The sequence below is a fragment of the uncultured Shimia sp. genome (assembly GCF_947493595.1).
GTDB lineage: Bacteria > Pseudomonadota > Alphaproteobacteria > Rhodobacterales > Rhodobacteraceae > Shimia.
Genome location: NZ_CANLRL010000008.1, coordinates 171,293 through 225,940 on the forward strand (window position 1 = coordinate 171,293; position 54,648 = coordinate 225,940).

Consider the following 54,648-nt stretch of genomic DNA (forward strand, 5'->3'; position numbering starts at 1 on the left):
CACGCACCGCCCAGATCAGCAAACCAATGATGAAGAACGCCGAGGGTGGCAGCAGCAGCATACCATTTGGCACGTACCAGCCACCGTTGTTCACGGTAGGCAAGATGGTGATGCCAAACAGGCTGCCTGCGCCAAACAGCTCTCGAATGAAGCCCACAACCAGCAGCAGCGCGCCGTAGCCAAGGCCGTTGCCGACACCATCAATGAAGCTGTCGATTGGTGGGTTTTTCATTGCAAACGCTTCCGCGCGGCCCATCACGATACAGTTGGTGATGATCAGGCCCACAAACACCGACAACGTCTTGGAGACGTCATAGGCATAAGCTTTCAAAACCTGATCCACGATGATCACCAAAGACGCGATGATCACCATCTGCACGATAATCCGGATCGAGCCCGGGATTTGGTTGCGCAGCACCGAAATGAACATCGAACTGAAGCCAGTAACCGCCGTCACTGCGAGTGCCATAACAAAGGCAACTTGAAGCGAGGAGGTCACCGCCAGCGCAGAACAAATGCCCAACACTTGCAGCGTAATCGGGTTGTTGTCGACAAGCGGGTCGACCAGAAGGTCTCTTTTTGTCTGAGCCATCAGATCTCTCCTGCTTTGAGGTTTTCAAGGAACGGGCCAAAGCCAGCTTCGCCCATCCAGAACCGCACAAGGTTGTCGACCCCAACAGACGTCAGCGTCGCACCAGCAAGCGCATCAACATGATAATCAGCACCGGCAGGCGGCACAGACTTGGCAACAGTGATCTGTAAGCTGCCGTCTTCATCAGCCAGTTTTTTACCACCCCACAGCGTTTTCCAACGCGGGTTGTCCACTTCGGCACCGAGGCCGGGCGTCTCACCGTGGTCGTAAAACTGTAGACCAAAGATGTCGTTGCCGTTTTCTTCAAGCGCGATGAAGCCGTAAAGCGTAGACCAAAGGCCATAACCATGGATCGGCAGGATCACCTTATCCAGAGATCCGTCATCATTGCGCAGCAAGTAGACCGTTGCGAATTTTGTCTGACGGCCAATGCCTGCCGGGTCGTCACTCAGACGCACGGATAGTTCAGGGTCAGCCGCCGCTGCGCGGTCATCAAAGGTTGCCGCGTCAAACGCGTCGGTGAAGGTGCCAGTTTCCAGCTCAACCACCTGAGGTTCAAACACGCTGAACCCTTCCAGCACGTCCATGCCCGGCTCAAAAAGACCAGCCACCTGAAGAACGTTGGCCTGTTTATCCTTGAGCTTATTTTGCTCCTGCAACGGGCGTAGCGCCACAGACACAGCAGACACAATCATCGAGGCCACAAGGCACAGGCTGACGGCGATGAAGACCGTCTTACCAACGCTATCTGGCGGAGCCGACAGAAAGCGCGCAATAGGCCCTTTGTTTTGATTGGAAGCGTCAGACATTACGACGGGCCCTCCGTTTGATATTTGCTTGCACAACAAAGTAATCGATCAGCGGTGCAAAGACGTTACCGAAGAGGATCGCGAGCATCATGCCTTCCGGGAAAGCTGGATTGATGACGCGGATCATGACAACCATGAACCCAATCAACGCCCCGTAGATGTAGCGGCCCATATTGGTGTGGGAGGCCGACACCGGCTCGGTGACCATGAACACCATGCCAAAGGCAAAGCCACCCACAACAAAATGCCAATACCATGGCATTGCGAACATTGGGTTGGTGTCGGAACCAATCACGTTAAGCAGCAAAGAGAAACCGATCATGCCAGCCATACAGCCGACCACAAGGCGCCAGTTGGCAATCTTGGTGATCAGTAGGAATGCGAGACCAATCAGACAAGCCAGTGCGGATACTTCGCCGATAGATCCTTGGACAGTCCCCACAAAGGAGTTCATCCAATTCATGCCGTTTGCGGCCAGTTCCTGGTAGCCCTGAGATGCGCCAATCGACAGCGCTGTCGCACCTGAGAAGCCATCAACAGGTGTCCAGATCGTGTCACCAGACATGTTTGCCGGGTATGCGAAATAGAGGAAGGCACGCCCTGTCAAAGCTGGGTTGAGGAAGTTTTTGCCGGTACCGCCAAAAACTTCTTTGCCAATCACAACACCAAAGCTGATGCCCAGCGCCACCTGCCACAATGGTGCAGCGGGGGGCATGATCAGTGCGAAGAGCATAGAGGTTACAAGGAAACCTTCGTTGACTTCGTGGCCACGTACTGTGGCAAACAGCACCTCCCAAATACCGCCAACAACCAGTGTGGTGATGTAGATGGGCAAGAAATACAGCAACCCATGTGCAAAGTTTGCCAGCGGGTTTGAGGCGTCAAAGCCTATGCCCAGCATGGAGATGATCCACGCACGCCAACCGGATGGGTCGATTGTCTCGTAAGCCGAGTTGACCTGAAGACCGACGTTATACAGCCCCATGATGATACAGGGGATGGTCGCGATCACGACGTAGGTCATGATCCGTTTCATGTCGACGTAAGACCGCGCGTGTGGCGCAGCCTTGGTCACGGTCTTTGGCGTATAGATGAAGCTCTCGACCATTTCATAGATCGGGAATAGTTTCTCGTATTTGCCGCCTTTTACAAAATGCGGCTCAATACGATCAAAGAAGTTGCGCAACCCCATGGTTAACCCTCCCTCTCAATCTTGGTCAGGCTATCGCGGAGTGCTTCGCCATATTCATATTTTGCAGGACAGGAGAAACCAACAAGACCAAGGTCTTCTTCGTCCAGTTCCAGTACACCCAGCTTTTGCGCTTCGTCGGTGTCCATCACCAACAACGCCCGCAGCAGTTGTGTCGGCAGGAAGTCCTGTGGCATCAGCTCTTCGAAGGTCCCCAGTGGTACCATCGCACGACGGCCACCGTTCAAATTGGTGCTCAGGGGGTAAAGCTTCTTGGAAAAGGCGGAACCCAGAACCGGCAAAAGGCTGTATTTCGACGGCATCGGCCGGATCCACCCCATTGGGATCTGTTTGTGATCCTCTTCCATGATGGTCACTTGACGCGCATAACGCCCCAGGAACGTCACCACGTCTTCGCCAGCCTGACCGCTCAAAACCGAACCAGAAACCAAACGTACCGGAAGGTCAGAGGAAATCTCCCCATTGGTCAGTTCAAGCAGCGAAGCCCCTTCCACGGTACGCACCAAACGCGGATTATCGCAGAGAGGGCCGCTCAGAGCGATCACCCGGCTGGCGTCAATCTTGCCAGTCTCCAACAAGCGGCCAATGGCGATCACGTCTTGGTATCCAACGGTCCATACGGTTTTGGACGCCGACGGTGGCTCCAGGAAATGCATGTGCGTACCAGCCAAGCCCGCGGGATGCGGACCAGAGAAGGTCGCCACGGTCACGCCATCCGCGCTTGGCACATTGGCCCCCTGCGCATGGCAAAGATACGTCGCGCCGTCGGTCAACTTAGTAATTGCAGCCAAGCCTTGAGCGAAGGCATCTCCTGCATCAGCAATCACAACCGCAGGATCACCAGCCAAAGGCTCGGTATCCATCGCGTTCACATAGATCGCTGCCGCAGTTTCGTCTGGAGCAGGCACCTTCGAATAAGGCCGCGTGCGAAACGAAGTCCACAGACCTGCGGCACAAAGCCGCTCCACCAGACCCGCGCGGGTGGACACGTCGCCCACAGCCGCAAAGTCTTTTGGTTCAGCCGCCGAAGAATCAACTTCGATTTCCACACTGAGCAAAACCCGCCGTGCGCCGCGATTGATCGCCTTCACACGGCCAGACACGGGAGAGACGACTTTCACGTCCATTGTGTCCTTATGCGCAAGAAGTGGATCCCCTGCGGCCACCACATCTCCTTCTGATACGGAGATACGCGGCTTCAGTCCTATATAGTCGCCTCCCAACACGGCCACGGTTTTCACCGGGGCAGCGTCGTGTATCTCTCCCGAAGCCGGCGCACCGGTGATCGGAAGATTCAGGCCTTTTTTGAGCGCAAAATGCTGCACGTCAATCACATCCCGTCGTTTCTGGTTCGTCTTCGATTTTCTGATCTGTCGCGCATGCCTATACGCGTTCCACGCGTGCGCAACCAGCCCTTAAACTGCCACTTTTCTATTGTTTCTCCCCTTTGAGAGCAATAAAGATCGTCAGCAACAGCGCGGATGCTCCGCAGCCCTGATGATCTGGGCCGCGGCCCAGTTTTGTTGCCACAACTCACTGAGAATTTCCTAAAATGACCCGGCTCTCTCGACGCAGCTTTATCTTCATGACGTTGGCGCTTGCTGCCTGCAAACGTGGCGCAGCGGACCTGTTGTTGAGCGGTCAAACAATGGGCACGACATACACCATTGTGGCGGTCGAGCCGCATAGCGGTCTGAAAAAAGACGCTCTGAAAGTCGCAATTGATGCGGCGTTACAGGACGTCGACCAGAAAATGTCGAACTGGAACCCGACTTCTGAGATCTCCCAGATCAATGCGCTCAAGGCCAATACGCCCTTCTCAATGAGCGCTGACATGTTCACGCTCATGCAAGCTGCTCAAGCAGTGCATCATGCCAGCGACGAACAGTTTGATCTCACCCTTGGCCCCTTGATTGATCTCTGGGGGTTTGGCGCACAGAAACCGACTGGCCGCGTTCCAGACGCTGCTGCTGTTACATCCGGAATGCAGTCTGTGGGTCAGTCTGACGCTCTCACGCTCGACGGCAACACACTTACAAAATCCCACGACGACACCCAAATTTACCTCTCGGCTATCGGCAAGGGGTTCGGGGTTGATCGACTCGGCGACATCGTCAGAAGCTTTGGCGTCACCGACTTTATGGTAGAGATCGGCGGCGATATCATCACGTCCGGCCAAAATGCCGAAGGACTGCCCTGGCAAATCGCCATAGAAACGCCAGACGCACGTCAGCGCAGCTTTCTTAAGGTTCTCAGCGTGTCCGACTTGGGCATGGCCACATCAGGCGACTACCGAAACTACTTCGAACAAGATGGCGTCCGCTACAGCCACATCCTTAATGCGACAACCGGCCGCCCCGTAACCCACGCTACAGCCTCGGTCACGGTTTTGACCCAAAACGCCATGCTCTCAGACGCCTGGGCAACCGCCCTGTTGGTGCTTGGCCGACAGCGCGGCATGGAAATTGCAGAGCGGCAAAATCTCGCGGCCTTGTTTATCGACCGTGAGGTCACATCTGGTAAGATGCACTTCAAAACCTACGCCACCGATCAATTCGCCAGCATTCAACACAGCTAACCTCTTCAAAGGACACCAAGCGATGGAAACCTTTATGCTCACTTTTGTACTGTTGCTTCTGGTGACGCTTGGAATGGCCGTTGGCGTGATGTTTCGCGGACGCACCATCAAGGGGTCCTGTGGCGGCTTGAATGCCATCAGCGGCTCAGACAAATGTGTCGTGTGCAGCAAGGACATTGATCCGGACAGCCCGCTACGCGAACGGCTGCAATGCCCACGCGCCAAGAAGATGTTAGAACAAATGCAAGAAGACGAACGCACCTAACCCGCGAACACGTCTCAATGATTAGAAAAGGGCGCCTTATCCATTTGTGGCGAGCGGCACCAAACCAACAATCAATAGGCAAAGAGCCGCGATCAGCCCAAATACCCACAGCTGCCAACGTGGCCCCTCTTCTTTCCAAGCACGACGGTAGCGATGGCCTGCAAGGCAAGCCAAAACAAAAAGCACAGTGGCAAGCCACGGCGAAAGCACAACGTCAGGCAAAAGAAAATTCCCCAAAAGCAGTTTCAGCAGTTAGGCTGGACACATAAAGACAGAGAATTTTCTACGCAAGGAGCCCTCAATGCCCAGTTCCTACCAAGCCCCAAACCGCAAGGCTGAGGAAAAAAACAAAACCATGAGCCAATCCACGAACACAAATACGTCTTCTGACGTGGCAACTGTGCAAAAGGTTCTGGATCAAAAAGGCGGAAGTGTTTTTTCGATTCGCCCCCAAGACACGCTGGGAGACGCGGTCAAAGTCCTGAAAGAGCGTGGCATTGGTGCCCTTCTGGTCACAGACGCAAATGGCGAATTGAAAGGGATCCTGTCAGAACGCGATATCGTCCGAAAGCTTGCTGACACACCCGGCCAAACCCTGCCGCAACAAGTGTCTGACGTCATGACCACAGCCGTACAAACGTGCACGCCTGACGAACCCATGGTGTCCGTTCTGCGACGCATGAATGAAGGGCGTTTCCGCCACATGCCAATTGCTGACGGCTCCGGCCTCATTGGCATGGTAACGATTGGCGATTTGGTGAATTACCGTCTTACAGAGCTTGAGCATGAAGCGTTGCAGCTCAAACAGCTCATTGTAGGCTAAAGAAAAATCTGCTCTCAAATAGAAAAGGGCCGAGTGATCGGCCCTTGAAAATCAAATCTTTTGAGAGATTTGGTGCGGTCGAGAAGACTCGAACTTCCACTCCGGTTAAAGAACAGCGACCTCAACGCTGCGCGTCTACCAATTCCGCCACGACCGCACTTGCCCTGGTGGGTGTGGGGCTAATACCGCTGCTGATTGGGGATGTGAAGCAAAAAATGACGATGATCCAGAATTTTTCGGGATCCCGCCTACTTCCTTCAAACTTGCCTTGAATTCAAAGCTAAAACCCGGAGAAAGATTGCACCAGCGGCGAGGGGCGCTTAGGTCACCGGTAAACCGACAGCGGGATGAGGCTCACAAATGGTGGAATGGATTCAATCCGACACTCTAGTCGACTATGACGAAGCGCTCACGTTTATGGAACAGCGAGCGGAGGCGATCGCGAAAGGAGAGGCAGAAGAATGCGTTTGGTTTCTGGAGCACCCTCCCCTCTATACAGCAGGCACATCCGCTAAGCGCGAAGATTTGACTGATCCAGATCGGTTTCCTGTGTTTGAAGCCAAGCGCGGTGGTCAATATACCTACCACGGACCAGGGCAACGGGTTGTCTATGTGATGCTGGACCTGAACAAGCGCGGTAAAGACATTCGCGTCTTTGTGAAACAGCTTGAAACCTGGGTCATTGCAACACTGGCAGAGTTTAACCTGACCGGCGAAATTCGCGACGGGCGAGTCGGTGTTTGGGTTTCACGTGATGACAAGCCTCTTCAGGCGAACGGTGAAAGAGCAGAAGATAAGATCGCTGCTATTGGTATTCGTCTCAAAAAGTGGGTGAGCTTTCATGGCATTTCACTCAACGTGGAGCCAGACCTCAGGCACTTTGACGGCATTGTGCCTTGCGGGATTACGGAGCACGGTGTGACATCTTTGGTCGACTTGGGCCTCCCAGTCACAATGGACGACGTAGACGTGGCGCTAAGGCGGCAGTTTGAACAGACTTTTGGCGGCTGACCAACCTTTTCTCAAGGGCGTCACCATCCCCTCGGATGCCGAAATGAAAACGAATTGTTAACCACCTCAACGATAGTGTGAGGCTAAGGAACCTCGCCTGTGAAGCTGCCAACTTTGCGTGATCCTCACGTGACACAGCGCGCCCTTGGGGAACACGTTTTATGCTGCTGAGAATTGCATTCACCTGCGCATTCATTGCCTTTGCTCCGCTGTCGGGTGCTATATTGGCAGAAGAATCTGTTGCGAAAATGGATACGTCTCTTCTGCAAGGGTTGGGGAACTTCGACAACGGTCTCGCTGGCACTTTGGCACTGACCAACACCGACGAGGCATCCGCTGAAGACGCCCCTCGCCGTCTCGGTCTCTCTCGCTTTGCCAACACAGGCCACACCTCGGAACACGCTGCCAAGCGCACCGTCAAAGACCGTATCCGCATTCAACTGGAAGACACCGCTATCTATGGCGTGTTCTCCGGCGGCAACCAGCCCGGTGCAACGGATGGTGTTGTCGGCCTAGGTTTGGAGCGCCCGCTCGACCGGGGGCTTGCGCTGAACCTGGAGCTGTTTCAACCAACCAATCGCGCAAAACACTCCGGTGCTGACAAAGACAACACCAAAGCTGCGCTGAAACTTCTCTTTCGCTTCTAAGTCGACCAGAGCCAAAGCCGCGCCCGATCGTCGCGGATGGCGTCCAATGGTCCTATTCCAATGGAAATTGATTTGCACATCGCGCCCCTATGGCTGAAACTCCAGCCGAGGAAATACGCGTCAATTTTTTGAACATCTAACGAGGAATCTCTCATGAAGTTTGTTGTTGCAGCAGCCACGGCGGCCCTACTTGTCGCTTCGCCCGCCACTGCCGAAGGCGACGTTGAGGCCGGTGAAAAAGGCTTCAAGAAGTGCAAGGCATGCCACTCTGTTGTAAATCCGGATGGCGAAGTCTTGTACAAAGGCGGCAAAACCGGCCCCAACCTGTACGGCATTGTTGGTCGCGGCGTTGCCGCTGAAGACTTCAAATACGGCGCAGGCCTTCTGGAAGCCAAAGACGCTGGTGCCGTTTGGACCGAAGAGATGTTGGTTGCCTACGTGACCGATCCAAAAGCATGGCTGGGTGACAACGGCTACGCCACAAAGTCCAAGATGTCTTTCAAGCTGAAAAAAGGTGGCGCAGACGTCTTCGCATACCTGGCATCTCTCGCGCCTGCGGTTGAAGCAGAAGCTGAAGCTGAAGAAAAGTCTGAGTAAGGCTTTCCTTTTCACAAAAAAGAGCCCCATGCAGTTGTCACTGCATGGGGCTTTTCTTTTTAGGATACACCTTTTGCACACAGGTGCATGCCAGTCACTCTAGTTCGATCAACAAATCTTTGGCATCGATCTGTCCACCGGCTGCGGAGTGTACAGCTTTGATTGTAGCATCACGTTCCGCATGGATGCCCGTTTCCATTTTCATGGCTTCGATTGTGAGCAGCAAGTCGCCTTCTTTGACCTGTGCACCAGCAGCCACCGCCACAGAAGCGACAACCCCTGGCATGGGCGCACCGATATGATTGGCGTTGCCAACTTCGGCTTTCGGCCTTGCAGCGGTGGACGCCTTGACCAGACGGTTGGGCACACGGATCACACGGGGCTGGCCATTGAGTTCGAAGAAGACTTTGACTTCACCGTTTTCGTCAGTTTCACCAATGGCTTGCAGACGAATTTCCAGCGTCTTGCCTGGATCAATCTCAGCGGTGATCTCGTCGCCGGGATCCATACCGTAGAAAAAGGTTTTGGTGGGCAGCGCGCGCACCGGACCATATTGGCGGTGACGGCCCATGTAATCGAGGAAGACTTTTGGATACATCAGGTATCCGTTCAGATCTTCATCATCGACTTCAAACCCTTCTAGCAGACCAGAAAGCTCTGCACGCGATTCTTCGAGGTCAATTGGCTTGAGATGTTTGCCTGGACGCTCGGTGTTTGGTTTCTCACCTTTGAGCACCTTGTCGATGATCGCGGAAGGGAAGCCACCGTGCGGCTGACCAAGATTGCCGCGCATCATGTCCACAACCGAATCCGGAAAGGCCAGATCGGTCTTGGGATCTTCAACCTCGTCACGTGTCAGACCTTGAGAGACCATCATCAACGCCATGTCGCCCACAACTTTGGAGGACGGCGTGACTTTCACAATGTCACCAAACATCTGGTTCACATCTGCATAGGTCTGCGCGACCTCGTGCCAGCGCTCTTCCAGGCCAAGGCTGCGCGCCTGTGCCTTTAGATTGGTGAACTGACCGCCAGGCATCTCGTGCAGGTAGACCTCAGAAGCAGGCGCTGCGAGACCACTTTCAAACGCTGCGTATTGCGCGCGCACACCTTCCCAATAGTCGCTGACTTCACGCACAGCCTTGATATCAAGGCCTGTGTCGCGATCCGTATTACGTGTAGCCTCTACAATCGACCCCAAGCATGGTTGGGATGTGCCGCCAGAAAAGGCGTCCATAGCCGCGTCCACAGCATCTACGCCAGCATCCGTCGCGGCCAGAATAGTGGCGCCTGCGATGCCAGATGTGTCATGTGTGTGGAAGTGAATTGGCAGACCAACCTCTTCCTTCAGCGCTTTGATCAGAACCCGCGCGGAGGCTGGCTTCAACAAGCCCGCCATATCCTTAAGCCCCAACACATGCGCGCCCGCGGCTTCAAGCTCTTTGGCCATGGACACGTAGTAGTTCACGTCATACTTGGCGCGGTTTGGATCGAGAATGTCACCGGTGTAGCAGATAGTGCCTTCGCAGACCTTGCCGCTCTCAACCACCGCATCCATTGCGACACGCATGTTTTCCACCCAGTTGAGGCTGTCAAACACGCGGAACACATCCACACCGGTATCTGCGGCCTGTTTCACAAAGGCCTGAACCACGTTGTCAGGGTAGTTGGTGTAACCCACGCCATTGGAGGCGCGCAGCAGCATTTGGGTCATCACGTTCGGCATGGCGGCGCGCAGATCGCGCAGACGCTGCCACGGACATTCCTGCAAGAAGCGATACGCCACATCAAATGTCGCGCCACCCCAACATTCGACCGAAAACAAATCAGACAGGTTCGCAGCATAAGACGGCGCAACCTTAATCATGTCGATCGAACGCATGCGGGTCGCGAGCAACGATTGGTGTCCGTCGCGCATGGTGGTGTCGGTCAAAAGAAGTTTTTTCTGCGCCTTCATCCAATCCGCGACCGCTTGCGCCCCCTGCTCTTCCAAGAGATTACGCGTGCCCGGCTTGACCGTGCCATGCTTCGCTGGTGGCACAGGCTCTCTCAAATCAGCGGGCGGCAGAGGGCGGTCGGCTGTTTCAGGATGCCCATTCACAGAAATATCTGCGATATAGGTCAGCACCTTAGTGCCCCGATCGCGACGTTTCTCGAAGTTAAACAACTCCTCGGTCTCATCAATAAACTTGGTAGTGTATTGATTGTTGAGGAAGGTTGGGTGCTTCAACAGGTTTTCCACAAACGCAATGTTGGTGGACACACCGCGCACACGGAATTCACGCAATGCGCGGTCCATGCGGGCAATCGCCTTTTCCGGCGTCGGAGCCCAGGCCGTCACTTTGGTCAGCAGAGAATCGTAGTAACGGGTGATCACGCCACCTGCGTAAGCCGTCCCCCCATCCAAACGGATACCCATACCTGTCGCAGAACGATACGCCGTGATGCGGCCGTAATCCGGGATGAAGTTATTTTGCGGATCTTCCGTGGTCACACGGGTTTGCAGAGCGTGGCCATTCAGGCGGATGTCGTACTGGCTGGATTTACCCGTGGCCTCGGCCAGAGATTTACCTTCTGCGATCAGGATTTGCGCCTGAACGATATCGATACCGGTGACTTCCTCAGTCACAGTGTGCTCCACCTGCACCCGCGGGTTAACTTCGATGAAGTAGAACTTGCCGCTTTCCATATCCATCAGGAACTCAACGGTGCCAGCGCATTCGTAGTTCACATGGGCACAGATCTTGCGACCCAGTTCACAGATTTCCTCACGCTGCGCTTCGGAGAGATACGGCGCCGGCGCGCGTTCTACCACTTTCTGGTTACGGCGCTGAACAGAACAATCGCGCTCATAGAGATGGTAGATGTTGCCTTTGGTGTCCCCGAGGATTTGCACCTCAACGTGACGTGCACGGGTGATCATCTTTTCGAGATAACCTTCGCCGTTGCCAAAGGCAGCTTCCGCCTCACGACGGCCTTCAAGCACCTTCTCTTCCAGCTCGTCTTCGCCAAAAATCGGGCGCATACCCCGACCGCCGCCGCCCCAGGATGCTTTTAACATCAGGGGATAGCCAACTGCAGCGGCCTCTTTCTTGATGGCGTCCATGTCGTCACCAAGCACCTCGGTGGCAGGAATAACCGGCACGCCCGCGTCAATGGCGACGTTTCGCGCCGACGCCTTGTCGCCCAGTGCGCGCATGGTTTCGGCTTTAGGGCCAATAAAGGTGATGCCGTTTGCCGCACAAGCATCCACAAAGTCCGGGTTCTCGGACAGCAGCCCGTAGCCCGGGTGGATCGCATCTGCGCCGCACTCTTTGGCCACGCGGATGATCTCATCAATGCTCAGATAGGCAGCAACCGGGCCCATTCCTTCGCCAATGCGATAGGCTTCGTCCGCTTTGAAACGGTGAAGACCCAATTTGTCTTCCTCCGCAAAGACCGCCACGGTCTTCTTACCCATCTCGTTTGCAGCCCGCATCACACGGATCGCAATCTCGCCACGGTTGGCTATCAGGATTTTGGAAAATTCAGGCATCGGCAGGTGTCCCCTCTTTGGCACTGTCGGTGTTTGGACGAATTGCTACAAGCATGCCGCGTCGCAGCGCAATACCCACTGACCCTGATTCTGAAATATTTCTGTTACATTTTGTACTCGAGTTGTTTCCGAACGGAATAAAACTACCGTGAACGGCGGTTTTGCGCAGTTGAATTGCGCAAAGTCTCACGCCATCTGCGTAACAATCAAAATATGGAATGTAAAAATGCTGACCCGTCGTCGCTTCTCTTTTTCCCTTGCCGCACTTTCTTTGATCCCAGTCGACGCACTGGCAAACCCCAAAACACTCACAGCGGAGGAGGCTTTCTCCCGCATGCGATCTGGCGAGTTGATCCTGATTGACGTGCGCACACCACAAGAATGGCAAGACAGCGGCGTGGCCGAAGGCGCCTGGCCACTCGACATGCGCGAGCCCGACTTTGGCCGTTGGATCATGGCGGTTCTGGAGCGTAATCCCAACCACCAGGTCGCCGTGATTTGTCGAAGCGGCAACCGCAGCGGCCGGTTGATGGGCGTTTTTGCGCAAAACGGCATTGATGGGACGTTGGACGTAACCGAAGGCATGTTGGGAGGCCCGCGCGGCAAGGGGTGGATTCCATCCGGCCTACCAACGGTAAACGCTCAAACCGCGTTTGAGGCCATGCCAAAGGATCTGACCGCCAAATAGTAAACTAGAAGGGACGCAGCTTGCTTGGTACTTCTGTCAGGTCTTCCAAACCAAGCTGCCCCATATTTGCTCGCAAGTCCTGCTTGAGGATATCCACGAGATGCGCGGGACCCTTGGTTCCCAACGCCGCTAGGGCATAGTGAAACGGCCGCCCCATCATCACAAAATTTGCACCCAAGGCCAGCGCCCGCAGGATATCAAGGCCGGTTTCAAAACCGCTGTCCACTATCAATGGGAGCGCAGTGGCTCCGCGTATTTTTGGCAAAACTTCAATGGGGGCTGGCGCTGCATCAAACTGGCGGCCTGCGTGATTGGACAACCACAGCGCATCGACGCCCATGGCCTCAAGCCTCGCACAGTTCTCGCTGCGGAGCACGCCTTTGACAACAAAAGCCCCCTCCCAATTGTCCCGCAGCCATAGCACATAGTCCCAATCCGGGGAGGTGCGCAGCAAGTATCCTGCGTGGGCAGTGGAGCTTAACCCGGACACCTGTCCGGCATAATCATCGATCAGCTTCATGCGCGGCATACCTGACCGCGCCGTTGCCAAAGCCCAAGCTGGCCGCAAAGCCACCTGCGCCAAAAGACGCGGTGTGAGTTTCGGCGGCGTCGTGAGGCCGGACCGCACCTGCCGCTCTCTGCGGCTGGCTGTTGGGACATCAACCGTCAGCACCAATGTGGTAAACCCAGCAGATTTCACGCGCTTCAAAAGGTCCTTGCGGATACCTTCATCACGCGGCGGATAGAGCTGAAACCATCCGTTTTGTCCAATTTGAGGTGCAACGTCTTCTGGAGTCTGCGTTGCGACTGTGCTGAGCGTGTAAGGCATGTTGGCGGATATCGCCGTCCGCGCCAAGGTCTGTTCCGCGGCTGGCCAGATCAGCCCGGACATGCCCACCGGCGCAATTCCAACTGGAACATCATAGGCTTGCCCCAGGAAAGATGTCGCAACATCCGGTGACAGTTCACCATGTAAAATGGACGGTTCAAACAAGATCTCATCAAGTTTTTGCCTGTTGCGGGCTTTGCTCCGCTCTTCCCCGGTCGCGCTGTCCAAATATTCCCAGACAAATTTGGGAATCCGTTTTTGCGCGCGAGATCGCAGATCACTTAAGGCGGGGTATTGGGTATGCAAATCCATGAGATAACCGTCTTATGCCTCCCAAAAAATGTCCAGCGCGACTTGCCTTTTTACCGCGCAACCATCACTGGAACATAAGAAGAACAGGCTTTTGCCTCAGCTAGCTTTGCGATAGGGTAACGTCCATGAGCAGTTTTGACGAATTTGACGCCTTCGAAGGCGCGTCCTTGTCGGCGCGGGCCATGGCCCCACGCCCGATGCCTTACCTCGACCAGCTCAACCCGGCACAGCGCGAAGCGGTTGAGAAACTGGACGGTCCAGTTTTGATGTTGGCTGGCGCCGGCACCGGCAAAACCAAAGCCCTGACCGCGCGGATTGTGCACCTGCTCAACACCAATCGCGCACGACCAAACGAGATTTTGGCGGTGACCTTCACCAACAAAGCAGCCCGCGAGATGAAAGACCGCGTCGGCAATATGTTGGGACAGCAGATTGAAGGCGTGCCTTGGCTGGGCACCTTCCATGCGATCTGTGTGAAGCTGCTGCGCCGCCACGCGGAGTTGGTTGGTCTGAAAAGCAATTTTACGATTCTGGACACTGACGACCAATTGCGCCTGCTCAAGCAATTGGTCGCAGCGGCCAATATCGATGACAAACGCTGGCCCGCTCGGCAACTGGCCTCTCTGATTGATGGCTGGAAGAACCGCGCACTGACACCGGAGAAACTGCCTGCCGCTGATGCAGGAGCTTATAACCACATGGGTGGTCAGCTCTATGCGCAGTATCAAAACCGTCTGAAAGAACTCAACGCAGTGGATTTTGGCGACCTGCTTTTGCATATGGTCACAATTTTCCAAGATCACCCGGATGTGCTGTCCAACTATCAGCGCTGGTTCCGTTATATCCTTGTGGACGAATATCAGGATACCAACGTCGCACAGTATCTATGGCTTCGGCTTCTGGCCTCGGCGCATAAAAACATCTGTTGTGTTGGCGACGACGACCAGTCGATCTACGGCTGGCGTGGCGCAGAAGTGGGCAACATTCTGCGGTTTGAGAAGGACTTTCCCGGTGCGCATGTGGTGCGGCTGGAACAAAACTACCGCTCCACCGGCAATATTCTGGCTGCGGCCTCCAATGTTATTCGCGGCAATGAAAACCGCCTTGGCAAGGAGCTTTGGACCGAGGCTGACATGGGCGAGAAAGTACGTCTGATTGGTCATTGGGACGGAGATGAAGAAGCCCGCTGGGTTGGCGAAGAAGTAGAGGCCATGCAGCGCGGCACGCGTGGCAGTGACCCCAAGTCGCTGGAAGACATGGCAATCCTTGTCCGCGCCTCCCACCAGATGCGCGCGTTTGAGGATCGGTTCCTCACCATCGGACTGCCCTATCGCGTGATTGGCGGGCCACGTTTTTATGAGCGTTTGGAAATCCGCGACGCGATGGCCTACTTCCGCGTGGTGGTCAGCCCGGACGACGATCTGGCGTTTGAGCGCATTGTGAACACACCCAAGCGCGGGTTAGGCAATGTGGCGCAACAGAAAATCCAGACCTGTGCGCGCGCCAACGGCGTGAGCCTTGTGGAAGGCGCCCGTATCCTGCTGGAAGAAAAGGGCATTGGCGGCAAAGGCGCTAAAGAGCTGGGCATCTTGATAGACGGAATAGACCGTTGGCGCAAGCAAGGCACCGCGCCGGTTATCGAGGTGCCGTTGGATGACGACGACGTCATTGATGATGGCACCACGCAGACCGCCATGCGCTTTCAGGAAGGCCATGCCGAACTGAGCCATGTGGAATTGGCGCAGGTGATTCTGGACGAGGCCGGTTACACGGCCATGTGGCAGAACGACAAAACACCGGAAGCACCGGGGCGGCTTGAGAACCTGAAAGAACTGGTCAAAGCCTTGGAAGGGTTCGACAATCTGCAAGGCTTCCTTGAGCACGTCAGCCTGATCATGGACAATGAAAGCGAAGACGCGGAGCAGAAGATTTCGATCATGACGCTGCACGCTGCCAAAGGGTTGGAGTTCCCGGCTGTGTTCCTGCCGGGGTGGGAAGATGGGTTGTTCCCGTCCCAACGCAGCATGGACGAGACCGGCCTTAAGGGCCTCGAAGAAGAGCGGCGTTTGGCTTACGTGGGCATCACGCGAGCCGAAGAGATTTGCACAATTTCCTTTGCTGGAAATCGACGTGTTTTTGGCCAATGGCAGAATCAAATGCCAAGTCGGTTTATTGATGAACTCTCTGACGAAAATGTCGAAGTCCTCACCCCGCCCGGCCTGTATGGCCACAGCGGAGGGGCGCGTGATTCTGGCGGTGGCTTTGGCCGGTCAGGGTTGGAAAGCTCTGCCATGAAAGCAGATGGGTACAATTCTCCAGGCTGGAAACGCCTGCAATCCCGTGCAGGGCAATATGGCACCAGCCAGCCCAAAGAAAGCAAAGCTGCCGCGATTGATCTGACCGCTGTGAGCAGCTTCACCGTTGGCGACCGCGTATTCCATCAAAAGTTTGGCTATGGCGCTGTGACCGGAATTGAGGGTGACAAGCTGACCATCAACTTCGAAAAAGCTGGGGAAAAGAAGGTCGTCGCTCGTTTTGTCAGTGCATCAGATGACATTCCGTTTTGACCCGACGTCGATGTCCCGCGGAGATATTGACAGCACGCGCCGCCATGCGTTGAGGTGAACTCCAGACTGGAGAGCCTCATGATTTTCTACGATTGCGCGACAGCGCCCAGCCCGCGGCGGGCACGGATGTTTATTACAGAGAAAGGGCTGGAGATTGAAACCCGCCAAGTGGACCTGCGCAATGACGGCCACCGCGCCCCAGAATTTCTGGCGCTGAATCAACACGGTACCGTTCCCGTACTGACGACGGACGAAGGGCTGAACCTGACCGAAAACATCGCGATTGCAGGCTACCTTGAGGCGATGCATCCGGAACCACCTTTGATGGGCACTACGCCGGACGAAAAGGGTTCAGTGCTTATGTGGAACGCGATTTGCGAGTTCCATGGCGGCATGTCGATTGCCGAAACGCTGCGCAATGCTTCCCCTGCCCTCAAAGGCCGCGCACTGCCAGGAGCTGTCAACTACGAGCAAATTCCAGAGCTGGCTGAAAGGGGCGCCAAACGCCTGCAATTGTTCTACGCCACATTGGAACAGAGGCTACAGGACAGCCCCTGGCTGGCGGGCGACACGTTCACCATGGCAGACATCACCGGTTATGTGTTCTGCGACTTTGCACGGATCGTGAAGATGACACCGCCGGAGGACAACACAGCGACGCAAGCCTGGCTTGCCAAGATAGCCAGCCGCCCCAGCGTGCAGGCGTAAGGCAAGAAACCCCAAAAACAGGCGCTCTTCGGAGCGTCTTTTTTGTTGTGCATCAGGGATTTGGAGAGAGAAGGCAGCGGCGACATCAGGGAGGAGGAGAGATGTCGCCGCGCTTCACACAAAACGCTCAGGGAGGAGGAGAGAGCGTCTTGATACCGGTGACCCCGCGACGGGATCGAATTTTGAGTGCGACGGTGCCAGGGAGGAGGAGAGGCACCGTCGCTCTAGTTTCAAGCGCCCTCAGGGAGGAGGAGAGAGGGCTCTTGATACCGTTGGGCTTTTGGGCCCGAATTCGATGCGGCGACACCAGGGAGGAGGAGAGGTGTCGCCGCTTAGATCAAGTCACTCCAGGGAGGAGGAGAGGAGCAACTTGAGCTCGGTGGACCGTTCTGGTCCTGTGTTCGCTACGACGACACCAGGGAGGAGGAGAGGTATCGTCGCAGTAGTGGAAGGCCTGAGGGAGGAGCGGCCTTCCGAATTCTTATGCCTCGCGGCTTGCTTCGATCGCCAAGCGGCGGATCATGGAGCGGCTCAGACCCAGGTCGGCCAGTTCGCGGTCAGAAAGCTGGTTCAGCTCGTTGTACGTCGCGCGGTAAACGCGGTACTGACGGAAGCGTTCTGCTGCGTTTGCGAAAAGGACCGAAAGGCCAGAGGCTTTAGGTGCGGTCACAGAAGATGTGCTTGCTACATATGCCATTGTCATTTCTCTCAGTCTGCTAGAGTGTCTGTTCGCTGTTGTGATGGTGATATAGGGTGATGCTGCATCTGCACAATAGCCGCCTTCGCAAAGCAGTTATGCGTCGAGCGAATACCAGACGTTACGTAAAGGTAAACCGCCGAAAAATTAACCAACGTGCGGAATTGGTTGAAGAAATGTAAACGGATTCTTACATGGAATCTCAAACGGTGCCTTTATTGTGCACTTGCAGCATAGGAGTTGTGCATGTCCGTCAACAAAGAACAGGTGCAGGCCGTTTTGCAAAAAATTGCTCTGCCCGACGGGGGCGATTTAATCTCACGGGACTTTGTCCGCGCATTGAGCATTCGCGAAAAAAATGTGCAGTTTGTTATTGAAGCACCCACCCCCGATATAGCACGACTCATGGAGCCGTTGCGCAAAATGGCGGAAGCGGCCGTTGCACAGATGGACGGAGTCGACTCAGTTCAGGTTGCATTGACGGCCCATGACAGCGCCCCTGCCCCCAAATCCGCACCGCCTAGCCTGAAAATTGGCGGACACCCCAAACCGCAGGCTGGTCCGATGAAAGTGGCGGGTGTGGATCGCATTCTGGCGGTTGGGTCCGGCAAAGGGGGCGTGGGCAAATCGACCGTGTCCTCTAACTTGGCTGTGGCTCTGGCAAAACAAGGCCGCAAAGTGGGCTTGCTGGATGCGGACATCTACGGCCCAAGCCAACCGCGCATGATGGGCGTCAACAAACGCCCGGCAAGTCCTGACGGCAAAACCATTATTCCGCTTGAGGCGCATGGCGTCACAATCATGTCGCTGGGCTTCATGCTGGAAGAGGACAAGCCGGTTGTTTGGCGCGGCCCGATGTTGATGGGCGCGTTGCAGCAGATGCTGACGCAAGTGCAGTGGGGCGATTTGGATGTGTTGATTGTCGACTTGCCACCCGGCACAGGGGACGTGCAGCTGACGCTGTGTCAGAAGACAGAACTGACCGGGGCCATTGTCGTGAGCACGCCGCAGGACGTGGCTTTACTCGACGCGCGCAAGGCGCTTGGCATGTTTGATCAACTCAAGACACCGGTTCTGGGACTCATTGAAAACATGAGCCTTTTCCATTGTCCGAAGTGTGGACATGAAGCGCATATCTTTGGCCACGGCGGCGTGGCGGCGGAGGCTGAAAAGCTTGGCGTGCCACTGCTTGGCGCACTGCCCATTGATCTGGACACGCGTCTGGCGGGCGATGGCGGCACGCCGATTGCTGCCGGTGACAGCGACATGGCGCAAGCCTATGCGCAGATTGCCAATGGGCTGGTGCGGGGTGGGATGGCGTAAGCTTTGCCAAAATGCAGATCTATTATAGGGTTCCGACATTGGCGGAGCCCTTTTTAAATGGATTTTCATGGAGATAGTTGAATTCACACGCAATCGCTGCCCCGAACTGGCGAACTTTTTGAGGGAGTGCCAAGAGACAGATTTGCGCTTTGTAGGAGATCTCCCGATCATGCATTCCGCAGACAATCACATTCACCTTTGGGCGTTGGAATACTGGGCGGATCATCACAAGTGGATCACCACCGCCTATCGCGTCGCCTTTGTGGGGGCAATTCTCGCGGTGTGGCGCAAGCGTTTGACGGGCTTCCAGCCTTATCAAGAGCGTGGCTATCGGCTGTATGTCTACGAAGATTTGGCGCCAACGGTGTCGGTTGTGGCAGAAACAGACACCGGATGCCCCTATGGCCTGGCGCAAATTGTGCCTTCCATGGAGACTGTTTTGGCGGCGTATAAAAACCAGAGCTGGATTGAGAATTTTTCCAATGATGCAAACGCCTTAGATCCAGCCTCTCTGTTGCGCGCCATCGAGAAACACAAAGGCTCCATAGGCAAGCCAACGGCCCAAACGCTTGGGCTGCAGGTGGGACATGTGCGGCGCATGATCGAATGGTTTGAAATCGGCGACAAGGTGAATGCGGTGCGCAAGCGCTTCAAACGGAGACCGGCGCAGTTTCGATCTGAATTTGCTGCGCCGGTGAAGGTTTGGGAACAGTGTCTGCCCGCGCGATTTGCGCCGTAATCGACGCCCTGTCTCAGTCGTAAATCTCGCCAATCAAGATCTGTGGCTGCACGTTGGTGAAGTTGGGAATATCCGCCATAACCGGCCCTGCGGCTTTCATGGCGGCGCCCATAGCGTCTTGATCTGCAAAGGTAATTGTCGCAATGGCGTGGAATGGTGCCGGGGTGTCCGGACCACCGGCCAGTCCTTTGGAAGCCTGCGCGCTGCTAATATGTGCGCCCATGTGTTCGCCGACCAACCCCATGTGGGTGGTGGCGTAATAATCGTGGTCAAAGGTGGTGCCGTCGCCCACCGGATACAGCACTTGCAAAGTAACAGCCATGGAATCCTCCCCAATTCTGGCGGTGATAAAGCAGCCTAGCAGGAGACGGCATTTGGCGCAAAAATCCCTGTTGTTAACCTGCTGCAGTGCAGCGCAACCCTGCCAAAAATCACGTCGGTAAAGCATCGGTATCCCGACTGTTTTGCGGAGGTGCGCTTTTTGACGTTCACGTCACCCGCCGATTCGCTCTGAAAATGACCGCAGCGCCCGCGCAACGGCGCATTCTCGCGACACGCTCAGGGTTGCCGCGTGGCCTTTGCCCTCAGAAAATCGTCCAGTTCGACGTAGAGCTGTTTGCGCTCGTCTTCGCTCAGAAAACTTCCGATCTCCACGGTACGGCCATTTCCTGTGAGGGTCACATAGTTGGGGACAGGGCCGCCATGGGCATGCAGCTCAACGCGCGTCCAATAGATGTTACACTCCCACTCTTTCACAGCGCCGCGAGCGGGTGTGTGGCGCAGACGTAGGATATCGTCGGCCAAAGTCAGCTCTTCGAGAACCTCACCATCTTTGTAAGAGCGTTCCAGCCCCCACCAGAGCCCAGCAACCATCACCAGAATAAATGGCAGGATGCCCCAGAGGGCCACAGAGCCCAACAGGCCCAAAAGCGGGATGGAGCTCATGCCAAAGGCGAAGAGAATCATTGCCGCAAAGCCCCGGCGTGGCAGGGAGCGGTACGGCCAGAGGGTCAGGACGGGCTGATCCGGGTTTGGCGAGGAGGTCCAGCGATGCGGCATTAGACAGGGCTTGGCGGACTAAGGGGCCAGCCCCTCTTGCGCGCAGGCGCGCAATTCACCCCGGGATATTGGGGGGAAGAGAAGACGGGGGTTTGGTCTGTGTAGGTCATGTCGCGCCTTTGCCGCGGGCCAAAAGCACGTAGCGGCCCAAAACTGAGGGATCGTTAGGGGTGTAGGTGATCTCGGCAAAGCCAGCGGCTTGAAGCGTGTCGAGGTATTCGGCGGGAGACAGGCTGCCGTGATAGACCGGTTCGCCCGCTACGCTGCCGGTGACTTCGCCCTCGTCATCGCCCACTGTCAGCAATAGGTGCCCTCCGGTCTTGAGGTGTTTCAGGATCACTGGCAGGGTTGAGCGTTGCTCCTCCGGGCTGAGATGAAAAAAGGCGTCCCAGCTGAGGATGGCGTCAAAGGTCTGGCCCAGATCAAGGCTGCGCATGTCTGCGACTTGGAATGTCGCGGCGGGGACATTGGACCTTGCACGCGCAATCATGGCGGCGCTGGCGTCTACACCACAAATGTGATGGCCAAGGTCTGTCAGGTAACCGCTCAGAGGTCGTCCAGCGCCGCAGCCGAGATCAAGTACCTTCGATGGAACAGGCAGCCCCTCAAGCCAGCGGGTCAGCCAGTCTTTTTCGCGCAAGGACGTATCGCGGCCCTCATCCCAGGCTGCGGCGTTGCGCTCATAAACAGAAGCCATGTCCGCCTTGATCTTTGCAAAGTCTTCCGGTGATGACATCCAAAGTGGTCCTTTGTGCAAAAGAAAAGGCCCCGGAGCATCGCTGCGCCGGGGCCTCTTTGATCTGTTACCTGAGAGGCCTCACATTAGTGAGAGTGGCCTTTGTCCCAGTCTTCCTGCTTTGGCAGGATTTCGAAGGTGTGCTCTGGTGGTGGGCATGGAAGGGTCCATTCCAGAGTATCTGCGTATTCGTTCCAGTAGTTGTTCTCGGTCACTTTCGCGCCGCGGAACAGCGAGTAGAACACCACACCGAAGAAGAACAGGAAGGAAGCAAAGGACAGGAACGCACCGTAGGAGCTGATCTTGTTCCAATATGCAAAGGCTTCCGGATAGTCGATGTAACGACGTGGCATGCCCTGACGACCCAAGAAGTGCTGTGGGAAGAAGGTCAGGTTGGCACCGATGAAGAACATCCAGAAGTGCAGCTTGCCCGCCCATTCAGGGTAGTGACGGCCGGTCATTTTGCCAAAGTAGAAGTAGATACCGGCAAAGATCGCGAACACGGCGCCGAGGCTCATCACGTAGTGGAAGTGCGCAACCACGTAGTAGGTGTCGTGGTAGTAGCGGTCCACGGAAGCTTGCGACAGAACGATCCCGGTCACACCACCTGCGGTGAAGAGGAACAGGAAGCCAAACGCCCAGAGCATTGGGGTTTTGAACTCGATGGAGCCGCCCCACATGGTGGCGATCCAAGAGAAGATCTTAACCCCGGTTGGCACCGCGATGACCATGGTGGCCAGCATGAAGTAGGACTGCTGCGTCAGCGACATACCCACCGTATACATGTGGTGCGCCCATACAACGAAGCCCAGAGCACCAATCGCAATGATCGCCCAAACCATTGGCAGGTAACCAAAGACCGGCTTACGCGCAAACGTCGCAATCACGTGAGAGATGATGCCGAAGCCTGGCAGGATCACGATGTACACTTCCGGGTGGCCGAAGAACCACAGGATGTGCTGATACAGGATCGGGTCGCCGCCGCCGGCTGGATCAAAGAAGGTGGTGCCGAAGTTACGGTCGGTCAACAACATGGTGATGGCGCCGGCCAGAACTGGCAGGGCCAGAAGGATCAGCCAGGCGGTCACAAAGATGGACCATGCAAAGAGAGGCACTTTGAACAGGGTCATGCCAGGGGCGCGCATGTTCAGGAAAGTGGTGATGATGTTGATCGCCCCCAGGATCGAAGAGGCACCGGAGACGTGCACCGCAAAGATCGCGAGGTCCATCGACATGCCAGCTTCGTTGGTGGAGAGCGGCGGATACAGGACCCAACCCACACCGGAGCCAAGTTGTTGGCTGCCGTCCGCCATTACCGGGCCGCCACCTGGCGCCAACATCGACGCGACACCCAGCAGGGTACCGGCCACGTAGAGCCAGAAGGACAGGTTGTTCATCCGTGGGAACGCCATATCCGGCGCGCCGATCTGCAATGGCATGAAGTAGTTGCCAAAGCCGCCAAACAGCGCCGGGATAACCACAAAGAACATCATCAGAACACCGTGGTAGGTGATCAGAACGTTCCACAGGTGGCCGTTTGGTGTACAGGGACCGTCACCGCCGCCAAAGAAGCGCGCGCCTTCCAGACACATGTATTGAACACCCGGATCCATCAGCTCCATGCGCATCAGCACCGTGAAGAAGACGGAGATCAAACCAGCCAGGGCTGAGATGATCAGATAAAGGATGCCAATGTCCTTATGGTTTGTGGACATAAACCAGCGGGTGAAAAAACCGCGCTCGTCGTGATGGTCCTGGCCTTGAATGGCTGCGTCTGCCATGCGTTGCCTCCTGTTGATTTATATCTGGGCGCGCGGATTCCCGCTTACGCCTGGTTCCCGGTCGTTTTAGGGTGCCGGGCGCGCGGTCGCAATCACCGTAATTGACCTAGATCAAAAAAAATTGTCGCAGGGGCGCGGGTCTTGGCCGGCTTTTGCGGTTTTTTGTTCCAACTTTGTTCTAATTTCACGCTACGGTAGTGGGAGCCACATAGGAATCAGTGCATGCGTAGAGATCAGAAATACACCGCTTTTTTGGACCTGCATCATGGCGACGCGGCGTTTGTGATGCCCAATCCGTGGGATGCGGGCAGCGCGCGGGTGCTGGCGGCGGAGGGATTCGCGGCCTTGGCTACCACCAGCGCAGGGGCCGCTGTGACACAGGGCCTACGGGACGGGGCGGCCAGCATGACGCGGTCGGCGATTCTCTCCAATGCGGCGGGTATTGTGGCGGCGACAGATCTTCCTGTGTCTGCCGATTTGGAAGATGGCTTTGGCCTGGCGCCGGAAACCTGCGCCAAGACCATTGCCATGGCGGCAGAGGTTGGTCTGGTTGGCGGCTCGATTGAAGATGCCACCGGCGGTGACGACGGCGGCATCATGGACTTGGGGCTGGCAGTGGAGCGGATTGCGGCGGCGGCAGAAGCGGCGCAGACACACCAGTTTGTGCTGACCGCGCGGGCGGAGAACTATCTGCACGGACGGCCAGACTTGAAGGACACAATTGCGCGACTGCAAGCGTTTGAGGCGGCGGGGGCGGATGTGCTCTATGCGCCGGGATTACCCGATTTGAACGCGATCCGGACTGTTTGCTCGGAGGTGAGTAAGCCTGTGAACGTAGTGATGGGACTGCGCCCACCTTTCTTTTCCGTTCGAGAGCTGTCTGAGGCTGGCGTTAAGCGGGTCAGCGTTGGCGGGTCATTAGCGCGGTTGGCTTACGGCGCGGTGCAACAAGCGATGCGCGCGGTGTTGCAGGACGGGGAGTTTGCCTATGCGAACAAAGCCATGCCGGGAGCGGAACTTATGGGACTGATGCGCGCAGCGCCCACCCCACGTGTTTAATGAAGAAACGCCCGCATTGGGGCGCGGGCGTTTCAGGGGCTTCCAAAGGGTGCAGTGCAGAAACACACACCGGGTTGTCACCCTTCGGAATTCTGCGGCGACTTACCTTGGGCGACGTTTTTGAAAGCTGGGGTCCGGCACGCCTTTGTGGCAGCGCGGGATCACTGGGAAGCTATCCGTGAGAAAGTAAGCGTAGGAGCCTTGCGGGTAGTTCGCGGTTTTCACGAATGCGCCATTACACGCATCCAACGTCCCTGCCCCGGCGACATATCTATAGTCCTGAACAAATGTGCCATCGTGGCGGCCAGTGGGTCCGTTGCCGGTGCGGTTGCCTGATTTGAGGCGATACGAGCTGGTCATTTGCGTGACGCGGCCATTTACCGTGGCGGTGATGGCGTAGATCGGGAAGCCGTCCGCCGCATAGCCGATAAGCGGCGATTCCGCTTGGCGCGACCAGCCGAGTCGTTGCATCAGCCCCACCGGCAGGCCGTGATAATGATAGGCGCCGGTGGGCTGCACATGGGCGTAATTGGCATCCAATCCCAGCGGCACCGCGCCGCCCAAAGCTTCATACTGCCAGCCGGAGCGCGGGTTGCCGCGCCAGAACTCTGCCGCGCCGGGATCAAACGGCACGCCGTTGACCGCCACACCAAAGATACCCATGCGGCTTTGTGTGCTGCGTGCGGTTTTCTGCGGCGTGAGCGGCATCTTGAATGTGTGGTTTTGCGCCTTGATGCGGTGAGGATTGCCGCTGTTGGGGAACCGACCAACTTTATGGGCAGGGATGCCATTGGCAGAGATCACCCGCTTGGTGCCTTTCTTGGAGGTGCTCACTTTAGAACGGCCCGCGTTCTTGGTGGCCTTCACCAGACGCAGCGGCTCAGATTCGGTAGCGGTGTGTTGCCGCATAGGGGGGCGGCCCTGGGCATCGCTGCTTGCGGCAGCCCCCACGACAATGGCCACGGCCAAGACGCCGAGCTTCACGTTTTCCAACAAAGTCATGTGGTTCCCTCCAGAAAACCCCTACGGCATAACGGTCACAGGCCCCTGCCCGTCCGCGCCAAAGTCCAACAGCATGGTGAATATGCCGGGCACCGCATCATCAAACCGCAGGGTCAGCTTTTGCTCTTCCAATGCGCCAGCTGGCACGGTGAAGGGCAATTTCTGTCCTGACAGTTTGGCGACATCAACGAAGATGCCTTCCAACGTCATGGGCTCGGTACCGGCGTTATAGAATGTCAGCACCAGGTCGAGACGACGTTTGCGGCGGCGGGTCACGGTGGATGTGACCGTCAAGTGGCTCATGCCATGTCCGGCGTGCGCCAAAACGCCGACCGGGGTCAGCGTAAGCATGGCCAGAAAGCTGCGGCGGCTGAGTGTCTGTGTGGTGTCTGTCATGGGAGGTTGTACGCGCCTTGTTGAGGGTTCCGTCGGTAAAAAATCAAAAATCACATTTTTTTCGGCAAGGCGACATTTTCCACTTGCAGCCCGCCGAGACTCTTTATATTTCACGCCTCACCCAAGGAAGCGGGCGTAGCTCAGGGGTAGAGCATAACCTTGCCAAGGTTAGGGTCGGGCGTTCGAATCGCCTCGCCCGCTCCAATATCTCCCTCGTGGAGAGAGTGATGAAGGCGCGGATTTATCCGCGCCTTTTCGCGTTTCTGGGCCTCTTTTCAGTGACTTAAAAACTTTCTGCGGATTGTGTGAATTTCTTTCGAATTGGGGGTTGCGGTCCCCCGTGGGGAGCGCTAAATCACGGCCATCCAAACGGTGCGGGCGTAGCTCAGGGGTAGAGCATAACCTTGCCAAGGTTAGGGTCGGGCGTTCGAATCGCCTCGCCCGCTCCATTTGGATCAAACGCAAAAAGGCGCCAGGGTTTCCCGGCGCCTTTTGTTTTTTCCGCATGATCTGAATGGCTTGTAACGACGGGCGCGATGGCGCCCGCCGGTGTTTTCGCTTAGAGGCTTTCCGCGAGTCGCGTTGCCAAAGCGTTCTGCCGTTGAATCACCGAAGACAGGTTGATGCTGGTCATATGGCCGTCGCGCACGATTTGACGGCCTTCGACAAAAAGATCGCGCACGGTGGTTGGACCAGCCAGAAGAATCGCCGCCTGATCCCAGCTGCCCGCGCTGTGCACGCCGGTGACATCCCAAATCGCGATGTCGGCGCGTTTGCCAACGGCGATCTGGCCACAATCGTGTCGCCCCAGCACCTCTGCCCCGCCTCGCGTGGCAATTTCGAGCGCTTCGCGGGGGGACATGGCGTCCGCGCCCAGGGCGACTCGCTGCAGCAACATCGCCTGACGGGCCTCTGCCACCAGATTGCCGGCGTCGTTGGAGGCGGATCCGTCTACACCAAGGCCCACCCGCACTTTGGCGTCGCGCATGGCCCGCACCGGGGCGATGCCACTGCCGAGCCGGCAGTTGGAACAGGGGCAATGGGCGACGCCGGTTTTTGTGCGGGCGAAAAGTGCGATTTCGCTTTCGTCCAGTTTCACGCAATGGGCGTGCCACACATCTTCGCCCACCCACCCCAGTTCCTCGGCATATTGACCGGGTCGGCAGCCGAAGTTTTCCAGTGAATAGGCAATATCTTCGTCGTTTTCCGCCAAATGGGTGTGCAGCATCACACCTTTGTCGCGCGCCAAAATGGCGGCGTCGCGCATCAACTCGCGAGACACGGAGAATGGCGAACAGGGGGCCACGCCGACGCGCACCATGCTGCCGTCGCGGGCGTCGTGGTGACTGTCGATCAGGCGAATGGCGTCTTTGAGGATGGCGTCTTCCTTTTCGACCAGAGAATCCGGTGGCAGGCCACCGTCGCTTTCGCCGATGCTCATGGCGCCACGGGTGGGATGAAAACGCATCGCCACTTCCCTGGCGGCCTCGATGGTGTCATCAAGGCGCGACCCGTTTGGGTAGAGGTAGAGATGATCCGAGGTCAGGGTGCAGCCGGAGAGCGCGAGTTCGGCAAGGCCAATTTGGGCGGAGATGTTCATCTCTTCCGGGCCAAAACGTGACCAGATCGGATAGAGCCGTTGGAGCCAGCCAAACAGCAGCGCGTCCTGCCCGCCCGGCACGGCCCGGGTCAGAGTTTGGTAGAGGTGGTGGTGGGTGTTCACCAAGCCGGGCGTAACCACGCAGCCATCGGCAAAAACGGTTTCGCCATCGGTTGTGAGATTCTCGCCAATCTCGGCAATCACGCCATCCTTGATTCGGATGTCATGCGCCGCCAGTTCGCGACGGTCATCATCCATGGTCAGAACAGTCTGAGCGGATTTGATCAGAGTTTCAGAGGCTTGTGCCATATGCGCATTCCTTGGGCCTAAAGAGGGCCCGATTCGGTAGCGATATGAGGCTCAGCGACAGAATGCGGGCAAAGGACTCGCTGTGCCCGTGCATCATAGCGAAGCGGCGGGGCCGCAATCAAGGGTGGTGCATCTTAAGCCTGTGGCAGGAGCGCCAAAGCCTGTGCGTGCAACTCTTTGTTGGCGGCAGCCAAAACCTGCCCGCCCTCATGTGCGGGGCCACCCTGCCAATTGGTGACAATGCCGCCAGCGGCCTCGATCACCGCGATGGGCGCCTGAATGTCATAAGCGTTGAGTCCGGCCTCGATCACCAGATCGATCTGTCCTGCGGCCAAAAGCGCGTAGGCGTAGCAATCCATGCCGTAACGGGTGAGTTTGGTCTGGGAGGCGACACGTTCAAAGCCTGCGCGCTCTGCCTCGGTGCCAACTTCGGGGAAAGTGGTGAAGATGACCGATTCCGCCAAGATGGCTGTGTTGCGGGTTTTGAGCGGCATGGCCCCATGTGGCCCATCAGCCTCCGCGATGCCAAAGCCGCCTTTGAAGCGCTCGCCAATGTAAGGTTGATCGACAACGCCATAGATCGGGCCGGTGTCATCAGACAACGCAAGCAGTACCCCCCAGGTTGGGGTGCCAGAGATAAACGCGCGGGTGCCATCGATGGGATCCAGCACCCAGGTCAGGCCACTGCTGCCCTCGGTTTTTCCAAACTCTTCGCCAAAAATGCCGTCCTGCGGGCGGCGCTCTGCGAGAACGGCACGCATTGCTTCCTCCGCGGCGCGATCTGCCACAGTAACAGGGTCAAACCCCTCAGACAGTTTGTTGTCTGCGGTGAGGGTCGTGCTGCGAAAGTGGGGAAGAATGGCCGCGCGGGCCGCATCAGCCATGGCATCCGCCACAGCGATCAGGTCGTTCTGTTCTGGTGTCATCGGTCACAGTCTCCGCTCTGGCGTTCGCGCCATGGCTAGACCAGAGCGGGAATGGACTCAAGCGACGTCAGACAGGACGCGGGCCAGTTCAAACAGGCGCCGGCGCTGGTTCTCCGGAATGGCATAGTAGCTGCGGATCAGATCCAGCGCTTCTTTGTCAGCCATGATGTCGGCAGGCACGCTGCCGGAGCTTGCGCCATCGCTGTCGCTTTCGAGACCTTCAAAGAAGAAGCTGACCGGCACGTCCAGAGCGTCGGAAATGTCCCAAAGTCGAGAGGCGCTGACACGGTTGGCACCGGTTTCATACTTTTGAATCTGTTGAAACTTGATCCCGACTTGCTCGGCCAGTTGTTGCTGCGTCATCCCCGTCAGCCACCGGCGTTGGCGGATTTTCTTGCCAACATGCACGTCCACTGGATGTGTCATCACACGTCTCCTTCCGAATTAAATATCGGGTCGCAGCCTAGGACCTAGCAGCCCGCCAGCAGCGTCACCAATTCGTTTAGTGAAGTTATCGCGCATCCCTTTCGCGATAATTCACCTTAGCAGTTTTCGCCTTATAATCAAGGGAAAGAATGTGTCTTACCCCTTCTGGATAGAGTAGCCCATTCAATCGGAGATTGTCATGTTAAGCACTTTCTACTCCGTTAAATGCTCAGCCAGAGGGTGACGTCGTGTCGCAATCCTCTGTTTTCAAGGGATCAGCTTTGACTTGATCGCGGACGCATGTGTATTCGAACCTGAGATCAGGAGATTAAGATGCGCGCTTTTCAAGTAACGTCCCATGACACCGCCCCCAGCCTTGTTGATATTGCCAACCCCGAACCCGGCCCCGGCGAGATCCGGGTGAAGATCAAAGCCTGCGCGTTGAATTTTGGCGATCTGCTGATGATCAAAGGCAGCTATCAGGCCACCCCTCCGGTGCCATTTACGCTGGGCATGGAAGTGGCGGGTGTGGTGGACGCGCTGGGGCCGGACACCGATGGGCCTGCGGTTGGCTCGAATGTATTGGTGTTTGGTGGCAGCGGTGGGCTGGCCGAGTTTGGCGTCTATCCGGCCGAAAGCGCCGTGCCGATGCCCAAAGGCATGAGTTATGAAGATGCGGCGGCCTTCCCTGTGGCCTATGGCACCAGCCACGTCGCGCTGGACCATCGCGCCAAGCTGCAACCGGGGGAGAACCTTCTGGTATTGGGCGCGGCCGGAGGTGTTGGCCTGACAGCGGTTGAGTTGGGCAAGCTGATGGGCGCCAATGTAATTGCCTGTGCCCGCGGTGCCGACAAGCTTGCCGTGGCCAAAGCGGCAGGGGCGGATCACCTGATCGACGCCAAGACCGCCGACATCCGTGCAGAAGTGAAGGCCCTGGGTGGCGCGGATGTGGTCTATGACCCTGTGGGCGGGGATCAGTTCAAAGCCGCCTTCCGCGCCTGCAACCCCGAGGCGCGTCTATTGCCATTGGGTTTTGCCAGCGGAGAGGTGCCGCAAATTCCGGCCAACCACTTACTGGTGAAAAACCTGACGGTGATTGGCCTCTATTGGGGCGGGTATCTGTCGTTCAAGCCGGGGGTATTGACCGGCAGCATGCAAACCCTGTTTGACTGGTACGGCGCGGGAAAGCTGAAACCACATGTCAGCCATGTCTTGCCGTTGGAGCAGGCCGCAGAGGCCTATGAACTTCTGCGCAGTCGCAATTCCACCGGCAAGGTGGTTGTGACGGTGGACTAGAGGTTAACCCACCACCCCAAGCCGCGGCGGGCTTTCGACCGGTGCGTGCATGGACAGGAAGCTCTTGCGGATCAATTCGGCCAAATGGGCGATCACATCGCCCTTGGCCTGCTCTGCGCCATACATGTTGATGTGCTGCTCGCCCAGTTCGGGCAGCGCGCCACCATGATCGATGACCTCCAGATGACGCGGCTCGGTGCCAAGCAACATCTCACCAACCCCAAGATCCGCCGCAATAGTTGCCTCTACCGTGCGATCCGATTCTGTTTCCAGTGCGGAATCCCATTCGATGCCTGCACGATCCAGCGCCGAAATTGCCCGCTGCCGGAACAGGCACTGACGGGCAGAGGCAAAGGGAAATGGCCGGCGACGCCAACTCGCCCCCCCCGGTGCGCCAATCCAGACCAGTGGCAAGGTACACAATCCTTCAGCGCCATCTGGCGTGTTGGTTTCCGTGGTCAGGATCAAGTCAATCTCGCCCTTATCAAACAGCTGTTTCAGCTCCAGCGTATAAGATGAACACAGATTGACTTTCACTCGCGGAAAAGCGGCCGCGAACTGCTGCATGACGCGCGGGATGGTCGGGTAGACAATGTCATGTGGCACTCCAAGTGTGACCGCGCCCTCAAACTCATCATGGCTCAAACGGCGCATGATCTCATCGTTGAGCGTGACCATACGACGGGCATAGCCAAGCATCTGCTCCCCCGCCGGGGTGAGGGCAATGCCACGCCCAGAGCGGTCCAAAAGCGCGACACCAATTAACTCTTCCAGACGTTTGAGCTGCATAGAGACCGCCGATTGGGTGAGATGCAGGAAGCCAGCCGCCTTTGTCACACCGCCCATATCGGCAACGGCAACAAAACTGCGGAGCGTGGTTACATCAAGATTGCGCATGGCTGTCTCCCTTTAGATCACTGTTCTTGAACACACATCATGAAACGTGATGAAGTCCGTCACAAACATTCGCTTTCTAAATACACGCATCCACCGATATACATCAAGTAATTTGATGCACAGACCAAGACCAATCGCAAATCAGGAAAGGAACGACCCATGGCCTTCATCACCACTTCATCCGCGAGCTCCCGTGGTTCCAAGTTTTCCCTGTCCCGCCTGACGCAGGCCTTTGCCGTCCTGCGCCAGCGCCGCCAGTTGGCCCGGCTGGACGCCGCCGCCCTGCACGACATGGGCCTGACCCAAGCCGATGTGGACTGCGAATTGAGCCGCTCCGCCTGGGATGTGCCAGCGCATTGGCGCGGATAAGACAAACGTTAACATTGATGCGGATTTTCGCCGGTTTTGACGGCGGAAATCCTTGAATTCACGCCTCCCGTCACCGATATTCTCTGATGAAACCCTCTGAACGTCAGGTTCTGGGGGCAATAAAGTTAACTCGGAGGCTTTGATGGCTGAATTTGACACGATCCGCAGCACGGCGACCGCCAGCGCGGCTCATATCGACGCGGGTCTGCGCGCCCACATGAACAAAGTGTATGGCAACATGTCCGTTGGCATGCTGATCACTTTCGCCGCAGCATGGGCGCTGTCCGGCCTGGCCGTTGCGACCGATCCTGCGACCGGCGCAAAAATGCTGACATCATTGGGCAATGCGCTTTATGCCTCCCCTCTGAAGTGGGTCATCATGTTTGCCCCTTTGGCGATGGTGTTTGGCTTTGGCATGGCGATCAACCGCCTGTCCGCCGCTGGCGCACAGCTGTTCTTCTACACGTTTGCAGCCCTGATGGGCGCATCGATCAGCTCGATCTTCCTGGTGTTCACCGGTGAGTCGATCATCCAGACCTTCCTGATCACATCGATCGCCTTTGCGGGTCTGTCGCTCTATGGCTACACCACCAAGAAGAACCTGTCCGGTCTTGGCACCTTCCTGATGATGGGTCTGATCGGTCTGATCGTGGCGTCGATTGTGAACATCTTCCTGCAGTCTTCTGCGATGGCGTTTGCAATCTCTGCCATTGGTGTTTTGATCTTTGCTGCGCTGACCGCATATGACACGCAGAAGATCAAGAACGACTACATCCAGCACGCCCATATGGGTGACAGCGAGTGGCTGGCGAAGTCTGCGATCATGGGCGCGCTGACCCTGTATCTGGACTTCATCAACCTGTTCATGTTCCTGCTGCAGTTCCTCGGCAACCGCGAGTGATCCGCATAGCATAGCAATAGAAAAGGCCGGTCATTGCGACCGGCCTTTTTTGTGTCACGCGTATTCTGGGGCGCAAAGGTTGCGGCGCATCTGGATGGCCGGAAAATGCACACCAGGGGCCAATGTGAGCTCCACCTCGGTGGTCTCCTCAAAGCCCATAGCTTCATAAAAAGGCCGAGCGGTATACGTGCTCATGCAACTCATTTGACGCATACCATGCGCCTCTGCAGAAGCCAGGGACACATCAATCAATGTGCGTGCAACACCGCGTCGCAGCCAATCCGGGCGGGTGGCCACATGGCGCATGTGCCCAAGATCGGTGCCACTTACGCCGCGAGACGGGCTGAGATCCGTCCAGCCCCCTGCCCCGACAATGGCGTCGGTTTCTGCACATTCGGCAACAAAATAGGTGCCGCAGGCCAGCAGAGACGCGCGCGCTTTGGTGATCAGCGGCAGCGCCTCCGTCAGCACGGCTTCTTCATAGTCCTGCGGCAGCAAATCCGGATAGGATTGAGCAAACAGGTCAGAAACGGCCTGGCGGTCATCAAGGCTGGCGGGGCGGATAAAGAATGGATGGGGCATTTGGAAACCCTCCTGAAGAAAACGTTTTTTGTTTTTCAGGCGCGGGTTTCTTTAAAAGCAAAAAGCCGCGCCTTGGTTTGGCGCGGCTTTTGCATGTGTCTCAGAAAGCGATCTTACTTGATCTTGCCTTCTTTGTACTCGACATGCTTGCGCACCACCGGGTCGTATTTACGGACGACCATTTTTTCGGTCATCGTGCGTGCGTTTTTCTTGGTCACGTAGAAATGGCCCGTGCCCGCGGTCGAGTTCAGACGGATCTTGATGGTCGTCGGCTTCGCCATTGTACTTCTCCTGCGCCGGGGCACAGATACCCCGTGTAAATCTCTTGAAGCCCGCCTTTTAATGATGGCTGGGGCCGAGTCAATGGGGTTGGCGCGGGATTCCTCAAGAAAATTGCAATCCACTGAAAATAACCCCTCGTCACCGCTTTGCAGGACGGAAACGAAGGAGTAATTTTGCCCGGATACAAAGCGCGTGGGCTCTTTGAAAGGGAAAACACATGGCTTGGTTCTGGATCGCGACAACGATTCCCGTGGTGCTGCTGGCGCTTGGCGGGCTGTTGGGTGGTCTATGGGCAGTCGCTGCGCTGGTCTATATGGGTAGCCTTATTCATGTGATGGACCGGTTGGTGCAAGGCGCAGCGGTAAAAACCGGTGCGGATGGCGAGTTTCCCAGTGGGATGCAGCTGTCGCTGGTGCTGGGCCTCGCGCATTTTCCGCTGATGGTGATTGCCGTGCTGGCTTTGGCGGGTGCCACAGGGATCAGCCTTGGCGCCAAGGTTTGCTGTTTCATCGCGTTTGGACTGTTCTTTGGACAGGTGAGCAATGCCAATGCCCATGAGTTGATCCACAAAGCAGCGCGGTTTCCGCGCAGGCTGGGCATGTGGGTCTATATCTCGCTGCTGTTTGGACATCACACCTCGGCGCACCCCAAGGTGCATCACATCTGGGTGGCAACTGACAAAGACCCCAATAGCCCCAAAGAGGGCGAGAATTTTTATCAATTCTGGCCGCGGGCGTGGGTTGGATCCTTTGTCGCCGGATGGCAGGCGGAGACCGCGATGCGCAAGCGAGCTGGTGCCCGCAAATCCCTGCTGCATCCCTATTTGATCTATGTCGGCGGCGCGGTGCTCTGCCTGGCGGTGGCGGCGCGCTTGGCAGGGCTGGGCGGCATGGTGGCTTATGTGGCGCTGGCGAGTTACGGCAGCATGCAACTATTGTTGTCAGACTATGTGCAGCACTATGGTTTGCATCGGCAGATACACGAGAACGGCAAGCCGGAACCGGTGGGGCCAGAGCACAGCTGGAACGCGCCGCAACTTTATACCTCCGCGCTGATGCTCAATGCGCCGCGTCATTCGGACCACCATATGGTGCCCACGCGGGACTACCCGGCCTTGCAACTGGACAAGGCGACCATGCCCATCCTGCCGCAGTCATTGCCGTTAATGGCAATTCTGGCGCTCTGGCCGCGCCAATGGCGGCGGGTGATGGATCCCCGTGTTGAGAAACTGAGAGTGGCAAAACTGCGCGCATCACAGCAATGAGACTGGATTGCTGCCCACACCTCAGGCAGCATGGCGCCATGAAGTATGTGAGCATTGTTTTGGCGCTGTTAAGCAGCGCGGCGGCGGCAGAAGACGCCATGTCGGCCGCCGAATTTGAAGCCTATGTGTCAGGCAAGACCCTGTTTTATGAGGCGGACGGGCGGCGCTACGGCGTGGAAGAGTATCTGTCAGATCGGCGGGTACGGTGGGCGTTTCTGGACGGCAGTGGCCAGTGCAAAGATGGCTACTGGTACGAGGAGGCCGGTCAGATCTGTTTTGTCTATGAGGACAGCCCCGGGGCTCAGTGCTGGAGTTTCTATGAGGACTCCCGCGGCCTGCGCGCCAAGTTTGAAAATGAGCCGGACGGGCGGCTGCTATATGAGATCGAAGACAGCTCCGAAGAGATGTTGTGCCTTGGGCCAGATGTTGGGGTCTAAGCGACAGCTTTAGAACAGGCTGCCCTGCTCAGGTGGCGGCGTTTTCTTCGCTTTGGGTTTTGGCGCAGGCTTGGGCTTTTCAGCTGCAGGCTGCGGCGGTGCAGATGGGACAACTGCGCCCCCTGACCCAACGGACAGGCGACCATCGGCAAATTCAATTTCCAAAGCGTTGGCGGCGGAGGCCTCAGCGGAGGTTTTCACCAAAGCCCCATCCCCGCGCACCACGGCGTAACCGCGTTGCAACGTGGCGGTGTAGCTGAGCGTTTCACGCATCCGGTCCAATGAGGCGAGACGATCTTTCAGTGTTTGCACCTGACGGGTGCCTCCATCTGAAAGACGACGCGAAAGTTCCGAGACCTTTTCCTTTCTCAGGCCAATGTTTCGCTCGAGCGCTTTCTGTGAAAGACGGTCACTGAACCCTTGGTGCTTTTGCTTGTGAACCGCGATAATCCGCAGCAACGTCTTGTCGCTCAATCCACCACTTTTCTGCGCCAAGGTAACACGACGCGCCTGCACACCAGCCTGCAAGACTCGAGGCAGAGCATCCGTCGCTGCATCAAGTCGCTGTCGCGGGGTTTGCAGCAGGGTGTCGGCACGCGGCAGCGCACGGGCCAGATCCCGCAGGCGTTGGTCGCGTTGGCGCAACCCTTGCTCCAGCCCCCGAGTGAGGCGCGCGCCTTGTTCTTCAACCCAAGCCAGCATGTCGAGCCGCACCGGCACAGCCAGTTCAGCCGCTGCCGTTGGGGTTGGCGCGCGTTTGTCGGAGACAAAGTCAATCAGCGTAGTGTCGGTTTCGTGGCCGACAGCGGAGATCAACGGGATATCAGAGGCCGCAGCGGCCCGCGCGACCACTTCTTCGTTAAAGCCCCAGAGGTCTTCGATGCTGCCACCGCCTCGGGCGACAATGATAAGATCCGGACGCGGCATCGCCCCGCCGGGGGTCATTTGGTTAAAGCCATTGATGGCGTTGGCCACCTGTTTGGCACATTGCTCCCCCTGCACCGCGACAGGCCACAACAGCACTTTGCGCGGGAAGCGGTCCCGCAGGCGGTGCAGAATGTCACGGATCACGGCCCCGCTAGGCGAGGTCACCACGCCGATGATTTCCGGCAGATAGGGCAGCGGCTTTTTGCTTTCCTGCGCAAACAGGCCTTCGGCCTGCAACATGGCTTTGCGTTTTTCCAGCATCGCCATCAGCGCGCCGACACCGGCCGGCTTCAGGTCTTCGATCACCAGTTGGTATTTGGATTGGCCCGGGAAGGTGGTGAGCCGCCCGGTGGCAACCACTTCCATGCCTTCTTCGGGACGGGTGGACACACGCGCCGCGACGCCTTTCCACATTACACCTGCAATCACGGAGCGGTCGTCTTTCAGGTCGAGATAGACATGCCCCGAGCGCGGAAAAGATACCCGCCCGATCTCGCCTTTTATGCGCACATGGGAGAACTCGCCCTCGATCATACGTTTGATCGCGCCGGAGAGTTCGGTGACGCTGAATTCCGGGGCGTTTTCGCCCTCTCTTGGGTCGTCGATCAGATCAGACATGGGTGCGCTGCTCAGTTCCCTTGTTTCCTGTGCCAAGCCACCTTAGAACGCCGCAAAGCGGAGGCCAAGCGGAAGGCGGCAACATGAACATTCTTATTCTCGGCAGCGGTGGACGTGAGCACGCACTGGCATGGGCGGTGATGCAGAACCCGAAATGCGACAAGCTGATTGTGGCACCGGGCAACGCGGGCATCGCGCAGATCGCGGAATGCGCCAGCTTTGACATCGAGGATGGCGGCGAGGTTGTGACCTTTGTGGCGGCCAATGCGATTGATTTTGTCATTGTCGGCCCAGAAGCGCCGCTGGCCAACGGTGTGGCGGACCGGCTGCGCGAAGCGGGCGTGCTGGTGTTTGGACCGTCCAAGGCAGCCGCACGATTGGAAGCCTCCAAGAGCTTCACCAAAGAGATTTGTGACGCGGCCAATGCGCCCACGGCGGGCTATGGACACTTCACCGATGCAGAAGCCGCCAAAGCCTACATCCGCGAGCAAGGCGCACCCATTGTGGTGAAAGCCGACGGTCTTGCGGCTGGCAAAGGTGTGATTGTGGCGATGGACCTGCAAACCGCTTTGGATGCGGTAGACGACATGTTTGGCGGCGCCTTTGGTGGCGCGGGGGCCGAAGTGGTGGTCGAAGAGTTCATGGAAGGCGAAGAGGCCTCGTTCTTCATCCTGTGTGACGGCAAGACCGCCCTGCCTGTGGGCACCGCGCAAGACCACAAGCGTGTGGGCGAAGGCGACACGGGCCTAAACACCGGTGGTATGGGCGCTTACTCGCCTGCGCCAGTGTTGTCCGATGAGATTGCGCAAAAGGCGCTGGATGAGATCGTGCAGCCCACCATTGATGAGATGGCAAAGCGCGGCACGCCGTATCAGGGTGTGCTCTACGTCGGTCTGATGATCAAGGACGGTCAGCCACGCCTGGTGGAATACAACGTGCGTTTTGGCGATCCGGAGTGTCAGGTGCTGATGATGCGGCTAGGAGCACAGGCGATGGATCTGATACATGCGGCGGCTGAAGAGCGGCTGCATGAGGCGCAGGTGAATTGGGCCGATGATCATGCGATCACCGTGGTGATGGCGGCCAATGGCTATCCCGGGTCTTATGAGAAGGGCTCTGTGATTGGCGGGCTGGACGCCATCACGTCCGACAGCAAGAACATGGTGTTCCACGCGGGCACCACCGAGAAAGACGGCCAGATCACCGCGTCCGGTGGCCGTGTTCTGAACGTCACCGCGCGGGGCGCCAGCCTGCAGGAAGCGCGCGATCAGGCTTATGCCATGGTCGATGCGATTGATTGGCCTGGCGGGTTTTACCGTCGCGACATCGGCTGGCGCGCGCTCTAATAGGTAGTTTTGCGGGCGTTGCGCCAAGGTGTGCAGCGCCCTATTCTCCGCCTGAATTGGGGGAGATGACATGACCATTTCGGTGGAAGAAGCCTACGCCACGGGCGATTTTGTGGAACTGGCGTTCAGCTTTGCGCCGGTGGGCATAGTGGTCACCGAAAACCGGGTGATCCGCGATTGCAACGACACCTTTGCCGAGATGTTCCGTTACGAGCGCGCGGCGCTCAAAGACAGCACCTTTGCGATCCTCTACCCCACGCAGGAAGAGTTCACCAACATCCGCAATCGCGGTGTGCAGGAGCTGCGCGAGGGCAATTTTTATTGGGATGAACGCGTGATGATGCGGCGCGGGGGTGAGATGTTCTGGTGTCGGGTGCGCGGGCATACATTTACGCCGGAAGACCCGTTGCAGCGCGCGGTCTGGAGCTTTGCGGATATTTCAGACACACGACCTTACCATCCGCTGACCCGCCGTGAACGAGAGGTGTTTTCGCTCTTGGCTGAAGGGCTGACCAGCAAGGAGATCGCGATCAAGCTGGAGATGAGCAACCGTACGGTGGAGGTGCATCGCGGCAAGCTTTTGAAGAAGTTTGGCGTGTCCAACACCGCGAGCCTGTTCCAATCTCTGGGCGCGATTGGCACGCGGCATATTTACTCAGCGAGCGACGGGACCGTGCGCTAGGGGGCGGAAGGGGCCAGCCCCTCTTGGCCTGCGACCAATTCACCCCGGGATATTTTTAGAAAGAGAATCCTAGGGCGCTTTGCAGTCCAGCGCGCGTTTGAGGGAAGTCTGGCCTTTGAAAGGGCCAAGGGCGCGGGGTGACAGGGCCTTGCCGTCAAAACCTGTGGCCATGACCTCTGACCAGTTGGCATTGACCGTGATCATTTCCGGGCCGTCGCCGCAATCGCGGATGCCACCGGAGATGAAGTCTTCGCCGATGCGGTGATTGGTCAGGCCAGCTTGTGAGGCCGCCTGGGTCAGTTTGTTATCCTGGAACCGCCAGACGCGCAGGGTTTTGGCCAGATGGGGCCGGTCGATATAGGCCACTTCTATGTGACCGTCGCCGTCGAGATCTGCGGCCCCGATGGGCGCGAGCCAACGGTTGCGTTGGCCGATGTGGGGCGTGGCGGCGCGCAGGCCGTTTTGGTCGTAAATGGCGAGGCGAGCGCCGCCGGTCTGGCTGCTTTCGACCACAATCACTTCAGGCGCGCCATCCCCATCCATATCCACCAGACGCGGTGCAATGTCTTCAAAGACGCGATCTTGGGGGAGCGTGAGTGTGAGACGCTTGCCCCCCTTCAAGGTCAGCTCAAGCGTGCCGTACTCAATGGCATCACCAAGCACTCCATGGGCATATCGGGAGGTTTCGTCTGTGTAGCGGGCGGACGTGATCTCTGCCATCACCGGAGCCGCCATCAGCCCCACACCCGCCGCGATCATTGCGCGGCGCGTGAAACGGCGCAGCGTATTTGACAGAAGACGCCGCGCCATAACCATCAGATTTGCTTTTCTGGCAGTTTGACAACCAGACCGTCCAGCGCGTCGGTGACCTTGATCTGGCAGGTCAGGCGAGAGGTGTCCGGGTTGGGCTCATAGGCAAAATCCAGCATGTCTTCTTCCATGTCGTCTTTGGCCGGAATTTTTTCCACCCAGGACGGATCCACATAGACGTGACAGGTTGAGCAGGCACAGGCGCCACCACAATCGGCTTCGATGCCGGGAACATTATTGTCACGTGCGCCTTCCATAACGGTCAAGCCGTTGGCGACCTCCACAACATGTTCGGTACCGTTGTGCTCGACATAGGTGATTTTGGCCATGTCTGGCTCCTTTGAGAAACTGTTCGCATCCCTAGTTAGGTCAGGCCTTGCGCCGCTTCCACCCCCATTTGCGACCAGCCCCCCTTCCCCTTGCGACAAATTTCAAATGTTCTATATTTGTTCTTATGCAGATTGTCACATCGCCTCCAACATCACCACGGCTTGGATATGCCCGGCCTGCGGATTGGCCGCGCCCACCAGCGGCTTTGACCGCCAATCGCCTGATCGAGCCCCCCAATGGCGCGCGGATCACCGTGGCGGGGCTGGTGATTCTGCGGCAACGGCCCGGCACCGCCAAAGGGGTGATCTTTGTCACGCTGGAGGATGAGACCGGCGTGATAAATATCATTGTCTGGCGCAGCCTTTATGAGCATTTCCGCCGCGCGGTGATTGCCGGGCGGCTGCTCAGGGTCACCGGGCGCATTCAGCGGGAGAACAATGTCACCCATGTGATTGCCGAACGGATCGAAGATCTTTCGCCGCTCTTGGACAGTTTGGTCACACCGCCAGAACCTTCAGACAAATGACGCGTTTCGCTGCGGCGCAAAACGCGGTATGACAGGGCAAAACACATGAGGCGCGAGCATGCCCGCAGATTTTGCCGCACGATCGGTTCTGGCCGCCACAGCGCTTTTGGCGCTGGGGAGCCTGACGGCGTGTGAAGATCAAATTGCCTCCGCGCCCTATATCGCCGCCTTTAACGAGCCCGAGATTGTACGCGCCGAAGATGCCGGCGCGCCGCCCAATGCGCGGCCTGGCAGTTGCTGGGGCCGGCACGTCACACCGGCCGTGGTGGAAACCGTGAGCGAGCAGGTCATGGTGCAGCCGCCGGAAGTTTTGGCAGATGGCACCGTGATTGCACCGGGGATTTTCCGCACAGAGACCCAACAGCGCATTGTGCAAGAACGCCGTGAACTGTGGTTTGAAACACCCTGTGTGGAGGTCTGGACCGCAGAGTTCACCGCCTCTTTGCAGCGCGCCCTCAAGGTGCGTGGGTTGTTTTACGGCAGCATCACCGCCGAGCGGGATGCGCGCACGCGGGCGGCCATTCGCAGATACCAAAGCGCAGAGGGGCTCGACAGTGCCATCTTATCGCTGGAAAGCGCGCGGCGACTGGGATTGGTGGCAGTGCCACGGGAAAGCTGATCCCGTTCAGGAAGACATGAAAAAGGGCGCCGCAGCGGGCGCCCTTCTCTGTTTTGGATCGTGGAACAGCTTATTCTTCGATGTTGAGCGCCACAAAGCGAGGCTCACCGGCGCGGCGCACCAGCAGCAGCAGGGATTTGCGGCCCGCCTCTTTGGCTTCTTCGATGCGGTCTTCCAGATCAGCAATCGAGGTCAGCTTCTGTTGCCCCGCTTCGGTCAGCACATCACCCGCCCGCAGGCCTTTTTCATACGCCTTGGAGATCTCGTCCACGTTGCTCACCACAAGACCATCGGTGCCCTCAGACACGCCAAGCTCTTCGCGCATCTCGTCGGTGAGTTCAGTGACTGTCAGCCCAAGGATCTCTTTTTCCACTGGGTCACCAGAGGGCGCTGACTGACTGGCCGGCACTGCGCCTTCCGCCTCTTCCCGGCGGCCCAGAGTGATCGCAAGCGTCACCTCTTTGCCATCCCGCAGCACCACCATATCGACGGTTTTTCCGACATTGGTATTGCCCACAGTACGCACCAGGCCGCGCACATCCTTCACGCTCTGGCCATCAAAACTCAGAATGACATCGCCAGCCAGAACGCCGCCTTTCATCGCCGGACCTTCAGGGACATCGGTGACCATGGCGCCCGCAGCCGTTTTCAGGCCCTCTACCGCATCCACCATGTCTTCGGTCACATCCTGAATGCGCACACCCAGCCAACCACGGCGGGTTTCGCCAAACTCTTTGAGCTGATCCACCACTTTGGTGACCACGTTGGAGGCCATGGAGAAGCCAATACCAATCGAGCCGCCGTTCGGGGACAGAATCGCGGTGTTCACGCCAATCACGTCGCCGTCCATATTGAATAGCGGACCGCCGGAGTTGCCGCGGTTGATGGCGGCGTCGGTCTGAATGTAGTCGTCATAGGCACCAGACAGAGAGCGCCCGCGTTGGGAGACAATACCAGCGGAGACCGAGAAACCTTGGCCCAGCGGGTTGCCCATGGCCATGACCCAATCGCCCACCCGTGCGGTATCGCTGTTGCCAAACACGACAAAATCAAGCGGTTCGTCAGATTCGACCTTCAGCAGGGCGATGTCGGTATTCTTATCGGTGCCAATAACTTTGGCTGGAAGCTCCCCCCCTTCAAAGAACTCGACCAGAATTTCGTCAGCGCCTTCAATCACGTGGTTGTTGGTGACCACAAAGCCATCTGCGGAAATCACAAAGCCGGAGCCCAGCGCGGAGGTGCGGCGTGGTTGGTCACCCTCATTGCCTTGACGGTCCTGGAATTCGCGGAAGAAATCCTCAAACGGGGAGCCTTCGGGCACAATGCCCTGAGGGCCACCTGTGCGACCGGCCACAACCGTGGAGGTGGTGATGTTCACCACGGATGGGCTGATTTTGTCCGCCAGATCGGCAAAACTGTCGGGACGCGCCTGGGCAATCAGCGTTTGCGCCATAACAAACAGCATGGACAAAAACGCGAGCCCGGCTATGCGCCAGCTGCGCTGTTGGGTGTCGGGGTACGTAAGGGTGTCAGAAAACACTTTGGGTTCTCCTTTGGTGTACTTGAAACCTGCCGAGGTGCTCCCGGCGTATGAGGAGAAGTGTGGGCATTTCACGAAGCAATGGCAACCACATGCGCGTCGCGCCGCCTAACATGCTTGTGAGCGCTCTGTGAAAAAAGTGAATGGACAGCCACGGTCTGGCCACAGGGGTTAATGCACTGTGGCCGAAACCGGTGTCGAAATCTGTGGACGAGCGGGCGCCGCACGGGCCACTTTATGAAGGGCCATGCCGAACTCCGCCGCCAAGCCAGCAAAGCACATCGCCATGTCCGGACGCACAACAAGGGAAGCAAGAAGCGCCGCATCTTCCTGATCTCCGTTGGCTCCGGCCTCAATCAAATGGGCAAAGACTGCTTCATCTGCGCCAAGGCAGCGACAGTGACAACCATGGCGGCACAGTGCGCGGCGACCATATTGGCGGCCAACTTCCATCAGGTCTTCAAAAACACCTTTGATGTTACGCGCTTGATCCGGGCCTAGCCCCACGGTGAGCATGGACTCCAGATGCGCAATCCCCACCGGATCCCGCCCCCAGGAGCGCAACCAACGCACCGCCAGCCGTTCCACATCGCCGAGGTCTTCGAGCAGGCCAACACGCTGCCCACCTCTGTGGGGGGCGCCGCTCATTTTGTCAGGATCAGCTTGCCCGCGCGGGTGATACGCAGCGTATAAAGCTGGTCGTTCAGTCGAATGTGAGCCAGGCCGTTGTCACCGGTCAATTGGTTGGCGTCATGGACGGGAAGCGCGTTTGCCATTTCGGGAGCTTGCATTTGCAGGGTCATGGGACTCTCCGTTGGTCCGTATCAATGTGTTGGCTCCCCTGCTGGGTGGCTACTGCGGCTATTTCTGATTGTTTTAGTCAGAAATGTCAAGCGGTGAATTTTGCCACTCTATTGCCCGCCTCCCGTGTGCTCAGAAGCGGATTCCGGTGTGTTTTCTCAAGCTGTCGGCGCAACACAACGAAGAAAGGCGCCCCAAAACTGGTGCGCCTCACTTTCTGTTCACGGAATGGTGACGTTCTCAGCGCAAACGCGAGCAGCTCTTGAGTTGCGATTGATAGGTCGCCGCACGGCTCGCCACGTCATCTGCAACTTTTACCAGCCAGGCTTTGTTGCGGTAGTTGCCGCGCGCATAGCCAGTGTGGCCTTCGTGGTAGTTGAGGTACTGCGCCCGCGCGTCGCTCAGTGAGACACCGTTGCGGTCACGGGATTCATTGAAGTACCACCCCATGAAGTCAGAGGCGTCTTTGATATTGTCGCGTTTGGCGCTGCGGTTGCGGGTCTCGCGGCGGTACTGATCCCAGGTGCCATCCAAAGCCTGGGCATAGCCATAAGCGCTGCTCTGACGGCCCATTGGCAGAATGCCCAGCGCGTATTTGTGAGGCGTGCGGGCGTCGCCAATGAATTTGCTTTCCTGATACAGAACAGCCATCTGCACCGATACTGGCACACCCCACTTGCGTTTCGTGGAGACAAACGCCCGACGGAAATGTGGTTTTTCTTTCAGGATCGCACAGGCGTTATCCAAGTTACGGGGCGCAGAGGTATCCTTCTTGCCGCAGGACGCAACAACAAGCACAACCATCAGCGCGAAGAGAACTCTGCTCATTTGCCTCTCGCTCATTCTTTGTTTTTTGCCACTTTAGCGGATTTTTCCACAGAGGGTAAATCACAAAGCCGGAATTACAGCAGCAATGCCAGTAGAATCGGTAAGCCGATCACAGAAACCAGCGTGGACACCACCACGTAACCGGCGACCGCGTTGCTGTCGGCCTCATATTTCTCAGCCAACAGATAGGCAGTCACGGCCACCGGCATCGCCATTTGCAACACCAGCACCCCAAACAATGTGCCCGTGAGGCCAAAAGCCAGCCCAATGCCCCAACCAACGGCAGCACAGATCAGCAGCTTCACCACCGAGAGCCAGATAGCGGTCACAACCCGCCCCGGCGTGAGCCGCGCTACCGCCACGCCAAGGGTGAGCAACATCATAGGAATCGCCATTTGACCAATCAGATCCAAGGTGTTGGTAATGAAGACAGGTGTATGCCAATCCATCATCAAGAACAGCGCGCCCAAGAGCGTGGCCCAGATCATCGGCTCCTTGATCATTTTGCCAAAAGCGCCCTCGCCCGCGACAATCCAGATGCCCCAGGTGAAGGACAGGATCGCGGAGACGGCCAACATAACCACGGCAGCCTCAAGCCCAGGTTGACCAAACGCAAACAAAGCCAGCGGGATGCCGAGATTGCCGGTGTTGCCAAAGATGATCGGCGCCAAATAGGTCCGCAGGCTCATACCAGCGGCCTTTAAAAGCGCCCATCCAACGGCGCCAACCACAACATAAGCTGATGTCCCGGCCAGAGTCAGCTTGGCCAAGTCTGCAAGATCGGCCTCGGTTTTCATCAGCGCGGTGAAGATCAGACAGGGCACTGCCAGTGTCATGGCAAGGCGCGTAACAAATTGAATGCGGTACTCAAAACCAGCCTTCACCCAGGCAAATCCCACACCGGCCACCAAGAAGACCGGCGCGACAATTTCCAGAACTGTTAAGATTAAGTTCACAGACTGTTTCCCGCTAAAATTCGGCTAAAGTTGGACAAAGCCCCCTTGCAGCGTTTATCTTTGGGATGTAGGGGCTGCAATACATGCTTAGAACACGCGCAAAATATTACCTCGGTCAGGTTGTCCGTCATCGCAAACACCCGTTTCGGGGTGTGGTTTTTGACGTGGACCCCGAATTCTCCAACACAGAGGAGTGGTACGAAGCCATTCCGGAAGACAGCCGTCCGCTCAAGGATCAGCCGTTTTACCACCTGCTGGCAGAAAATGATCAGAGCTACTATGTGGCCTATGTGTCTGAGCAAAACCTGATCGCTGACTATTCCGGCGAACCGGTAAGCCACCCCGATTTGGACGATATGTTTGGGCCTTTTGAAGATGGGGCCTATCCACTGCATTACGCGCTGAACTAAGCGCACATCCAGAAGGGATGGGAAACGCCGGGCGGCAAGGGTCCGGCGTTTTTTGGTTTTTAAGGGGTCTCGATCGGGCCGCCGCGCTTCTTCCACGTCGAAAACCCACCTTCCATTTCCGCGATATTCTCCACGCCCATGTCCTGCAACGCTTTCGCGGACAAGGCAGAGCGCCAAGCGCTTGCACAGAACAGGATCAGGGTTTTGTCGGTCGCAAGCGCCTCTTTGTGATACGGGCTGTCCGGAGCAATCCAGAACTCCAACATCCCACGCGGCGCATGGAACGCGCCTGCGATGCGCCCCTCACGCTCCAATTCCCGCGGATCACGGATGTCGACAAACAACGCTTCACCGGCCGCAACTTTGGCTTCGGCGTCTTCCTGGCTCAGGCTGGTGATCTCCGCCTTGGCGGCATCAACAAGCTCTTTGATTGGTGTGATCGCCATCGCTTAATATCCTATCGCTGCGCCATCTTTGCGCGGATCAGAGGCACCTTCAAGCACGCCATTCTTGTGAATGCGAATGGCCTGTGCCCCGCCGATTGGCATGTCCGGTACAACAATCTTGTGGCCCATGTCCGCGAGATCTTGTTTTACGCTGTCACTGTAGCCGCGTTCCAGCTTCAACGCGCCGTCCTCGACAAAGGAACGCGGGGAGTCCAGCGCGGTTTGCGGATCCATCCCAAAGTCTTCCATGTTGGACAGCACCCGCGCGTGGCCGTTGGGCTGATAGTGTCCACCCATCACGCCGAATGGCATTTCCACACGGCCTTCGCGGCGGATCATACCGGGGATGATGGTGTGCATCGGACGTTTGCCGCCTTTGAGCTCATTGGGATGCCCCTCTTGCAGGGTAAAGCCACCGCCGCGGTTCTGCATCAGGATGCCAAACTTGTCAGACGCAATGCCAGAGCCAAAGGCGTGGAAAATCGAATAGATCATCGACACTGCCATGCCGTCTTTGTCGACCACCGACAGGTAGACCGTATCCTTATGCACCGCCTCGGTCAGCGGTGCGGGCGCGGCCATGGCGCGTTTCGGATCGATCAGTGAGGCGAGTTTGTCTGCGGTTTCCTGTGCCAGCATATGCGCGGTGCGCGTGGTGTGATCCGGATCCGCAATCAATCGATCGCGCGCGTCATAAGCCAGTTTGGCGGCCTCAGCCTCGATATGGGTGCGTGCTGCGCCAAACGGATCCATCGAGGCGATGTCAAAATGCTTGAGAATGTTGAGCAGGAGGATTGCTGTGGCGCCCTGCCCGTTTGGCGGATGCTCCAACAGCTCGGCACCTTTGTACGTCCCACCAATCGGCGTGGCTTCATTGCCCGCCGTAGTGGCGAAGTCTTCCATCGTGTGCACGCCGCCCATGGCGCGCAGGGTGGTGGCCATGTCCTCGGCAATCTCGCCGGTGTAGAAGGCATCACGGCCCTGCGCAGCGACGCGGCGCAGCACTTCGGCCTGGCCCGGTGCGCGGAAGATGTCGCCTTTGTTCAGTGACTTGCCATCGCGCAGGTAATGCCGCCGCCCGTGGCCTTGCAGGTTGCTTTGAGTCTGATGCCAGTCAAAGGCAGAGCGCGGCCCCACGGGAATACCGTCTTCCGCATAGTGGATCACCGGGGCCAGACTGTCAGAAATGCCGAGCTTGCCGTATTTTTCCGACAGGGCGCAGAAACCATCGATGGCGCCAGGCACTGTCACCGCCTCAACGCCAAACAGCGGCACCGCATCCAAACCACGCGCGCGCAAATCAGCAGCATCCGCCGCTGCAGGCGCACGACCAGAGCCGTTATAAGCAAAGACCTCTTCGCTGCCCGCAGGAGACACCAGCGTAAAACAATCGCCGCCAATGCCTGTCGACGCGGGTTCACAAATGCCCAGAAGGACAGAGCCTGCAATCGCCGCGTCCATGGCGTTGCCACCCTGGCGCAGAATATCCACCGCCACTTGCGCCGCCAAAGGCGTGGAGGTGGCACACATGCCATTGGTCGCCATCACTGGTGACCGGCCCGGAAAATGAAAATCTCGCATGACGTCTCCCTAATTCACTTGTGAAGTTTATCGGGAGTTACGTGTGATGCAACCGTTGGACCACGTCAGGCCTAGGTTTGCTATTTAGTCGGGGACGCGAAAGCTGAGCGCGTTGTGCCCGGTAGCATGGCGTTGGTAGCCAATGTCTTGCGCCAGAGAGCGTACCAGCCCCCAGCCAAAGCCGCCTTCGGGCATGTCCAAAAGGTCGCGATCCAGATCAGGCATCTCCCCATCAGGCAATTGACTGTCCGGCATTTCGGCCCCGTTGTCCCGCACCTCGACAAACCAGCATCGATCAACGTAGTTGCAGGCGATCACAATCTGGCCGTCAATTCGCCCGGCCAGCGCATGCTCCACCACATTATTGAGCACCTCAGCCAACACAATTTCAAGCACACCTGCATTACAGGCGGCAAACTCTTGTGCGGTCAGCTTATGACGCAGAGTCTCAAGCGCATTGCGCACCTCTGTTGGGGTGCCCTTGAGCTCAATGTGGATATCAGCCTTTGGTTTAATCAATCTGGGGTTTGTCCCTAACATCAGATCAAATGGTCAGACGACAAATGCGTCATCTAAAGAATTATGAATACGGAACACAGTGTCCATACGGGTCAATCGGAAAACTTTATCGACATTTTCGTTAAGCCCGGCCAATTCCAATGGGTTTTTGCCGCCCAGTTGCTTCATGGCAGCCACAATGGCCCCCAAGCCACTGGAATCGATAAAATCCACCTCGGACAGGTTTAGGACAACGCGGCCATCTGCCGTGTCGGTTTCTTCGCGCATGCGATCTTTAAATTGAATGGCCACGGATGCATCAATCCGTGTTTCGTGAACAGATACCACCAGGGCATCACCCTCTGCCTTACTCGACAGATTCATATGACGTCTCCTTCACCTTTCGTCCTTGGCACAGTCTAGGCCGCAATGGTTACCAATGTGTAAGCATGCCCCGTGGATCTACGGAATTGCACGCCTGCCTCAATTGGCGCAAAGAACTCTGTAACATCCTTGCAAAGATTTTCAGGCAAGGCCAAGAGCAATTGATTGTGACGGGACTGCGGAGGAGCAAAAACCATGAAAAAAGTAGTGATTGCAGGGGCGTCCAGAACGCCGATGGGTGGGTTCCAGGGCGCGTTTGACGGTGTGGAAGCTGCCGAACTCGGCGGCACCGCGATTCGTGCAGCGCTTGCGGACGCGGGCGCAACCACCGCTGACGAAGTGCTGATGGGATGTGTTCTCCCAGCTGGTCAGGGCCAAGCCCCAGCACGACAAGCCGGTTTCAAAGGTGGTCTGGGTGAGGACGTGCCTGCCACAACGCTTAACAAAATGTGTGGCTCTGGCATGAAGGCCGCGATGATGGCGTTTGACAGCGTTGCCCTTGGCGACCGGGACGTGATGATCGCGGGCGGCATGGAGAGCATGACCAACGCGCCTTACGTTTTGCCCAAAATGCGCGGCGGCGCGCGGATTGGCCATCAGCAGGTGGTGGATCACATGTTCCTTGATGGTTTGGAAGACGCCTATGACAAAGGCCGCCTGATGGGCACCTTTGCTGAGGACTGTGCAGAGAGCTTCCAATTCACCCGCGAAGCGCAGGACGAATATGCGCTGAAATCTCTGGCAAATGCTCTGGAAGCGCAGAAGTCTGGCGCGTTTGAAGGCGAGATCGCGACTGTCACGTTGAAGACTCGCAAGGGTGAGGTTGAAATTGCCGCTGATGAACAGCCCGGCAACGCGCGGCCGGAAAAAATCCCACAGTTGAAACCAGCCTTCCGCAAAGACGGTACAGTGACGGCGGCAAACAGCTCGTCCATATCTGACGGTGCCGCCGCGCTTGTAGTGGCTTCCGCAGAGGCTGCTGAAGCGCAGGGCCTGAAGGTGCGTGCGGAGATTGTCGGCCATGCCAGCCATGCGCAAGCACCAGGCCTGTTCACCACGGCACCGGTTCCGGCGGCGCAGAAGCTGTTGGAAAAGATTGGCTGGAAGAAAGAAGATGTTGACCTTTGGGAGGTCAATGAAGCCTTTGCTGTGGTGCCGATGGCTTTCATGCATGAGATGGGCCTGAGCCGTGACATCGTGAATGTGAACGGCGGCGCCTGTGCGCTGGGTCACCCGATTGGCGCGTCTGGCGCCCGCATCATGGTCACCTTGCTGAACGCGCTGGAGAAGCGTGGGCTGAAGCGTGGTGTGGCTGCGATCTGTATTGGTGGCGGGGAAGGCACGGCCATTGCGATTGAACGCATCTAAGCGCTCAAACCGTTAGAAACACAAAACGCCGCGAGTGAGTCTCGCGGCGTTTTTGTTTGTTGAAACAGAAGGGCAGCGCCCGTCCGCGGGTGGGCGCGATACCCTCACAGTAAGCCAGTCACGCCGTAGCGCAGTATCCACACGCAATATGGCGAATGTGCTCAGAAGCGCCCGCCCATGGGGGGCGGTCGGGCGCTGCCCGGAGGCCTGCGGCCTTGTTTCCGGGCCCGTCACGCACCAAGAGATTTGGCGATCCAAACAACCAGAACGCCCAGCGCCACGGCCATCAACCCCATGGTGCGGCGCTGACCCTCACTGAAGCTGCGCAGCATTTCCAGCAGCTCCTCAACAATAGAAGGGGCCAGTGCGTACACCAGCCCCTCCAAAACCAAGACCAGCCCAAAGGCCAGAAGTGCGGTTTCAACCATCAGCGCCCCTGCGAGTCGCCAAAGTAGTTGAAAAACTCGCTGTTCGGTGAGAGCACCATCGAAGAGGTGCCACCGGTCAGCGATGCACGGTACGCGTTGAGCGAGCGGTAGAATTCAAAGAACTCCGGATCCGCGCCAAAGGCATCCGCAAAGATTGCGTTGCGTTCCGCGTCCGCTTCACCGCGAGAGATCTCGGACTGACGTTTGGCGTCAGACACAAGTTCCACCACGGTACGATCGGCTTGCGCACGCTTGCGCTGTGCAGCTTCTTCACCACGGGCAATCTCGTCTGCCGCTTCCCGTTCACGCTCTGCCCGCATACGGGCGAAAGTCGCTTCCAAGTTGGCTTGTGGCAGGTCGGTGCGTTTCAAACGCACGTCGATCACTTCCAAACCAAGCGCTCGCGCTTCGGTGATTGCGCTATCTCGAATGCGGTTCATCAGGCTCTCACGCTCTGTGGAGAGCACCTGATCGGACCGAACCGAACCGAGAACTTCACGGGTTTGCGCCCGCAGGATGTTGTCCAGTCGACGCTCCGCCAACTCAACACCGCCAGCACCAACCGCCTGACGGAACTGGTTCACATCTGCGATGCGATACCGTGCAAAGGCGTCCACGACCAGACGACGGTCATCCAGTGGCGTCACTTCAAGTGGGCCCACTTCACGGCTCAGAATGCGGTCGTCATAGGTAACAACCTCTTGGATGAGCGGGATCTTAAAGGACAGACCAGGGTCTTCCTTCACCGACACAACCCGACCAAATTGAAGCACCAAAGCCTTCTCGCGTTCGTCCACGATAAAGATCGAAGACAGAAGACCAGCAATCGCGATCACCAGGATTGGCAAAAGATACGTTGTCTTTTTCATATCAGTTGCTCCCCTTGCGCAGCTCGTTCAGCGGCAGATACGGCACCACACCAGAGCCCCCGGATTGTTCGTCGATGATCACCTTGTCGATGTCGCCAAGAACCTCTTCCATGGTCTCAAGATACAGACGTTTGCGTGTCACTTCCGGAGCCTTTTGGTATTCGGTCAAAACCGCCGAGAAACGGCTGGCTTCACCTTCAGCTTCGTTCACAACCTGTGCGCGGTAGGCTTCTGCCTCTTCGAGGATCTGCGCGGCTTCACCACGGGCACCCGCAGTCACACGGTTGGAATAAGCATCCGCCTGTTTCTCCAGACGGTCACGTTCTTGCGAAGCCGATTGCACTTCGCGGAAAGCGTCTTTGACTTCTTCAGGGGGATCAGCACCGTCAAAGTTCACCCGGACGATGTTCACACCAGAGTTATAAGTGTCCAATGTCGACTGAATGGATTCTTGCAGACGGTCAGCGATCACACCACGGTCGCGGTTGAGGATTGGCGCAAGCTCAGACTGTGCAATGATTTCACGCATCGCGGATTCAGACACGGCGCGAATGGTTTCGCGCGGATCGCGCAGGTTGAACAAGAACTGCGCCGGATCGGAGATGTTCCACACCACCTGATAGTCGATGTCGACGATGTTTTCATCACCGGTCAGCATCAACCCATCTGTGCCACGTCCGGGAATTTCTTCGGTCTGTTCGTTGGTAACCGGCAAAACCTCTGCGGTGACAAATGGCCAAGGTGCAAAGTTCAGACCTGGTTCGCCAGTGGCGTAATACTCACCCAGGAACAGCTCAACGGATTTTTCTTCCGGTTTGACGGAATAAAAGCTTGAGAAAGCCCAAAGACCGGCCGCCACCAATGCGCCAATCGCCACGGTGCCTTTGTTCAAGCCTGGGCCGCCGGCGCCGCCTTGGCCGCTGCCGTTTTGGCTGCCACCACCTTGACCACCGCGACCACCCATCAAGACCTTCAACTGATCCTGACCTTTTTTCATTAGGTCATCAATGTCGGGAATCTGCGGGCCGTCGCCCTCAGGGGGACGTCGGCCGCCACCGTTGTTGTTACCGCGATTGCCACCACCTTGGTTGCCTCCGCCTTGGTTGTTGCCGCCCCCTCCCCAGGGGCCGCCGCTGTTTCCTGCCATTCGGGATCTTCCCTTTCTAAATCGTATTTGGCGCTCCCCTAAACCTGAGGGTTGCGCCAAAAAAATCAACCCATGTGCCGCCTATTGGCTGCGCACAGGGGCTTTCATAGTCACCAGTTCTTCGGACATGGTCGGATGCACCGCCACGGTCCGGTCGAAGTCTTCTTTGGTGGCGCCCATTTTTACGGCAATGCCTGCCAGCTGGATCATCTCACCAGCGCCCGGTGCCACAATGTGACAGCCCAACACCTTGCGCGTCGCCTTGCTGACGATCAGCTTCATCAACACGCGCTCTGCACGGCCAGCAAAGGCCTGCTGCATGGGCTTGAAGCTGGTCGAATAGATGTCCACCGGCTCCTGCTCTGCCGCCTCTTCTTCCGACAGACCCACGGTGCCCATTTCAGGCTGTGTGAAGATCGCGGTTGGGATCAGCTCGTGATCCACTTTTGTTGGGTTGCCTTTGAACACGGTTTCCACAAAGGCCATACCTTCGCGGATCGCGACAGGCGTCAGGTTCACGCGGTCGGTCACGTCACCGACAGCATACACCGACGGCACACCGGTCTGGCTGTAGTCGTCCACCACCACTTCGCCTTTGCGGCCCAGTTTCACACCGATCTCTTCGAGGCCCATGTCATCGGTGTTTGGCGCACGGCCCGTGGCGAACATCACTTGATCAAACAGGCTTTCCTTGCCGTTTGAATCGGTCACGCGAATTTTGTCACCGTCTTTGGCAAGGGCAACCGCATTGGTGTTGAGTTGCACATCTATGCCACGCGTGACCATTTCTTCGCTGATCAGCGTCCGAGCTTCATTGTCAAAGCCGCGCAGGATTTGCTCCCCGCGATAGAACTGGGTGGTTTTCACGCCAAGGCCGTTCATGATGCCAGCGAACTCAGACGCGATATAGCCGCCACCCACAATCAACATGCTCTCAGGTAGTTTCTCGAGGTGGAAAATCTCGTTAGAACTAATTGCCAGCTCTGCCCCCGGCACATCAGGCCATACCGGACGTCCGCCCATCGCCAGTAGAACGTGCTTTGCGGTTTTCTGCGTGCCGTCAGACAACTCAACCGTATGCGCATTCACCATCTTGGCGCGCAGATCAAAGCTTTCGACGCCGCTGTTCTTCAACAGGTTGCGGTAGATGCCTTCGAGGCGGTCCAATTCGGCGTGCAATTTGCCTTTGAATGCATCCCAGTCAAACGCGCCCGCTTTGATGTCCCAGCCATAGGCCTGTGCATCGTCCACCATGCCCGCGTATTCGGACGCAAACACCATCAGCTTCTTGGGCACGCAGCCCCGGATCACACAGGTGCCGCCATAGCGGTCTTCTTCTGCCAGTGCGACTTTTACACCTTCGGCTGCCGCAACGCGCGCAGCCCGTACACCACCGGAGCCACCGCCGATGACAAAGAGATCATAATCAAAGGACATGATGTGCCTTTTTGTTAGTCCACCAGATCGGTGAACAGATTGTCTGTTTCTGCGAAGTCGAGCATCGCCTCTTCGATTGTGCCAGCGTTGATGTCGCGCACTTCCACGCGGCCATCGCCATAGCCCACAACCACCGCATCACAAATATCGATGAACAGCCCGTTTTCAACCACACCCGGCATCTGGTTGATCACAAGTGCGAGTTGGCGGGCATCGCCAATGCGGTTGAGGTGCAGATCAAGGATGTGGTTGCCTTCGTCGGTTACAAAGGGGGCCGCGCCATTCATGCGCAGTGTGCTGTTGCGCCCCAGAACATCCATGCTCACAAGGGTTTCTTCAATCAATGCCTGTGTGGTTTGCCAGCCAAAAGGCACCACCTCTACCGGCAGAGGGAAAGCGCCCAGCGTCTCGACCTCTTTGCCCACATCCGCAATCACAACCATTTGATCCGATGCGGTTGCCACAATCTTCTCTTGCAGCAGCGCGCCGCCGCCACCTTTGATCAGGTTGAGATCCGCATCAAATTCATCCGCGCCGTCAATGGTCACGTCGAGCCACTTGGCTTCATCAAGGCTGATGACTTCAATGCCCACTTCACGGGCCAGCTCTGCAGTGCGGGTTGACGTCGGCACACCTTTGATACGCAGACCTTGGTCACGCACCATTTCGCCCAGGCAGCGCACCAACCACGCGGCGGTCGAACCGGTGCCCAACCCCACGCGCATGCCATCCTCAACATAGTCGGTGGCGCGTTTGGCGGCGACAAATTTGGCCTTGTCGATGGGCGACAACTCTCCGGTCATTGCGGCAACTCCCTGCATGCTTTGAGACTTTATAAGAAAGAA

At 57.3% G+C, this 54,648-nt stretch carries 59 protein-coding genes and 3 tRNA genes (1 of these 62 running past the window's edge); 25 read left to right on the forward strand and 37 right to left on the reverse strand.

Features of this window, described 5'->3' with window-relative positions; translation table 11 throughout:
* The 4 genes in view from Q0955_RS17345 to Q0955_RS17360 are tightly spaced (at most 2 nt apart) and all read right to left on the reverse strand, a layout consistent with a single transcriptional unit that may run on beyond the window.
* Positions 1-592 carry the 5' portion of an NADH:ubiquinone reductase (Na(+)-transporting) subunit D gene (locus Q0955_RS17345; protein ID WP_294228437.1) on the reverse strand. Its footprint begins 62 nt before the window's first position, so the window shows 592 of its 654 coding nt (coding positions 1-592); it begins with the start codon at positions 590-592; its stop codon lies beyond the left edge, outside the window.
* The gene (locus tag Q0955_RS17350; RefSeq protein ID WP_299426861.1) at positions 592-1,401 is read right to left on the reverse strand and encodes a Na(+)-translocating NADH-quinone reductase subunit C; all 810 of its coding nucleotides are present in this window, start codon (positions 1,399-1,401) and stop codon (positions 592-594) included. The genes Q0955_RS17345 and Q0955_RS17350 overlap by 1 nt, the downstream gene beginning before the upstream one ends.
* Positions 1,394-2,593, reverse strand: coding sequence for an NADH:ubiquinone reductase (Na(+)-transporting) subunit B (locus tag Q0955_RS17355; protein ID WP_299426864.1), 1,200 nt, complete (start codon positions 2,591-2,593; stop codon positions 1,394-1,396). The genes Q0955_RS17350 and Q0955_RS17355 overlap by 8 nt, the downstream gene beginning before the upstream one ends.
* 2 nt (positions 2,594-2,595) lie before the next feature.
* The gene (locus Q0955_RS17360) at positions 2,596-3,936 is read right to left on the reverse strand and encodes a Na(+)-translocating NADH-quinone reductase subunit A (RefSeq protein ID WP_299426867.1); all 1,341 of its coding nucleotides are present in this window, start codon (positions 3,934-3,936) and stop codon (positions 2,596-2,598) included.
* A gap of 227 nt (positions 3,937-4,163) precedes the next feature.
* Between Q0955_RS17360 and Q0955_RS17365 the strand changes: the two genes are divergently transcribed.
* From Q0955_RS17365 to Q0955_RS17380, 3 genes are all read left to right on the forward strand, one after another.
* On the forward strand, positions 4,164-5,189 hold the full coding sequence (locus Q0955_RS17365) for an FAD:protein FMN transferase (RefSeq protein ID WP_299426870.1): 1,026 nt from the start codon (positions 4,164-4,166) through the stop codon (positions 5,187-5,189).
* Positions 5,190-5,211: 22 nt separating this feature from the next.
* Positions 5,212-5,454 (forward strand): (Na+)-NQR maturation NqrM, encoded by a 243-nt coding sequence (gene nqrM / locus Q0955_RS17370; protein WP_299426873.1) that lies wholly within the window; start codon positions 5,212-5,214, stop codon positions 5,452-5,454.
* 301 nt (positions 5,455-5,755) lie between these two features.
* Complete coding sequence (locus Q0955_RS17380) at positions 5,756-6,277, forward strand: CBS domain-containing protein (protein ID WP_299426879.1); 522 nt, start codon at positions 5,756-5,758, stop codon at positions 6,275-6,277.
* Positions 6,278-6,347: 70 nt separating this feature from the next.
* Here Q0955_RS17380 and Q0955_RS17385 read toward each other — a convergent pair.
* Positions 6,348-6,434, reverse strand: a tRNA-Leu gene (locus Q0955_RS17385).
* A 203-nt stretch (positions 6,435-6,637) separates the two neighbouring features.
* Between Q0955_RS17385 and lipB the strand changes: the two genes are divergently transcribed.
* The 3 genes from lipB (at position 6,638) to Q0955_RS17400 (ending at position 8,532) form a co-directional block, all read left to right on the forward strand.
* Positions 6,638-7,288, forward strand: coding sequence for a lipoyl(octanoyl) transferase LipB (gene lipB / locus Q0955_RS17390; RefSeq protein WP_299426881.1), 651 nt, complete (start codon positions 6,638-6,640; stop codon positions 7,286-7,288).
* A gap of 248 nt (positions 7,289-7,536) precedes the next feature.
* Positions 7,537-7,935, forward strand: a complete 399-nt coding sequence (locus Q0955_RS17395; RefSeq protein WP_299426884.1) for a hypothetical protein — start codon at positions 7,537-7,539, stop codon at positions 7,933-7,935.
* Positions 7,936-8,088: 153 nt separating this feature from the next.
* Entirely contained in the window at positions 8,089-8,532 is a 444-nt protein-coding gene (locus Q0955_RS17400; protein ID WP_299426887.1) for a cytochrome C, read from the forward strand.
* 94 nt (positions 8,533-8,626) lie between these two features.
* On the opposite strand, the gene Q0955_RS17405 is transcribed toward Q0955_RS17400, so the two are convergent.
* The gene (locus Q0955_RS17405) at positions 8,627-12,067 is read right to left on the reverse strand and encodes a pyruvate carboxylase (protein ID WP_299426890.1); all 3,441 of its coding nucleotides are present in this window, start codon (positions 12,065-12,067) and stop codon (positions 8,627-8,629) included.
* 226 nt (positions 12,068-12,293) lie between these two features.
* Here Q0955_RS17405 and Q0955_RS17410 point away from each other — a divergent pair, with 226 nt between their 5' ends.
* Positions 12,294-12,755 (forward strand): rhodanese-like domain-containing protein, encoded by a 462-nt coding sequence (locus Q0955_RS17410; RefSeq protein WP_299426893.1) that lies wholly within the window; start codon positions 12,294-12,296, stop codon positions 12,753-12,755.
* A gap of 4 nt (positions 12,756-12,759) precedes the next feature.
* Here Q0955_RS17410 and Q0955_RS17415 read toward each other — a convergent pair whose 3' ends face one another.
* Positions 12,760-13,896 carry an alpha-hydroxy acid oxidase gene (locus tag Q0955_RS17415; RefSeq protein ID WP_299426896.1) on the reverse strand — a complete coding sequence of 379 codons (1,137 nt, stop codon included), beginning with the start codon at positions 13,894-13,896 and terminating at the stop codon, positions 12,760-12,762.
* Positions 13,897-14,021: 125 nt separating this feature from the next.
* Here Q0955_RS17415 and Q0955_RS17420 point away from each other — a divergent pair, with 125 nt between their 5' ends.
* Both Q0955_RS17420 and Q0955_RS17425 read left to right on the forward strand, forming a co-directional pair.
* Positions 14,022-16,463 carry a UvrD-helicase domain-containing protein gene (locus Q0955_RS17420; protein ID WP_299426899.1) on the forward strand — a complete coding sequence of 814 codons (2,442 nt, stop codon included), beginning with the start codon at positions 14,022-14,024 and terminating at the stop codon, positions 16,461-16,463.
* A gap of 78 nt (positions 16,464-16,541) precedes the next feature.
* Complete coding sequence (locus Q0955_RS17425) at positions 16,542-17,171, forward strand: glutathione S-transferase (protein ID WP_299426902.1); 630 nt, start codon at positions 16,542-16,544, stop codon at positions 17,169-17,171.
* Positions 17,172-17,652: 481 nt separating this feature from the next.
* On the opposite strand, the gene Q0955_RS17430 is transcribed toward Q0955_RS17425, so the two are convergent.
* The gene (locus Q0955_RS17430) at positions 17,653-17,868 is read right to left on the reverse strand and encodes a DUF1127 domain-containing protein (protein ID WP_299426905.1); all 216 of its coding nucleotides are present in this window, start codon (positions 17,866-17,868) and stop codon (positions 17,653-17,655) included.
* 246 nt (positions 17,869-18,114) lie between these two features.
* On the opposite strand from Q0955_RS17430, the gene Q0955_RS17435 reads away from it, so the two are divergent.
* Both Q0955_RS17435 and Q0955_RS17440 read left to right on the forward strand, forming a co-directional pair.
* On the forward strand, positions 18,115-19,191 hold the full coding sequence (locus Q0955_RS17435; protein ID WP_299426908.1) for an Mrp/NBP35 family ATP-binding protein: 1,077 nt from the start codon (positions 18,115-18,117) through the stop codon (positions 19,189-19,191).
* Between the two features lie 169 nt (positions 19,192-19,360).
* On the forward strand, positions 19,361-19,930 hold the full coding sequence (locus tag Q0955_RS17440; RefSeq protein ID WP_299426911.1) for a hypothetical protein: 570 nt from the start codon (positions 19,361-19,363) through the stop codon (positions 19,928-19,930).
* 13 nt (positions 19,931-19,943) lie between these two features.
* On the opposite strand, the gene Q0955_RS17445 is transcribed toward Q0955_RS17440, so the two are convergent.
* The 4 genes from Q0955_RS17445 to ctaD form a co-directional block, all read right to left on the reverse strand.
* Positions 19,944-20,252, reverse strand: a complete 309-nt coding sequence (locus tag Q0955_RS17445) for an EthD family reductase (protein WP_299426914.1) — start codon at positions 20,250-20,252, stop codon at positions 19,944-19,946.
* Between the two features lie 236 nt (positions 20,253-20,488).
* Positions 20,489-20,989, reverse strand: coding sequence for a DUF2244 domain-containing protein (locus Q0955_RS17450; protein WP_299426917.1), 501 nt, complete (start codon positions 20,987-20,989; stop codon positions 20,489-20,491).
* Between the two features lie 106 nt (positions 20,990-21,095).
* Positions 21,096-21,725 carry a class I SAM-dependent methyltransferase gene (locus tag Q0955_RS17455; protein WP_299426920.1) on the reverse strand — a complete coding sequence of 210 codons (630 nt, stop codon included), beginning with the start codon at positions 21,723-21,725 and terminating at the stop codon, positions 21,096-21,098.
* An 86-nt stretch (positions 21,726-21,811) separates the two neighbouring features.
* On the reverse strand, positions 21,812-23,506 hold the full coding sequence (gene ctaD / locus Q0955_RS17460; RefSeq protein WP_299426923.1) for a cytochrome c oxidase subunit I: 1,695 nt from the start codon (positions 23,504-23,506) through the stop codon (positions 21,812-21,814).
* Positions 23,507-23,728: 222 nt separating this feature from the next.
* Between ctaD and Q0955_RS17465 the strand changes: the two genes are divergently transcribed.
* Positions 23,729-24,565 (forward strand): isocitrate lyase/phosphoenolpyruvate mutase family protein, encoded by an 837-nt coding sequence (locus tag Q0955_RS17465; RefSeq protein ID WP_299426926.1) that lies wholly within the window; start codon positions 23,729-23,731, stop codon positions 24,563-24,565.
* A gap of 102 nt (positions 24,566-24,667) precedes the next feature.
* On the opposite strand, the gene Q0955_RS17470 is transcribed toward Q0955_RS17465, so the two are convergent.
* Both Q0955_RS17470 and Q0955_RS17475 read right to left on the reverse strand, forming a co-directional pair.
* Positions 24,668-25,567, reverse strand: a complete 900-nt coding sequence (locus Q0955_RS17470) for a YHYH protein (RefSeq protein ID WP_299426928.1) — start codon at positions 25,565-25,567, stop codon at positions 24,668-24,670.
* A gap of 21 nt (positions 25,568-25,588) precedes the next feature.
* Positions 25,589-25,963 carry a hypothetical protein gene (locus Q0955_RS17475; protein WP_299426931.1) on the reverse strand — a complete coding sequence of 125 codons (375 nt, stop codon included), beginning with the start codon at positions 25,961-25,963 and terminating at the stop codon, positions 25,589-25,591.
* A gap of 129 nt (positions 25,964-26,092) precedes the next feature.
* Here Q0955_RS17475 and Q0955_RS17480 point away from each other — a divergent pair.
* Together Q0955_RS17480 and Q0955_RS17485 are read left to right on the forward strand one after the other, a co-directional pair.
* A tRNA-Gly gene (locus Q0955_RS17480) sits at positions 26,093-26,167 on the forward strand.
* A gap of 170 nt (positions 26,168-26,337) precedes the next feature.
* A tRNA-Gly gene (locus tag Q0955_RS17485) sits at positions 26,338-26,412 on the forward strand.
* Positions 26,413-26,522: 110 nt separating this feature from the next.
* Here Q0955_RS17485 and Q0955_RS17490 read toward each other — a convergent pair.
* From Q0955_RS17490 to Q0955_RS17500, 3 genes are all read right to left on the reverse strand, one after another.
* Entirely contained in the window at positions 26,523-27,872 is a 1,350-nt protein-coding gene (locus Q0955_RS17490) for an 8-oxoguanine deaminase (RefSeq protein WP_299426934.1), read from the reverse strand.
* A 134-nt stretch (positions 27,873-28,006) separates the two neighbouring features.
* Complete coding sequence (hisN, locus tag Q0955_RS17495; RefSeq protein ID WP_299426937.1) at positions 28,007-28,798, reverse strand: histidinol-phosphatase; 792 nt, start codon at positions 28,796-28,798, stop codon at positions 28,007-28,009.
* 57 nt (positions 28,799-28,855) lie between these two features.
* Complete coding sequence (locus tag Q0955_RS17500; RefSeq protein ID WP_168591397.1) at positions 28,856-29,224, reverse strand: helix-turn-helix transcriptional regulator; 369 nt, start codon at positions 29,222-29,224, stop codon at positions 28,856-28,858.
* Positions 29,225-29,557: 333 nt separating this feature from the next.
* On the opposite strand from Q0955_RS17500, the gene Q0955_RS17505 reads away from it, so the two are divergent.
* A complete protein-coding gene (locus tag Q0955_RS17505; RefSeq protein ID WP_299426940.1) occupies positions 29,558-30,520 on the forward strand; it encodes an NADPH:quinone oxidoreductase family protein in 963 nt (320 codons plus the stop codon).
* A 3-nt stretch (positions 30,521-30,523) separates the two neighbouring features.
* Here Q0955_RS17505 and Q0955_RS17510 read toward each other — a convergent pair whose 3' ends face one another.
* The gene (locus tag Q0955_RS17510) at positions 30,524-31,417 is read right to left on the reverse strand and encodes a LysR family transcriptional regulator (RefSeq protein WP_299426943.1); all 894 of its coding nucleotides are present in this window, start codon (positions 31,415-31,417) and stop codon (positions 30,524-30,526) included.
* A 159-nt stretch (positions 31,418-31,576) separates the two neighbouring features.
* Here Q0955_RS17510 and Q0955_RS17515 point away from each other — a divergent pair, with 159 nt between their 5' ends.
* Together Q0955_RS17515 and Q0955_RS17520 are read left to right on the forward strand one after the other, a co-directional pair.
* On the forward strand, positions 31,577-31,786 hold the full coding sequence (locus Q0955_RS17515) for a DUF1127 domain-containing protein (protein WP_299426946.1): 210 nt from the start codon (positions 31,577-31,579) through the stop codon (positions 31,784-31,786).
* Positions 31,787-31,928: 142 nt separating this feature from the next.
* A complete protein-coding gene (locus Q0955_RS17520) occupies positions 31,929-32,687 on the forward strand; it encodes a Bax inhibitor-1/YccA family protein (protein ID WP_299426949.1) in 759 nt (252 codons plus the stop codon).
* A 54-nt stretch (positions 32,688-32,741) separates the two neighbouring features.
* On the opposite strand, the gene Q0955_RS17525 is transcribed toward Q0955_RS17520, so the two are convergent.
* Positions 32,742-33,269 carry a GNAT family N-acetyltransferase gene (locus Q0955_RS17525; RefSeq protein WP_299426951.1) on the reverse strand — a complete coding sequence of 176 codons (528 nt, stop codon included), beginning with the start codon at positions 33,267-33,269 and terminating at the stop codon, positions 32,742-32,744.
* A 113-nt stretch (positions 33,270-33,382) separates the two neighbouring features.
* A complete protein-coding gene (rpmG, locus tag Q0955_RS17530) occupies positions 33,383-33,550 on the reverse strand; it encodes a 50S ribosomal protein L33 (protein ID WP_007814563.1) in 168 nt (55 codons plus the stop codon).
* 218 nt (positions 33,551-33,768) lie between these two features.
* On the opposite strand from rpmG, the gene Q0955_RS17535 reads away from it, so the two are divergent.
* Both Q0955_RS17535 and Q0955_RS17540 read left to right on the forward strand, forming a co-directional pair.
* Positions 33,769-34,815: an alkane 1-monooxygenase gene (locus Q0955_RS17535; RefSeq protein ID WP_299426953.1), complete on the forward strand. Its 1,047-nt coding sequence runs from the start codon at positions 33,769-33,771 to the stop codon at positions 34,813-34,815.
* A gap of 38 nt (positions 34,816-34,853) precedes the next feature.
* A complete protein-coding gene (locus Q0955_RS17540) occupies positions 34,854-35,252 on the forward strand; it encodes a hypothetical protein (protein WP_299426956.1) in 399 nt (132 codons plus the stop codon).
* 9 nt (positions 35,253-35,261) lie between these two features.
* On the opposite strand, the gene xseA is transcribed toward Q0955_RS17540, so the two are convergent.
* Positions 35,262-36,797 carry an exodeoxyribonuclease VII large subunit gene (xseA, locus tag Q0955_RS17545; protein ID WP_299426959.1) on the reverse strand — a complete coding sequence of 512 codons (1,536 nt, stop codon included), beginning with the start codon at positions 36,795-36,797 and terminating at the stop codon, positions 35,262-35,264.
* Between the two features lie 83 nt (positions 36,798-36,880).
* Here xseA and purD point away from each other — a divergent pair, with 83 nt between their 5' ends.
* Positions 36,881-38,143, forward strand: coding sequence for a phosphoribosylamine--glycine ligase (purD, locus tag Q0955_RS17550; RefSeq protein ID WP_299426962.1), 1,263 nt, complete (start codon positions 36,881-36,883; stop codon positions 38,141-38,143).
* Positions 38,144-38,213: 70 nt separating this feature from the next.
* Positions 38,214-38,825, forward strand: a complete 612-nt coding sequence (locus tag Q0955_RS17555; RefSeq protein ID WP_299426965.1) for a LuxR C-terminal-related transcriptional regulator — start codon at positions 38,214-38,216, stop codon at positions 38,823-38,825.
* Between the two features lie 69 nt (positions 38,826-38,894).
* Here the strand turns inward: Q0955_RS17555 and Q0955_RS17560 are convergent, their stop codons facing one another.
* Together Q0955_RS17560 and Q0955_RS17565 are read right to left on the reverse strand one after the other, a co-directional pair.
* Positions 38,895-39,584, reverse strand: coding sequence for a VCBS repeat-containing protein (locus tag Q0955_RS17560; RefSeq protein ID WP_299427038.1), 690 nt, complete (start codon positions 39,582-39,584; stop codon positions 38,895-38,897).
* A 56-nt stretch (positions 39,585-39,640) separates the two neighbouring features.
* The gene (locus Q0955_RS17565) at positions 39,641-39,964 is read right to left on the reverse strand and encodes a 2Fe-2S iron-sulfur cluster-binding protein (RefSeq protein WP_283426585.1); all 324 of its coding nucleotides are present in this window, start codon (positions 39,962-39,964) and stop codon (positions 39,641-39,643) included.
* Between the two features lie 125 nt (positions 39,965-40,089).
* Here Q0955_RS17565 and Q0955_RS17570 point away from each other — a divergent pair, with 125 nt between their 5' ends.
* Positions 40,090-40,491 carry an OB-fold nucleic acid binding domain-containing protein gene (locus Q0955_RS17570; RefSeq protein WP_299426971.1) on the forward strand — a complete coding sequence of 134 codons (402 nt, stop codon included), beginning with the start codon at positions 40,090-40,092 and terminating at the stop codon, positions 40,489-40,491.
* Positions 40,492-40,549: 58 nt separating this feature from the next.
* Positions 40,550-41,110, forward strand: coding sequence for a peptidoglycan-binding domain-containing protein (locus Q0955_RS17575; protein WP_299426974.1), 561 nt, complete (start codon positions 40,550-40,552; stop codon positions 41,108-41,110).
* 70 nt (positions 41,111-41,180) lie between these two features.
* Here the strand turns inward: Q0955_RS17575 and Q0955_RS17580 are convergent, their stop codons facing one another.
* The 5 genes from Q0955_RS17580 to Q0955_RS17600 form a co-directional block, all read right to left on the reverse strand.
* On the reverse strand, positions 41,181-42,575 hold the full coding sequence (locus Q0955_RS17580) for a Do family serine endopeptidase (protein ID WP_299427041.1): 1,395 nt from the start codon (positions 42,573-42,575) through the stop codon (positions 41,181-41,183).
* 246 nt (positions 42,576-42,821) lie between these two features.
* Positions 42,822-43,298, reverse strand: coding sequence for a hypothetical protein (locus tag Q0955_RS17585; protein ID WP_299426977.1), 477 nt, complete (start codon positions 43,296-43,298; stop codon positions 42,822-42,824).
* Positions 43,295-43,453 (reverse strand): hemin uptake protein HemP, encoded by a 159-nt coding sequence (locus Q0955_RS17590; protein WP_168591412.1) that lies wholly within the window; start codon positions 43,451-43,453, stop codon positions 43,295-43,297. Before Q0955_RS17590 ends, Q0955_RS17585 begins: the two co-directional genes overlap by 4 nt.
* Before the next feature lie 238 nt (positions 43,454-43,691).
* Positions 43,692-44,279, reverse strand: a complete 588-nt coding sequence (locus Q0955_RS17595) for a lytic transglycosylase (RefSeq protein ID WP_299426980.1) — start codon at positions 44,277-44,279, stop codon at positions 43,692-43,694.
* Between the two features lie 74 nt (positions 44,280-44,353).
* Entirely contained in the window at positions 44,354-45,235 is an 882-nt protein-coding gene (locus tag Q0955_RS17600; protein ID WP_299426983.1) for an AEC family transporter, read from the reverse strand.
* A gap of 83 nt (positions 45,236-45,318) precedes the next feature.
* Between Q0955_RS17600 and hspQ the strand changes: the two genes are divergently transcribed.
* Entirely contained in the window at positions 45,319-45,645 is a 327-nt protein-coding gene (hspQ, locus tag Q0955_RS17605; protein WP_299426986.1) for a heat shock protein HspQ, read from the forward strand.
* Between the two features lie 59 nt (positions 45,646-45,704).
* Here hspQ and Q0955_RS17610 read toward each other — a convergent pair whose 3' ends face one another.
* The 4 genes from Q0955_RS17610 to Q0955_RS17625 form a co-directional block, all read right to left on the reverse strand.
* Complete coding sequence (locus Q0955_RS17610; protein ID WP_299426989.1) at positions 45,705-46,091, reverse strand: rhodanese-like domain-containing protein; 387 nt, start codon at positions 46,089-46,091, stop codon at positions 45,705-45,707.
* A gap of 3 nt (positions 46,092-46,094) precedes the next feature.
* Positions 46,095-47,672, reverse strand: coding sequence for a gamma-glutamyltransferase (gene ggt / locus Q0955_RS17615; RefSeq protein WP_299426992.1), 1,578 nt, complete (start codon positions 47,670-47,672; stop codon positions 46,095-46,097).
* Positions 47,673-47,756: 84 nt separating this feature from the next.
* Positions 47,757-48,191, reverse strand: coding sequence for an ATP-binding protein (locus tag Q0955_RS17620; protein WP_299426995.1), 435 nt, complete (start codon positions 48,189-48,191; stop codon positions 47,757-47,759).
* Between the two features lie 33 nt (positions 48,192-48,224).
* Positions 48,225-48,554: an STAS domain-containing protein gene (locus Q0955_RS17625; protein WP_299426998.1), complete on the reverse strand. Its 330-nt coding sequence runs from the start codon at positions 48,552-48,554 to the stop codon at positions 48,225-48,227.
* Positions 48,555-48,749: 195 nt separating this feature from the next.
* Here Q0955_RS17625 and Q0955_RS17630 point away from each other — a divergent pair, with 195 nt between their 5' ends.
* Positions 48,750-49,922 (forward strand): acetyl-CoA C-acyltransferase, encoded by a 1,173-nt coding sequence (locus Q0955_RS17630; protein WP_299427000.1) that lies wholly within the window; start codon positions 48,750-48,752, stop codon positions 49,920-49,922.
* Positions 49,923-50,152: 230 nt separating this feature from the next.
* Here the strand turns inward: Q0955_RS17630 and Q0955_RS17635 are convergent, their stop codons facing one another.
* The 5 genes from Q0955_RS17635 to rpiA all read right to left on the reverse strand — a co-directional run bounded on the left by Q0955_RS17635 (position 50,153) and on the right by rpiA (position 54,606).
* Positions 50,153-50,350 (reverse strand): DUF2065 domain-containing protein, encoded by a 198-nt coding sequence (locus tag Q0955_RS17635; RefSeq protein ID WP_299427003.1) that lies wholly within the window; start codon positions 50,348-50,350, stop codon positions 50,153-50,155.
* Positions 50,350-51,219: a protease modulator HflC gene (locus Q0955_RS17640; RefSeq protein WP_299427006.1), complete on the reverse strand. Its 870-nt coding sequence runs from the start codon at positions 51,217-51,219 to the stop codon at positions 50,350-50,352. Before Q0955_RS17640 ends, Q0955_RS17635 begins: the two co-directional genes overlap by 1 nt.
* A 1-nt stretch (position 51,220) precedes the next feature.
* Positions 51,221-52,366, reverse strand: coding sequence for an FtsH protease activity modulator HflK (gene hflK, locus Q0955_RS17645; protein WP_299427009.1), 1,146 nt, complete (start codon positions 52,364-52,366; stop codon positions 51,221-51,223).
* 81 nt (positions 52,367-52,447) lie between these two features.
* Positions 52,448-53,803: a glutathione-disulfide reductase gene (gene gor / locus Q0955_RS17650; RefSeq protein ID WP_299427012.1), complete on the reverse strand. Its 1,356-nt coding sequence runs from the start codon at positions 53,801-53,803 to the stop codon at positions 52,448-52,450.
* A gap of 14 nt (positions 53,804-53,817) precedes the next feature.
* Positions 53,818-54,606: a ribose-5-phosphate isomerase RpiA gene (gene rpiA, locus Q0955_RS17655; RefSeq protein WP_299427015.1), complete on the reverse strand. Its 789-nt coding sequence runs from the start codon at positions 54,604-54,606 to the stop codon at positions 53,818-53,820.
* Between the last annotated feature and the right edge of the window lie 42 nt (positions 54,607-54,648).

Bases quoted from the DNA above. Each gene is read 5' to 3' on its own strand.
- Q0955_RS17570 (WP_299426971.1), top strand. From the start codon at position 40,090: ATGCAGATTGTCACATCGCCTCCAACATCACCACGGCTTGGATATGCC.
- hspQ (WP_299426986.1), top strand. From the start codon at position 45,319: ATGCTTAGAACACGCGCAAAATATTACCTCGGTCAGGTTGTCCGTCAT.
- Q0955_RS17405 (WP_299426890.1), bottom strand. From the start codon at position 12,067: ATGCCTGAATTTTCCAAAATCCTGATAGCCAACCGTGGCGAGATTGCG.
- Q0955_RS17440 (WP_299426911.1), top strand. From the start codon at position 19,361: ATGCATTCCGCAGACAATCACATTCACCTTTGGGCGTTGGAATACTGG.
- Q0955_RS17410 (WP_299426893.1), top strand. From the start codon at position 12,294: ATGCTGACCCGTCGTCGCTTCTCTTTTTCCCTTGCCGCACTTTCTTTG.
- Q0955_RS17445 (WP_299426914.1), bottom strand. From the start codon at position 20,252: ATGGCTGTTACTTTGCAAGTGCTGTATCCGGTGGGCGACGGCACCACC.
- Q0955_RS17580 (WP_299427041.1), bottom strand. From the start codon at position 42,575: ATGCTGTTTGTTATGGCGCAAACGCTGATTGCCCAGGCGCGTCCCGAC.
- Q0955_RS17555 (WP_299426965.1), top strand. From the start codon at position 38,214: ATGACCATTTCGGTGGAAGAAGCCTACGCCACGGGCGATTTTGTGGAA.
- Q0955_RS17540 (WP_299426956.1), top strand. From the start codon at position 34,854: ATGAAGTATGTGAGCATTGTTTTGGCGCTGTTAAGCAGCGCGGCGGCG.
- Q0955_RS17395 (WP_299426884.1), top strand. From the start codon at position 7,537: ATGGATACGTCTCTTCTGCAAGGGTTGGGGAACTTCGACAACGGTCTC.
- Q0955_RS17520 (WP_299426949.1), top strand. From the start codon at position 31,929: ATGGCTGAATTTGACACGATCCGCAGCACGGCGACCGCCAGCGCGGCT.
- Q0955_RS17455 (WP_299426920.1), bottom strand. From the start codon at position 21,725: ATGTCATCACCGGAAGACTTTGCAAAGATCAAGGCGGACATGGCTTCT.
- xseA (WP_299426959.1), bottom strand. From the start codon at position 36,797: ATGTCTGATCTGATCGACGACCCAAGAGAGGGCGAAAACGCCCCGGAA.
- Q0955_RS17430 (WP_299426905.1), bottom strand. From the start codon at position 17,868: ATGGCATATGTAGCAAGCACATCTTCTGTGACCGCACCTAAAGCCTCT.
- Q0955_RS17470 (WP_299426928.1), bottom strand. From the start codon at position 25,567: ATGACTTTGTTGGAAAACGTGAAGCTCGGCGTCTTGGCCGTGGCCATT.
- Q0955_RS17510 (WP_299426943.1), bottom strand. From the start codon at position 31,417: ATGCGCAATCTTGATGTAACCACGCTCCGCAGTTTTGTTGCCGTTGCC.
- ggt (WP_299426992.1), bottom strand. From the start codon at position 47,672: ATGCGAGATTTTCATTTTCCGGGCCGGTCACCAGTGATGGCGACCAAT.
- Q0955_RS17560 (WP_299427038.1), bottom strand. From the start codon at position 39,584: ATGATCGCGGCGGGTGTGGGGCTGATGGCGGCTCCGGTGATGGCAGAG.
- hisN (WP_299426937.1), bottom strand. From the start codon at position 28,798: ATGACACCAGAACAGAACGACCTGATCGCTGTGGCGGATGCCATGGCT.
- nqrM (WP_299426873.1), top strand. From the start codon at position 5,212: ATGGAAACCTTTATGCTCACTTTTGTACTGTTGCTTCTGGTGACGCTT.
- rpiA (WP_299427015.1), bottom strand. From the start codon at position 54,606: ATGACCGGAGAGTTGTCGCCCATCGACAAGGCCAAATTTGTCGCCGCC.
- rpmG (WP_007814563.1), bottom strand. From the start codon at position 33,550: ATGGCGAAGCCGACGACCATCAAGATCCGTCTGAACTCGACCGCGGGC.
- Q0955_RS17420 (WP_299426899.1), top strand. From the start codon at position 14,022: ATGAGCAGTTTTGACGAATTTGACGCCTTCGAAGGCGCGTCCTTGTCG.
- Q0955_RS17365 (WP_299426870.1), top strand. From the start codon at position 4,164: ATGACCCGGCTCTCTCGACGCAGCTTTATCTTCATGACGTTGGCGCTT.
- gor (WP_299427012.1), bottom strand. From the start codon at position 53,803: ATGTCCTTTGATTATGATCTCTTTGTCATCGGCGGTGGCTCCGGTGGT.
- Q0955_RS17465 (WP_299426926.1), top strand. From the start codon at position 23,729: ATGCGTAGAGATCAGAAATACACCGCTTTTTTGGACCTGCATCATGGC.
- ctaD (WP_299426923.1), bottom strand. From the start codon at position 23,506: ATGGCAGACGCAGCCATTCAAGGCCAGGACCATCACGACGAGCGCGGT.
- Q0955_RS17415 (WP_299426896.1), bottom strand. From the start codon at position 13,896: ATGGATTTGCATACCCAATACCCCGCCTTAAGTGATCTGCGATCTCGC.
- Q0955_RS17625 (WP_299426998.1), bottom strand. From the start codon at position 48,554: ATGAATCTGTCGAGTAAGGCAGAGGGTGATGCCCTGGTGGTATCTGTT.
- Q0955_RS17535 (WP_299426953.1), top strand. From the start codon at position 33,769: ATGGCTTGGTTCTGGATCGCGACAACGATTCCCGTGGTGCTGCTGGCG.
- Q0955_RS17590 (WP_168591412.1), bottom strand. From the start codon at position 43,453: ATGACCCTGCAAATGCAAGCTCCCGAAATGGCAAACGCGCTTCCCGTC.
- lipB (WP_299426881.1), top strand. From the start codon at position 6,638: ATGGTGGAATGGATTCAATCCGACACTCTAGTCGACTATGACGAAGCG.
- Q0955_RS17425 (WP_299426902.1), top strand. From the start codon at position 16,542: ATGATTTTCTACGATTGCGCGACAGCGCCCAGCCCGCGGCGGGCACGG.
- Q0955_RS17575 (WP_299426974.1), top strand. From the start codon at position 40,550: ATGCCCGCAGATTTTGCCGCACGATCGGTTCTGGCCGCCACAGCGCTT.
- Q0955_RS17640 (WP_299427006.1), bottom strand. From the start codon at position 51,219: ATGAAAAAGACAACGTATCTTTTGCCAATCCTGGTGATCGCGATTGCT.
- Q0955_RS17355 (WP_299426864.1), bottom strand. From the start codon at position 2,593: ATGGGGTTGCGCAACTTCTTTGATCGTATTGAGCCGCATTTTGTAAAA.
- Q0955_RS17595 (WP_299426980.1), bottom strand. From the start codon at position 44,279: ATGAGCAGAGTTCTCTTCGCGCTGATGGTTGTGCTTGTTGTTGCGTCC.
- Q0955_RS17585 (WP_299426977.1), bottom strand. From the start codon at position 43,298: ATGAGCGGCGCCCCCCACAGAGGTGGGCAGCGTGTTGGCCTGCTCGAA.
- Q0955_RS17505 (WP_299426940.1), top strand. From the start codon at position 29,558: ATGCGCGCTTTTCAAGTAACGTCCCATGACACCGCCCCCAGCCTTGTT.
- Q0955_RS17380 (WP_299426879.1), top strand. From the start codon at position 5,756: ATGCCCAGTTCCTACCAAGCCCCAAACCGCAAGGCTGAGGAAAAAAAC.
- Q0955_RS17635 (WP_299427003.1), bottom strand. From the start codon at position 50,350: ATGGTTGAAACCGCACTTCTGGCCTTTGGGCTGGTCTTGGTTTTGGAG.
- Q0955_RS17350 (WP_299426861.1), bottom strand. From the start codon at position 1,401: ATGTCTGACGCTTCCAATCAAAACAAAGGGCCTATTGCGCGCTTTCTG.
- hflK (WP_299427009.1), bottom strand. From the start codon at position 52,366: ATGGCAGGAAACAGCGGCGGCCCCTGGGGAGGGGGCGGCAACAACCAA.
- Q0955_RS17525 (WP_299426951.1), bottom strand. From the start codon at position 33,269: ATGCCCCATCCATTCTTTATCCGCCCCGCCAGCCTTGATGACCGCCAG.
- purD (WP_299426962.1), top strand. From the start codon at position 36,881: ATGAACATTCTTATTCTCGGCAGCGGTGGACGTGAGCACGCACTGGCA.
- Q0955_RS17435 (WP_299426908.1), top strand. From the start codon at position 18,115: ATGTCCGTCAACAAAGAACAGGTGCAGGCCGTTTTGCAAAAAATTGCT.
- Q0955_RS17610 (WP_299426989.1), bottom strand. From the start codon at position 46,091: ATGGCGATCACACCAATCAAAGAGCTTGTTGATGCCGCCAAGGCGGAG.
- Q0955_RS17490 (WP_299426934.1), bottom strand. From the start codon at position 27,872: ATGGCACAAGCCTCTGAAACTCTGATCAAATCCGCTCAGACTGTTCTG.
- Q0955_RS17450 (WP_299426917.1), bottom strand. From the start codon at position 20,989: ATGCCGCATCGCTGGACCTCCTCGCCAAACCCGGATCAGCCCGTCCTG.
- Q0955_RS17630 (WP_299427000.1), top strand. From the start codon at position 48,750: ATGAAAAAAGTAGTGATTGCAGGGGCGTCCAGAACGCCGATGGGTGGG.
- Q0955_RS17475 (WP_299426931.1), bottom strand. From the start codon at position 25,963: ATGACAGACACCACACAGACACTCAGCCGCCGCAGCTTTCTGGCCATG.
- Q0955_RS17400 (WP_299426887.1), top strand. From the start codon at position 8,089: ATGAAGTTTGTTGTTGCAGCAGCCACGGCGGCCCTACTTGTCGCTTCG.
- Q0955_RS17500 (WP_168591397.1), bottom strand. From the start codon at position 29,224: ATGACACATCCAGTGGACGTGCATGTTGGCAAGAAAATCCGCCAACGC.
- Q0955_RS17515 (WP_299426946.1), top strand. From the start codon at position 31,577: ATGGCCTTCATCACCACTTCATCCGCGAGCTCCCGTGGTTCCAAGTTT.
- Q0955_RS17565 (WP_283426585.1), bottom strand. From the start codon at position 39,964: ATGGCCAAAATCACCTATGTCGAGCACAACGGTACCGAACATGTTGTG.